This window comes from Nostoc sp. (assembly GCF_036919575.1).
Classification (GTDB): domain Bacteria; phylum Cyanobacteriota; class Cyanobacteriia; order Cyanobacteriales; family Nostocaceae; genus Nostoc.
In genome coordinates, this window is record NZ_JBALBY010000082.1 from 57,672 (window position 1) to 115,342 (window position 57,671).

The following is a 57,671-nucleotide window of genomic DNA, read 5'->3' on the forward strand; positions in this document are numbered from 1 at the left end:
AAAACCAGGGCGATAACGTTAAACTAAGCGATTCCCTCACGAGAACCGCTCGTCTTCAAAACCGGAGGTGACACTTTAGCGTCATCCGGCTCCTCAATGAATTGGCGCTTGTCTTGCGTACCTCCAACCGAACCATCTTCAGTTGTTTTTATGTTTCGTAAGGATTCAGGTCAAGAGGTATTGACAAATGTGACATCTGAGGCGGAATATCACAATTATGGGAAAAGACCTGCTTCTGAAATTAGAGCGTGAAACCCAACTCCTGTTAGCTCCCGAAGAACTGGTGGACATAATTGTTGAGCAGGCGATCGCCATAGAGAAACTGAACTCCAGAATTTTAGAACTAGAAGAAAAAGTTCCGAATTAGAAACAATTTTAGGGACTAAATATACAGGGATACTCAGCAGCGACGATTTTAGTGTCTACAATGGTTATCAGCAATCAAGTCGGAGGGACTAGCTACACCAAATAGTGCAAATCCCAAGCGATCAAAGTTTGAGTTCTGTGGTCGTAGATTATAGCACTGACGAATCCAGGCAAAAAAGTCGTTAATTGGGAAACTTAAACTCAGCAGGCTATCAATCTCATCAATAAAGATGAAAATACGTTCAGTGTCAATATTTGGTAATAAAACTCCTTCAACAAACATACCGCGCAAGAAATAAAACTGCGATGCCTACGGCGGGCTGCGCCTACGCGGTACTTGGTATTGAGTGCCTTACTGTTGCTCTATCAAACAATTGTCGATAGCTGTTTTGCAAAATAGGCACGGTAGAGTTCGCAACGCGGTAAGATGCGATCGCCCTCAAAGCGAATTAATCCCAAACTTTCAAGTTTGTAAGTCTCAATAGGATTAACAGAAATACCTTGCTTTGCTGCCAGAATTTCAACATAAGTCTTTGCAAGTCTAGGATTTTCTTGCAGTTTGATCAACTGTCGCCATAAATGATCGCGGTAGATGCCACCATTGGCCATCGCTTCATCTATTATTTCTTGCAGGGTCATTTCTTGAGACCTAAGATAGTACAAACTAATCTGAATTAGTGCTGGATGTCCTCCTACTAATGACATTAATTTGGCAAAATCTTTAGCTTTAAACGAGTCTAAACTATACCGCCTAGCTAAATCTTCTACTTGTGGTTGAGTAAAATCGTTCAGACGAATAGGTAGACCAATATTAAAAGGAGAGAGGTTAATATCCATAGAGATGTACTCTTCCGTTGAGTAAACCATTACTAACCTCAGCTTTTGCCACTTGGGATTGTGTCGTGCTTCCTCACACCATGACCGCAACAAAGCAAAAAACTCGTGACAAATGTGAGGATATTCAAAAAAACGGTCAACTTCATTCAACACTAAAACCACTGGGCTTTGACATTGATCGAGCAAATAGTTTTCTAAATAGAAGCCGCTACTCAAGTTGTAGCCAATTTCTTCATTCCATTTTTCTTTGAGGTTGGGGTCAATACCTAATTGAGTTGCAATTTTCCAGCAAAGACGACGCAACAGTTTATTTAAATCAGTTAGACACTCACTATCGAATTGGTAGCAATTCAGATTCACAGTCTGATACCCAAGTTTCTGTGCAAACGCACAAAGCCGCAACACAAGAGAACTTTTACCCATCTGTTTGGGAGACCTAAGGCGAATCACGCAGCCACTAGTAGTTACTTCTCGATAAACCTTTCTCTCTAGTGGAGGACGTTCAATATAAAAGTGAGAATCTAAAGGTACGGGGCCATCCGGGTATGACCAAAGATTTTCTATCTGTTCAGTTTGTGTGTCATGTTCTTCGACAAATGAGGTTAATTCGGAACGTTGAGATAAATCTTCTGCTATATTTGCAATAGACAATAACTCAGATGTTTCAGTCTCATTTGCTTTGTTGACTATGGTGTAGTCTTCGCTGTGTAATTCTAGATTAAAAGCGCTAAAGCAGAGTTTTATAGTTTTTTGATCAACACTTTCACTTAAAGACCATAATTTACTCAAAGTTCTAGTAGAAACATGAATGCGCGAGCTTATTTCTTCTAAACTCAAGTGTTCGCCTTTATTTTCTACTATCTCTACAGAAAGAATTGCTGATTGTAACCGTTTAATTCCTGTGGAAGTTAGTACAACTCCTCGTGTACGTTTAGTTTTATACATTAGTACTCCAGGTATTTTTTATAAATGAGTGTCACAAGCAACATTTATTTTTATTTACATACTGAAACTATGATTTGATGTAGCAATTTTTGATACACTGCTATTTGATCTTTTCCTAAAATCCATTGGAACTCTAATAAACTAAGTTACATTATACTAGCTTGATATTAAACACCATTTTTCTGATTGCTGATTGTCCGATACCTGCTCAGTACATGACACTTTTTATTGACACACTATTTTACCACTTTGTCAATGCGTAATTCCTAATAATGTAATATTTTAATTTGTATAATTTATGACTTTTTGTTCAAGTGTTACAAAAATATCATCGCTTTAGTAGAACTTTAAATACTGAGTATTAATATTTGTGGAACTACTTTTTATCAAGACTTGGTTAAAAACTTGGCAGAAATTATGCACAAGCAAAGCCCAAAGATAGACGAGTAGATGATGTACGATTTAGTTACAATTTATACTTATTTATCAGACAAGCAATGCAGAACTTATCTAACAGATGTATTTTGATTACTAGCTCCTACCAAGAAAAGGGAAGATTTTCTAACTGTCTTGATACCCATTGAGGAGTAAAAACACTCCGGTAAATCGGATTTTTAACTCTCAGATAGCCGTTATAATTTTCCACCAAACCAGATAGCAACAGTTCTGTCTGTTCTTCACTATTATCGGCTGGTATCAAGTTATCTATCGGGTTCCTATTCCTTAGTTCGTCTACTTGTAACACCTGTTGATAAATGTTTAATAACTTTCCTGCTTTGTGTTCGTCAAAAAGTAAGCGATCTCTTATGGTACGGAGATGTTCAGGTTCATCTTGGAATTCCCAATGTTGAATAATGCGCGATCGCACCAATTGTTCTACCCAATATCCTTCAGTACCGTTCGGTATAGTAATCGTTCCTTTATAACTTTCTAAGGCAATTTGCACAACTAACTGACAAAGCTTTTGCGTGAGAAACGGCTGTCCTCTTGTCCAATGAATAATATGCAGCAATATTGCCTGTGGCTGGCTGACTACTTCTTCTAAACCTTCAGCTAAGGGCATAGCTTCATGTAATTGAAAGTCACATAATTTAATTGCTCGACCAATGTTAAAGGGAGTTTGATGTCGATCAACAATTAGGTTAGATGGACTAGCTACACCAAACAAAGCAAAACCTAAGCGTTGAAAACTTGGGTTGTGTGCTTGTGGTTCATAACAGTAACGAATCCAGATAAAAAAATCGTTGACCGGAAAATTCAAACTTAGCAGGCTATTAATATTATCGATAAAGATGAAAATGCGATTATTTTGAACTTCTCTTAGCAACACCTGTTCAACAAATTGATACAGTTTTTCTACAGGGTCAAGCTCTGATTGTTGCTCCCACCAACTCCCAAAGTTGACCCGCTCTGTCAGATTTAATTTGTGAAACAAGCTGACAATAATGCCCTTATACCATTGTATAGGTGTAATTTGATTTCTACCTAATAGGACTGAATTCAGATAAACACATATATAATTTTCTTTTTCTAAGCGATGAATAGTCCGGTGTAGTAGAGATGATTTACCTGTTTGGTGGGAGTTGAAGACATAACAAAAATCTCCTGTTTTTAATCCAGTATAAAGTTGTTCGTCTGCTTGACGGACAATATATGTAGAGTCATCATACTTCAGGCTACCACCAACCTGATATCTCATAGTCAAATCAATTCCCATAAATAGGGATACTTGTACTTTGATAAGCGATACTATATTTAAACGCAACAGTATTTTGATGTGATTTAAACTATTATTTCCATCATTTTTACTGTTGTTTAAGTTTTAAGTATCTTATCTTTCCTTCCATTGTCTGATGGCGATCGCCCTGTTTCATCACTCTCAGAAAATAGCTGATTCCTAATTTTTATGCTATATCCGAGCTTTCTCAATCATTGCAATTACTTCCTCTTAATTGCGTTTAAATTAAACTCTAAAGAAAGCAAATTTTTTGTTTTTTTTAAGATAACTAAAGAGCAATCGCCCAAGAAGAAATAGTCCCAAAGCTAATCACTATATTATTTGCAGGCTTATCTTCTCTTGCCTAAAAATAAAAATCAAGGAAAGTTAAGACATTTAAGTAAATTCTTGAGAGAGTTAAGACAGTTAATAAAAAAGTAAGTAAGTTATGTTTTGCACTAAAAAATGAAAAAAATTCTGAACCTCATATTTTGCACCTGGAAACATAGATGTAAAAACCATGACTTTACAGTTTAACACCGGGAACTAGTCTAAGTCTCGCTAGCAAAGATGGGTTGATAAATTAAAATAATGACGCAACCATTCTAAATCAAGAAAATGCGATTGTTACCTCGTAATAAAAAGCCTGAATTTACTCAAATTTATAACTGACCTTGAGATTTCCTTTTTGACGTTTTGCTTTAGTAACTACTACAGTTTTTAATTCATTAAGTGATTTTAAATGAGTCCCCCCACATGGAGTTGGATGAAGATTGTCAATTGTCACTACTCTCAAAGGTTTTCCTGGAGGTAAATTATTGGAGATATTAGACCAACGTACTGCTAATTCTTCAGGCGTAATTAGTGAAGCTTCTACACTGCTAACTCCATTTAAAGCTTCACTAATTTTTGTATTAACTTCAGCAATAAATGTTTCCGTATTTTCAAACGAAGGGCTTCCTTGAAACTCTACATAGGAACCATCTGGAAAATGATACCCTTTAACTGCGATTAGATTTTTATCAAGGGATTCGACTATCGTGTACATAAGATGTCCAGCTGTATGAGCCTTAGTATTCTGCATACGACGGGCTTCATCAACATATAAAGTTACCTCTTCGCCTTTTTCTAAGGATACAGATGAAAAATCTCCATAATGACGAACATCTCCATCTACAAAGCTTACGAAAGTGATTGGAAGCTGAACTCCTTTTGCTTCAATAGTGCCTATATCTGAGGGCTGACCACCACCCTGTGGATAAAACACAGTGCTATCGAGTACACAATAATAACCCCGTTCATCATTGGTAACATACTCAACATGAGCCTTATCAGTGAATTTATAGGTGTCTTCAAGATAAGTAAGTACTGTGGACATAGATAAATCTCTCTACTTGACTTTAATAACGATTATTAAAAAAAAGACAATAAATCATGAATAAATAAACTATCTAAATACCCAGTTAATACTTAGGTTAAAAGCATTTTTACTACAACAGGTAAGTTATTTTCAGTACTACCTCATTTCTCGATTAACTAGTGCGACGAACGTAAGCATTAATTAAGCTTATCATTCAGAGATTTGGAAATCCTGACATTAAGTTGGAATGAAGGCATACAGTAGTCGAAATTTCAAGTTCTAGTATATTCTAGCAATTGTATTAAGCTATTACAAGTTATCATAATCTGTGATGTCAATTTCGTCTCCTGTTAAAGTATGTTTGATTTTGACGATATTGACTATAGAAGTAGGATAGAAGGTAAAAACATATCCTTCTTCTATCGCTCCATAGTACACTTCTATTTTTCCAGTTTCTAATTGCTTTCTAAGTTTACTCAATTGATTTTGACTAAGTTTTTCTCCGTCAAAAAATCTTTTACCTGTTTCTAATTCCTGCATAGCTATACGCTCTTCTATTTTTCGTTTCCAACGAATGTATTTTAAATACTGCTTACCAGAAACTTGAAAAATAATTTTATCTGTTTCAGGTTCAGGTAAAATTACTTCTTCGTTAGTAACTTGGAAAACCAGTTTTTCTTGATAATTTTCAGTCATAATATCCTATATTTCTTGATACAACCATAAGTTAAACTGATGTATAAGGTAGTCAATTCAAATACTTATATATTATTTTGTACTTATGCAAACAATAGCCGAAACCCTTATTTTCAGGTAGGGGCAATTCATGAATTGCCCCTACAGCGTGTGGTTTTGCGTAAGTCCTATGATTATCTAAATAACAAGGAACATTCTCTAATAAGATTCCATTTATTTTAGTATGTGAGTGTTTTGAGTGCAGCAAGTCCTACACTACATCAAAGAAGATTGAACTAATCAAAATAAATGGCATAGATTACTATTAGAAGTTATCTTTGGATCAAGGTAGTAATCGCTACTTTTATTTTTTAAGTAAGTCGGTGAGAAAAATTCAATGTATATGAAGAAATATAAATTAGCTGGAAATATTAGCACCGACTTACTTATAGGTTCTAATTTGCCTTTACGACCAAAAGACTAAATCACCTCCTGGCATTTTTCCAATAAAAGAGCTAATTGTTATACGTTCTCCAATGCCTGGTAAGACTTCATGAAAATTACGGCTGTTAAAGATGACCAAATCTCCTGTGAGTGGAATATTATGTTTTACTTCTGAGGTAGCTATTAAGGAATAATCGTAGTCATACGAACCAGGAGTTTTATATTTTTCATCTTCGGGCTGCCACTGTCGATTGTAGACTTTGCAGACACCTCCTTGACTAGGCGCTTTTACATAGAGATTCCATACTAACTGTGAGGTAATATTTCCTATTCCCCAATCTGGAGCATCTAATTGAGCAAAGTCTATATGTAGTAAGGCAACATTAATATGACGTATCAATCCGGCAAAATAATACTCACAGGCTTCCTTTTCGTAAGCAATTTGTACTTGACTTGATACATTCTGACGCAGAATTGTTGCCAAACGTTTTAGCGGGTCAAAAGAGAAGGAAGCCACCTGATTATAAGTTTTTTTGGCTTTTTTAACCGCATCAAAGTATCTCAACTTACCCCTATTTTTATGTTCAAATTGGGTAATTCCAATTCTTCCTATTGGGGGTTCCACATTTTTATAAAAATCAAAGCCAACTTTTTCAATTGCCAGAGTTAATTTGTAACATTCTTCAGATGAAGCAAATTGAGAAATACGAATTGATGGAATATCATTTCTCAGCAATGCTTGGAAATTTTTCTGGTTCATTTCACAGTCATTTAAGGTTTGCCACTTAGTTGCTCTTAGCATGGTAAATTTCTCACTCATAACTTCTTATAAATTAAATTGTTAGAATACTTTTTCATTTCATATTTAAGCCATCAAAAAGTTTGGCGATCGTGATAATCCACAAGAGGAGGGGAACTTGCTTTCTCCCCTTTACCTCGCACGATTATCATTTAATTAAAAAATTTGAGGATTTTAAATGTTTGACAAAAGTTGCTTCATCTTAGCCCCTCACGGATGCTAGCCGCTAAACTCTCACCCATTTCAACACTTTGGAATCTTTATCATAGCGATAGGTTAAGCCGTCCCTAGTAGTGATAGATTCCCCTTTGCTCGCCTTACTTCTAATAGTGGAAATGGAATAGTACGTTAATGCATTCATTTCCTTATGAGAAAGCCTTTTGCTTGTACTAATTTCTGGCTCATTTTGGGATTTATCTTGAGATGAATTATCTATTGTAATTTCAGTATTTTCGGAAGTATTAGTGACAATTTTTTTTGCTTTTTGCAACCGATAATCCTGCACAGGTACAAGTTGCCAACTATAATCTTGTGCCAGTTCTAAAACCCATTGATGATAATTAAATAGACTTTCTCTATGTCCAACACTAATAAACGTTGTTTTGGTATCTTGTAACTGTTGATATAAACTTCCTTCATTTGTTAAATCTAAGGCACTTGTTGCTTCATCTAAGATAGTAAAGTTAGGATGAGTAACTAACAGTCGTGCAAAGGCAAGGCGTTGTTGTTCTCCCAGGGATAATATATTTTCCCAAGGAACTTCAGTATCAAAGCCTTCAACTCGACTTAGCAAGTTTTGCAAATTTACTTGTTGCAAAACGTCTTTGAGTTCTGCGTCGGTCATTTGACGATTCGTATTAGGATAAAGTAACTGTTCGCGCAAAGTTCCTAAAATGATATAAGGCCGTTGGGGTAAGAATAATACTTCTTTTAGGGGAGGACGCACTAAACGACCAGTTCCCGCATTCCACAAACCAGCGATCGCTCTTAACAGAGAACTTTTACCTCGACCACTCGGCCCCACAATTAATAAACCTTCTCCAGGCTGAACGTTCAATGACAAGTCTTCGACGATTACCTGCTCATAGTTAGGCGTTTGTAAGGTGACATTCTCAAAAGCGAGATGGTTTTCTTCTATTGTTTTAATAGTACTGACATTCTCTGGTTGTTTGATAACTGCTTCTAAGGCATCTGAAAACTCAGATAAACGCTCAACATAACTAGAAAATCGCCCAGAAACGCCAAATTCCCGGATTAATTCTTCTAAAGCACCAGCAAACATATAGCAAGCTGCAATAGCTTGTCCAACTTGTCCGAAATCAATTTCACCTCTAATATATAAAGGCGCGAGTACTATGAGTGTGATAAATTCGATAGCAGCCCGATATCCTCTGTTAAAAATTTCCTTACTTCTCTCCCAATCAATCTTGTGTTTAATATCTTTTATTAAATTAATAAATCGGCGTTGAATTATATTCAGTTCCTGTTTTTCTCCTTGAAAAAAAGCTATGGACTCAGCGTGATTACGAATATGAGTTAGAGCATAAGCATAATCGGCTTTAGATTCAAGTTCCGCCTGATTAATCTTAATCAATCCTTGATTTAAATAAGCAGCAATTAAGTTGCCTATAATCGTATAGACAAGCAGAGCAACAGCTATCTGTTGGGAAATTGTCCAGACAACTATTAAAAAAGTTATCATTTCCAGTATTTTTTCTAGAAAAGTAGCTGAAAAGCTGAGGGCACTACTAGTTATCGGTTCAATTTCTTGAGACAAACGTTGATCCGGGTTATCAATATCAGCTTTAAAATTAATTTTATAATAAGCACGTTTGTTCAAATATTTATTTAAAATGTGATTATTCAGCCATTGATACCAATCAAGAGCGATTTGTTTTCTAACAAATTTAGTAAATCCTACTAAAAGCGTTATCAAAACAAGTCCAATAGCATAAATTGATATATTATAAGTAAATTTAGAATAATCTTTTTCTTGAATGATCACATCGATCAAATAGCGATAAATAAAACTATTAAAAGTAGTTACAGCTACAAGTGCGATGATTAGCAATATTAGGAGAATAAGCATTCCCCAGGCGCGAATAACGTCTGAAAATGCTCTTTCTCCTGCTTTTGTTGGATACCAGTAAGGCCCAGCGATCGCTTTTACATCTTCCCAGAATTGGATAAAACTTGAAAAAGCATTTGTTGAGGGTTTAGCTTGAACAACTTGGGTCGTCATATTTGAAAAATCAACTGAGATTTTTGAGAATTATATTTCATAGTTTTTAGTCTTGAATAATCAGTAATAATTACCGAATAAAGAATACCATTCACCACTAATTTTTCAAATCATATTGCCTAACTGTTGAGTGCGGCTCAAAGCAGTAAGCACTGCATTAGAAATGACAGTTCGCATACCACCTTTTTCTAACTCGTAAAGACCAGCAGCAGTCACTCCCCCAGGGCTAGTTACCTTGTTTCGTAAGACTGCTGGATGTTCATCAGTCTGAAACATAAGTTCTACACTGCCAGCAATAGTATGCAATGTTAGTTCTTGGGCTTGTGCGCGAGTTAAACCCATCTGAACCCCAGCATCAATCATTGCTTCGATGTACAGAAATATAAACCCAGTCCCCGCGCTACTCAACGCCGTTGCCATATCAAGGTAATGTTCATTTTGAGTAGCAAATTCCTTACCTAATGCTTGTAAAATGACTTGGGTATGCGATCGCTGTATCTCTGTCACACTTGATGATGCGCTCCACACTGTAGTCCCATGACCAACTTGTACTGCAATATTCGGCATTGTACGGACAACAGCAGGATGATTCAACCCTTGGCACAGAGATGAAATATTTACTCCACCCACAATACTAATTACTAAAACATCAGGTGAAATTTTATTCTTCAACATAGCCATAACAGAGGCTAAAACCTGCGGCTTCACTGCCAATATCACAATAGATGCGCCTTGCACAGCTTCTAGATTGGAGGTTGTAGTACGTACTCCATATTCTCTTTCTAAATGAAGGCATCGCGCAGAAACTGGATCGCTGACTATAACTAGATCGGATTTTTGAACAATTTTCGTCGATAACAATCTACTAATTATCATTTCGCCCATCGTGCCACCACCGAGAAAGGCAATTTTTAAATCTCCGAGCATATATTCTCCTTATTTAATATGTTGTTGGCATCAAGATATATTGGGCTGAATCACTGCTTTTAATACTAAGCCTTGCTCTACATCCGCAAGTGCTTGATTAATTTCTTGTAGTGTGTATGAACGACTAATTATGCTTGACCAAGCAATATTTTTTCTGGAATCGCTATGACGTTTTAGTAATTCAATCATTCTGTAAAAATGGCTGAAATCGATTCCCCAAGTTCCGCGAATATCAATATGTTTTAGATTAATCTCTAAGTGTGGATTGATGAGAATCTCACCCGTGTTTGTGTAATGCCCGACAATAACATAGCGACCTGCATTTCTTGTCATATTCAAGCCCTCTTTGACAGCGATGGGAATACCGGTTGCTTCAATAGTGACATCAGCACCGTGTCCGTGCGTCAATTCCAAAACCCGTTCAATATGTTGTCGTGGATCATCAGCTTTAATTACCAAAGTTTCATCTACACCGAAGGATCTGGCAACTACTAAGCGGCTTTCATATTTATCAATGACAATCACTTTGCCCGCACCTGATAGCAAAGCTAGAATTGCTACACTCAAACCCACAGGCCCGCAACCCTGCACCACAACAACATCACCAATTTGAATCTGCGCTCGATCAATAGCGTGTAGTGCAGTTGGTAAAGCACATCCCCCAGCAATGAATTGCTTTGGCGAGACTTCTTCGGGTAGGATTAAAACTTTAACCCCTGGTTTGAGGTAAATCAGTTCAGACCAACCACCCAACAACCCATCTTTCGCTGAGTAGGTGACACCATAAACTTTACGTTTTGGACAGCGAGTGGATGCTTTGGCTACTAGACAATACCAGCAGTTGTAACAGGTTTCGTGGACATCGAGAAAGGTGGCGATCGCTCCAGGCTGAATTAATTTACCATTGACATCAGTAACCTGCCCACCTGTTTCTACTACACCACCGACTGAGAAGTGTCCAGGAATGATTGGATATGGTACTCCCTCTAAATGCCCACGTAGTAAATGTACATCAGTTCCACAAACTTCACTATATAAGGTTTCAATAATGATTCCACCCTTTTCCAGAATCGGGTCTGGTAATTGTTGCACTTCAACTAATTGATTAGGTGCAGTCATTACAGCTGCTAAGGACATGAATCATTACCTCACTGTATTTTCCAAATTGCCATTGATGTAGAGACGTTGCATGCAACGTCTCTACAGGGTTTTGGTTCAAGACCAGAAAATAATTTCCCCGTTAGGAAGTAAGCCAATCATGGAAGTGAAAGCTACACGTTGTCCATTCATTGGCTCAACATAGTGAAAGTTGCTGGTATTGAAAAGCAATACATCTCCGACATAAGGTTGGAAAGCGAGCATATCTGCATCGGCAATTACTGTATCATTATATCCGTAAGAATCGAGTTTATATTGCTCATCGCTTGGTTGCCAACGGCGATCGTAAATGCACGTTTTACCATGATTGTTGGGAGACAATTTCAAGTACAAAGTCCAGGAAAGTTGAGTGGTAATTGTACAAATTTCCCATTCAGATTGCTCCAATGGGGCAAAATCAATATGAAGTTGGGTACCATGCTCTATTTTTCTGATCAGTCCTGCATAATAACTACCGTAAAATGGTTCCGAAGCAATTCGCACTTTCGCGCCACACTCTCGGAACTTCTCCATTATGCGCTCCAATGGATTGAAGGAGGCTGCTGTAATAGAGTCTCTTAATTTAGTAGCTCTTTCTACTTCTTTAAAATAATCTGCTTTACTAATGCTGTTGTATTCAAACACTGTGATGCCAACTTTTTCAATTTTAGGACTCACATCTTCATAAGCGTTAAAGTTGATCAATTGAGTTTGAGCATATAACATTTCACACTCTTCGGGTGTGGCAAAATCTTTCAGCCGAATCAGAGGAATTCGTTGTTGAAGCAGCATTTTTAAAGATTCTGCGGTTAAGGGATACTCTTGTTTTTTATCCCACGCTGTCGATTTAATCTGGTTAGAAGCAGCAGTCATAATACAGTTCCTTACATTTAAATTTCAAGTTTCAAATTTCTTCAAAAATTTCAATTCGTACTCATATTCAGCAACGCCATGTTTGCTTGTGCTTGCTGAATGCAAGCTTTTAAGCGTTCGGCTAAGACCTGGACGTGGGGTTCAGCCATCATCGTGATATGGTTGCCTGGAACAAAATGGATATCTACTGGTTCGCAAGAATACTCACTCCACCCCCAGGTTGAATCTTGGGAAATCTCAGAAAACTTGCTAGCCAAGCGTTCTGGAGGAGTTTCGCTGGCACGTAGAAGCGTAATTCGACCAGGATAAATCTGTTCTGGTACATAATTAATTAGAGATAGAGAGTTTGCTTTTAAAGCTTGCACCATGTTTTTGATCTGCGTAATTTCAGCGTTAGGAGGCAGCATATTCACCATTTTTAAATGCTGTAAAACGTATTTTAGTTGCTCCTTTTCAGGCAACGATTGAAGGGTATCGTAAGAAATATCCATGTTCGTTGACAGAGAAACTTCTACTGCTTTGATCAACTCAATCAACCACCTAGCATGATCCCAATCAAGACGCTCAATACGTGTTTGTTTGTCTTTAGAGGTTGGTGCTGACATATCAATCATGACGACTAGAGCAACGATATGTCCTTGATGAAGCAACTGAGTCGCAATTTCAAAAGCTACTATACTTCCTAAAGAATGCCCTCCCAAAAAATATGGACCTCGCGGCTGAACAGCTTGCATTGCTTGAATATAATGACTAGCCATATCCTTAATTCGACTGGCTGGCTCTAATCCATCTAAATTGTTTGCTTGAAAACTGTATAAAGGTTGGTCTGCTCCTAAATAACGCCCTAAGTGATATAAGTAGAAAGGCTCACCACCAGCGCCGGGAATGCAGAAGAAAGGTAACTTTGAACCGTTGGGCTGAATGGGAACCAGACAAGACGAATTTGAGTAATCCGAGTCTATTTGGACAATTGTCGCTAACTGTTCAATAGTTGGGTTTTGGAACAGGCTTGTTAAACTCACATCTTTACCAAGCTGCTGCTTGATTTGAGCCATTAAGTAGGGAGCTAAAAGCGAATGACCACCAAGGTCAAAAAAGTTATCTTGTACTCCCACTTTGTCAACTTTCAGAATCTTTGACCAAATTTGCACCAATTGCAATTCTAATTGGTTACGGGGTTGGACAAATGTATCTAAGTCATTAATGTTAATGTTAGAAGGTGTAGGTAAAGCGCGGCGGTCTATCTTGCCGTTGGGTGTTAGTGGCAAGCTCTCTAAAAATACAAAACTAGAAGGCACTATGTACTGTGGTAACTTGGTGGAGAGGAAGCGACGGATTTCACTAATGGTAGTTACTGACTCCTGATTTTGGATGATGTAAGCTACTAAGCTTTGCTCGCCAAGAACATCTTCACGGGCAGTTACTACAGTCTGATGCACAGATGGGTGTTGTGTTAATACTGTCTCAATTTCCCCAAGCTCAATGCGTATGCCGCGAATCTTGACTTGATGATCTTGGCGACCGAGAATTTCTAGAGAGGCATCTGGAAGATAGCGGCCGCGATCGCCTGTATAGTACAGTAAATCCTGGTCGTCATTGCGAAAATGGTTTTTGACAAACCGAGAACGCTTCTCTTCTGGAGCGTTAATGTAGCCCAAACTACGGAATGGTGTCCGCAAAACAATTTCGCCCGGTTCCCCAATGCCGCACAGTTGCCGATTTGTACCTAAAATTAGTGCTTGAGTTTCAGGAATTGTCCGTCCTAGTGGCTGTACTCCTGGTGTGGGTTCACTGGGTACTTGGTAATAACATTTCGCCAAAGTTGTCTCTGTCGGCCCATAGAGATTAACGATTTCACCTGCTTGGGGGAAAGCATCTCGCCACTGTAGTATAAGTGTCTCCTTAAGAGGTTCTCCGGCTAAGAATAACCAGCGTAAGTTACGCAGAGATTCCGAGGGGACGTTAGCTAACCATGATTGCGCTAAGGAAGGAACTGTGTGGAGAACGGAAATCTGTTCGCGTTCCAAGTAACGCAAAATTTTGGTCGGTTCTAATTTATCCCCTTGTGCTGGTAGACACAAGGTTGCACCACTGGTCAAAGGTAAGAAGATATCTCTAAGAACGACATCAAAGGAAAGTCCTGTTAATTGGGCAATGCGGTCTTGTTGCCCAATTCCAAAGGTTTGTCTTTGCCAGTTGAGAAAATGCGCCATTCCTTTGTGACACCCCAACACTCCTTTCGGAACGCCAGTCGTACCAGAAGTAAAGAAAATATAGGCCGCATCATCACCAGATATTTCCGGTAGGGGTATTGTATGACTGCTTTCTAAAGAATTTATAGCTTCTGCTGTGTCTGGATTTACACAGATGATAGTTAAAGACTGCCATATCTCTTGGTCTTTTGGGGGTTGACTATCGATGTACAATATACATTTAGCTTTAGCTTCCTGAAGCATCAGCTGTTGGCGTTGGCGTAGCCCACCGGAGGTATCGCTAGGAAGTTGCGGATCGAGAGTAAGTAGCACTCCTCCACTCAAGAGTACAGCGATCGCACTGGCAATCAATCCAAAACTTGATGTCCCATACACGGCTACGACATCTCCCCGTTTGATTCCGTGACTTAGCATCATCCTTGCTAAAGCTTGAGAGCTTTTGCCTAATTCCCCATAGTTCCAAGTGCGAGATCCTTGACGCACTGCTGAGAGTTCTGGAGTGCTATTTACCCAAGAGGTAAACGTTGTTGTGACTAATTCGTATTCTGGTTCTGGTATAGCTGTTGTGGGATCTGGCAGCAAAAGTCGCGCTTGTGGTGTTACAAGAGAATAAGAGGCGATAGCACTATCAGCATCGACAACAATTTGATTCAGCAAATGATGGAATTGTTGCACCATTTCCACCATTCTTTCTGAAGTAAATAGGTCAGCATTATGTAGTTGCAGAGTTATTCCTTGTTCGTGTTCTGCAACATACAAGCTTAAGTCAAACTTGGAAGCTGCTTCTGACATCAATATAGGTTCTACAGACAACCCAAAAAGTTCTAGTTGGGTGTCTGCCAAATTCTGTAAATTAAACCATACCTGAAAAATTGGATTATGGCTGAGATTTCGTTCTGGCTGCAATGCTTCCACCAACATTTCAAAAGGCAAATCTTGATGAGCATACGCGGACAACGCTACTTCTCGCACCCGTGATAGTAGCTGCCTAAAACTGGGATTACCATCTAAGCGGGTACGCAACACAAGGGTATTGATAAAAAAGCCAATTAGCCCTTCAATTTCTGCACGGTTGCGGTTAGCGATCGGCGTACCTATGCAAATATCATCCTGCCCACTATAGCGCCATAGTAATATTTGGAATGCTGTTAACAGCGTCATAAACAAGGTAACACTTTCTTTTTGACTCAATTGTTTGAGCGCCATACTTAGCTCTTTTGAAAGTGCGATCGCTTGATATGCGCCGTGGTAAGTTTGCACAGCCCCTCTAGGTCGGTCAGTGGGTAGCGACAATAAAGTTGGTGCATCGGCTAGTTGTTGTTGCCAATAACTCAGTTGGCTTTGCAGTACATCTCCTTGCAACCATTGCCTTTGCCAAATTGCGAAATCTGCGTACTGAATCGGAAGTGGTGCTAACGATGACGGCTGACCTTGACAATAAGAATTGTACAGAGCTGCTAACTCTTGGATAAACACACCCATTGACCAGCCATCAGAGACAATGTGATGTATATACACTAACAAGGCGTGTTCTGTCTCGGACAGCAAAACTAACGTTGCTCTGACCAATGGTTCATTTGCCAAGTTAAAAGCTTGAATAGCTTGTTTTTGCACTAATTGCTGTGTAGCAATTTCTTTTTCGCTTGTGGATAAATGCTTAAAGTCAACAATTGAGACTGTCCAAGGTGTAGATGTTAAAGGATCGGAAGTTCTTACTATTTCCTGTTCCCTGCTCCCTGCCCCCTGCTCCCTGCCCCCTGCCCCCTGCTCCCTGCCCCCTGCTCCCTGCCCCCTGCCCCCTGCCCCCTGCCCCCTGCCCCCTGCCCCCTGCTCTCTAATGATTTGAGTCGGTTGTCCATCAACGTTAATGAAGTTGGTGCGTAACACCTCGTGGCGATGAATAATTTCTTGTAAGCTTTGTTCTAAGGCTGCTTGATTGAGAGTTCCTACTAGACGCAAAGTTAGGGGTATATTATATAAGCCACCCAGAGGCTGTAACTGGTCTAAAAACCACAAGCGCTGTTGAGCATAAGACAGTGGTAATTGTACATTCTCTGCCCTTGGTAAGATGGGTGGTGTAGAAAGTTCTAAGTCCTGTTGTTGCAATTGCCCAATCGATTGCGCCAATTCTGCAATTGTTGCTCTTGCAAACAACTCACGCAATGGTAGTTCTACTTTGAAAATGTTGCGGATACGTGAAAGCAGTTGCGTTGCTAGTAACGAGTGTCCCCCAACTTCAAAGAAGTTATCATGTATGCCTACTCGCTCTAGTTTCAGCACTTGTGTCCAAATTTGTGCCAGCATTTCCTCAATGGGTGTGCGTGGGGCGACATATTTTTCTTTTTGTTCGCTTTGTAAATCCGGTGCTGGTAGGGCGCGGCGGTCTACTTTACCGTTAGGAGTTAGTGGCAAAGCCTCCAGTACCACAAAAGCATTTGGCACCATGTACTCTGGGAGTTTTGCTTTCAAGAAGTGGCGTAGTTGGTTGATTGTGGGTGTACTTCGACTCCGTTCGACTGCGCTCAGGGCAAGCCGCTCAGTACAAGTCACCTGTGGATACGGTACCACGTAGGCGACGAGGCGCTTCTCTCCTGGGGTATCTTCACGGGCGATGACACAACAGGACTGCACATCACCATGTTCGCTCAGTGCTGTTTCAATTTCTGCCAATTCAATGCGGAAGCCACGAATTTTTACTTGATTGTCGATGCGTCCTAAGTATTCAATGTCACCATCCGGTAAATAACGTGCCAAATCCCCAGTTTTATATAATTTTGGATTTTGGATTTTGGATTTTGGATTATTGGATTTGTTTTCTGATTCAATAGTTTGAGAAGATTCTAAATTTTTATTCCTATTCCCTAATCCAAAATCTAAAATCGGCAATCCAAAATCGCTAAAGGGGTTGGGGATAAATTTCTCATTGGTCAACTCTGGACGGTTGAGGTAGCCTCTTGCCAATCCCGCACCACCGATGTGCAATTCTCCTGGTACACCGATGGGGACTGGTTGTAAATATTGGTCGAGGATGTATATCTGAGTATTATAAATGGGTCGGCCAATTGTGAGCTTTTGGCGATCGATACCCAGCAATTTGTACGTTACTTCTACAGTCGCTTCAGTAGGGCCATAGGCGTTTATTAGCTGTGGATACTCGCCTATATGCTGTTGCCACATTCTGAATCGTTGCTCTAATGGATGCTCGCCACCAAAAACTACTAGTCGGATGCAATCGGGTAACAGCAAATTGGCATTGACTAATTCAAAAGTTAGCTGATGCCAGTATGCTGTTGACAAACTTAACACTGTTATACCCCAATCGCGGCATTTTTCGATCAACGTCTGCACCGAACTCAGCATTTCTTGAGTTCGCAGCACTACCGTTGCACCACAACTCAGGTAAGGATAAATTTCTACTGCCGCTACATCGAAACAAATAGAACAAAACTGTAGTATGCGTTGGCTTTGCCCAACCCAGGCATCGCTTAACCCATACTCAACAATTGCCGCTTGCGTAAGATTGACTAGGGACTGATGTTGAATCATCACTCCCTTGGGTTTGCCTGTAGAACCAGAAGTGTAAATTACATAAGCTAAATTTTCGCTGCTGGTGCTATTAAGCAAATCAAAATCACTCAATTGAGAAATAGATTGACACTCGGTATCCAAACATACAAACTGCACTTGATGCTTAGGTAGCCTTGCAATTAAATGCTGTTGAGTCAAGAGTACCGAAAGTTGAGTATCTTCGAGCATGAAGCTCAAGCGGTCTTGGGGATACTCAGGATCGAGTGGTACATAAGCACCACCCGCCTTAAGAATGCCAAGTAATCCCACCACCATCTCCAGCGATCGCTCAACACACAACCCTACTAGCACATCTGCTCTCACACCCACAGACCTTAAGTAGTGCGCTAACTGATTAGCACGGCAATTTAACTGGTGATAAGTCAGTTGTTGATTTCCAAACACCACTGCCACAGCATCTGGAGTACGTTTAACCTGTTCCTCAAACAACTGATGAATACATTTATCCTGGGAATAGTCGGACTGGGTATCGTTCCAGTCAACCAATAACTGCTGCTGCTCAAGTTCTGTCAGCAGAGGAAATTGTGAAATCCGCTCTTGAGGGTTAGCAACAATTCCTTCAAGCAATGTTTGGAAATGTCCACTCATCCGCTCAATAGTGGCTGCATCAAACAAGTCAGCGTTGTATTCCCACACACCCACCAGTCCAGTTGCCGTGTTCTGCAATGATAAAGTTAAATCAAACTTGGCAACTGCGCTTTGGGTTGGCAAAGAACTGATAGTTAAGCCAGCCATCTCTACTTCAGATATGGGTGCATTCTGGAGAACAAACATCACCTGAAACAGTGGCGTATAGCTGAGGTTTCGTTGTGGCTGCAATGCTTTGACCAACTCCTCAAAGGGCAAGTCTGGATGAGCGTAAGATAAGAGTGTCACCTGCCGCACTCGACTGAGCAATTGCTGAAAACTGGGATTACCTGACAAATCAGTACGTAATACTAAAGTATTGACAAAAAAGCCAATTAACCCTTCAAGTTCCAAGCGATCGCGGTTAGCAATGGGCGTACCCACTACAATGTCATCGGAGCCTGTATAGCGATAAAGCAAGGTAACATAAGCACAGAGCAGCGTCATGAATAGGGTGGCTCCCTCTTGCCTACTGAAATTAGCGATCGCTTGACTCAGTTCATTTGATAATTCTACATATTGGACTGCGCCCCGGTAAGTTTGAATGGCTGGTCTTGGTCTGTCTGTGGGTAATTCTAGTAAATTAGGAGCGTTTTTGAGTAATTGCTTCCAATAATCAAGCTGCGTTTGGAGTACTTCTTTTTGCAACCATTGCCGTTGCCAAATAGCAAAATCGGCATACTGAATTGGTAGCTCTGGTAGCTCTGGGGATAAGTTATTGCAGAGGGCTGAGTAAATGGTTGCTAACTCACGCATCAATATGCCTGTTGACCAACCATCCACTAAAATGTGGTGTACTGTTAGTACAAAAGCGTATTCTACCTCTGTGAGTTTCACCACACAAGCTCGGATTAAAGGAGAACTAGCAAGGTCAAACAGTTGAGCAGCTTCTGTCGTAGCTAATTGTTGACAAGCGATTTCTCTTTCACTTTCCGGTAAATCTGTTAAATCTACTACTGGCACATTTAAGGTTAAGCTGTCAGCAATTACCTGGACTGGCTGTTCGTTGATGGTGCGGAAGTTGGTACGTAAAGCTTCGTGGCGATCGATAATTTTGTTGAGGCTTTGCTCTAGCGCCACGACGTTCAACTGACCGTGAAGTTTTAGAGCTGTTTGTTCGTTGTAGAAGGGGCTATCTGGTTCCAACTGGTTTAATAACCAGAGTCGTTCTTGGGCAAAAGACAGAGGTAAGTTCTGAGGACGCTCGGTTTTGATCAGGGGTAAATCTGTATCGGGAGCCGCATTTTTCTCGTGCAGCAACAAGATAAGTTCTGCTTTATTTTTAGCTAATAAGTCACGAGTTTCTAGCGTCAATACTCCCTTTGGAGCATTAGCACGCAACTGCTCACCTTCAACCCACAACTTCACACCCTGTTTAGTAAGATCAACCACCAATTGTTCGATATTCACAGAAACATTACTCCACTTCAGCTAATTCGTAATTCGTAATTCGTAATTTAAAATTATTTGTTATTCAAATTGCGATTTCTTCTCTCTCAATTCCACCTAAATTAGTGTCTGATTCTGGTTTTGTCTCTATTCTTGCTGCTATTTCAACTATTGTAGGAGATTCAAATACACTTGCTACAGATAATTTAATAGAAAAAGTATTTCTTAATCTTGACAGAACTTGAACAGCTATTAAAGAATCTCCTCCTAATTCAAAAAAGTTATCATAGATTCCTACCTGTTTAATTCCTAATAATTCTTGCCAAATCTCGGCAATTTTTTGCTCAATATCATTACGCGGAGCTATATATGAATTTGGCAAATTAGGTCTGGAGTGGAGTGCAGATAAGTTTTCTTGCTGAAAAACATCCGGCTTTCTTTGTAATGCAATCTCTGATTTAGTGTCAGTATCTTTTTGCCCAGATTTGGTGCTAAATGCGGCTGATGCAGAAGCTTGAGCCATAATAATCTGATGTTCAAGCGCTTCAGTTTCAGGAAAAGCCGCAACTTGAACAAAGTCTTGAGCGCGTAGTGCTTCAAACCACTGATCTAAAATGATAAAAGGTTGACCTGGATTGCGTCTTTTATCGTCAAAAGGTTTCAACAGCAGACCCCAACTAATATCAAAATCTATTTTCGGCTGAGTTATTTCCCACACTAGGAGGAAGCCACCAGGAGCTAATAAAGAGCGTACATGGTGGAGTGTTTGATCTATGTTGCGAGTCGCGTGCAACACATTAGAGGCTATTATTACATCAAAGCTATACTTCTCAAACCCTTGCTCAGTTGGCGACTTGTCTATGTCTAGTAATCGATATTCAATAAATGGATAGTCTTTAAACTTCTCTTGCGCTTGAGTCAGGAAGCCGCTACCAATATCAGTAAAAGTATAGTTGGTTTGTTTGGGCTGCAACACAGGTAATAATGCTTGCGTAGATACACCAGTACCTCCACCGATTTCTAGAACTCTCAGGTGAATCGATGATGGCAATGATTTGACTACCTGTTCCAAGCCTGAGCGCAAGATAGAGTTGTAGTAAGAAATTAAGGGAGATTCTGAATATGAACCGTTGTTTTCTTTTTGGTAAACCAGTTCATTGAAAATCTCCAATGGTTCTTGTTCACCAACAATAACAGCAGCTAAATTTTCACCACAGCGTTGCACTAAATCTAAATCTACTAAAGATGAAGCAGCAAACCTAGCTTTGACTTGCTCTAAATGTTCATTAATATAATCTTGTGAACATGGCACTAGCCCAGTAAATAATCCCTCATGTTGCTCTAGTTGTCCTTGCTCGACTAATATTTGCAACCATCTAGACAACAATTGCTGATAGCGGGGAGAAATATGGTATTGCACCAAAAAATTCTCTAAAGAATAGTTTTCTTGGGGATTACTAAAAGCCCCTAATTGCTTGAATGCAGAGTTGATGTAGGCTGTACATAAACGATCCAACCATTGTCTATTCTCTTGATAGGTTAACTCGTTAAGTTCTGCATTTCTAGTATTTGCTTGTTTTTGACCTGCTTGTGTAAGCAATGTCCACAGTTGTGATGTTGGGGGTAAAGTTTGTAACTGTCCCCAAGCTGCTTTTTGTGGGGGGTCAATCCAATAACGTTGGCGTTCAAAGGGATAAGTTGGTAAGGGAAGACGGTAATATTCGTCCTGACTATAGAATCCAAACCAATCTACTTTAACTCCAGCCAACCAGAGTTGACCTAATGTGTTGAATAAAACACGAATATCAGATTGCTTTTCTTGAGGATGACGTACCGAAGTCAACACCGTTTGTGCAGCTGCTTTGTCTGGATGCCTTTTGGCTAATGTAGTCAACGTGTGTCCTGGTCCGACCTCTAGTAAAACTTGCTCAGGTGTTGCCAATAATTTTTCTAAACCTTGGGCAAACTGTACTGTGGAACGCAGATGTTGAGTGTAGTAATCAGCATTTGTGGCTTGTGTGACTGTAATCCAAGTGCCAGTCAGATTGGAGATATAAGGAAGTTTTGGGGGATTTAAAGTAACTTTTTTGACTCGCTCTGTAAATGCTTCTAAGATTGGTTCCATCATTTGCGAGTGGAAGGCATGGGAAGTATGCAAAGGTTGGCATTCAATACCTTGAGCAGCAAGCTGATTTTGTAGTGTATCTACTGCTGCTATAGAACCGGAAACTACACACTGCGAAGGTTGATTAATTGCTGCAACAGAGAGTTCATGCCCTAATAGCGATTTTACCTTGTCTGCGGGCAAGGGAACCGAAAGCATTGCTCCAGTGGGCAGTTGCTGCATCATTTGTCCGCGTGCTGCTACCAGAGATAAGGCATCTTCTAGGGAAAAAACTTCTGCTAGAGTTGCTGCTACATACTCGCCAATACTGTGACCGATCGCAGCTTGTGGCTCCACTCCATAAGACTGCCATAATTTAGCTAGGGCGTATTCAATTACAAAAATAGCAGGTTGAGCAATTCCTGTCTGTTGAAGTAGCTTTGATACCTCATCAATTTTTTCGTCACTGGGGTAAAGAATATGACGTAAATCTAGCTCTATTAGAGGTTCAAGAATTTCTGAGCAATAATCAACTTGTTCTTTAAATACTGTTTCGGTTTCGTAAATTTCCCGCGCCATGTTGACATACTGAGAACCTTGACCGGGAAACATAAAGACAACAGACCGTTCTGTAATCTCTGTATAGTTAGTAAAAACTTGTTTTGGCTCTAAACTACTAGAAACTCTGACAGCATCTTCTAAGTCTTGACAAATTAACATCCGTCGATAATTAAAACCCCGACGACCACTATTGAGGGTATAAGCTACATCGCCTAAGTTCAGTTCTGGATGCTCTTTTAAATGCGTGATTAAATTAGCTGTTGCCTGCTCAAGCGCACTCGCAGTTTTAGCCGACAGACACAACAGAAAATATTCACTTTTGACTTTTGACTTTTGAATTTTTAATTGAGTTGGTGCTTCTTCTAAAATAACATGAGCATTAGTACCCCCCATACCAAAGGAACTAACCCCAGCACGGCGAGGAATGTTATCTGTTTTCCATTCAGTCAGGGTTGTATTGACATAAAAAGGACTGTTGGCAAAATCAATTTTGGGATTAGGTGTCTCGAAGTGCAAACTAGGAGGCAGCATTTTATTTTGCAGTGCTAATACAGTCTTAATCAAACCTGCCACACCTGCTGCTGTATCCAAATGTCCTAAGTTGGTTTTTAACGAACCAATAGCGCAGAAACCTTTTTTATCGGTAGTTTGATTAAAAGCTTGAGTTAAAGCTGCAATTTCAATCGGATCTCCTAAAGGTGTAGCGGTGCCATGAGCTTCGATGTAGGAAATTGTTTCGGCATCTACACCCGCTATAGCTTGAGCCTCGCCAATCACTGCTGCTTGACCGCTCACACTAGGAGCAGTGAAGCCCACTTTCATTGCACCATCGTTATTGATGGCCGAGCCTTTAATAATTGCATGAATGTAGTCGCGATCGCCGATCGCATCCTTTAATCTTTTCAATACCACAATACCAGCACCGCTACCCGCGATCGTTCCTTGTGCTTGAGCATCAAAAGCACGGCAGTGTCCATCAGGAGAAAGAATCATTCCCTCTTGATGCAAATAACCTATTTTTTGGGGAATGGTGAGACTAACTCCACCAGCTAAAGCTATGTCACATTCACCATTTAAGAGACTTTGACAAGCTAAATGAACAGCAACCAAAGAAGTAGAACACGCTGTCTGCACATTTACTGCAGGGCCAGTCAAGTTTAATTTATATGCAACTCGTGTAGGTAAAAAATCTTTATCGTTGGAAATTCCTAATTGGATAGGGTCAATTGTTTCTAATAATTGATGATGAGGATAGAGATTATTGAGCAAATATTTACTCATCCCTACACCACCATAAACCCCTATTAAACCATTGTAGGTTTGCGGGTCATAACCAGCTTTTTCTATTGCTTCCCAAGCCAATTCTAAGAATAGGCGTTGTTGTGGATCTATTAACTCAGCTTCTTTGGCACTATAAGCAAAGAAATTTGCATCAAACAATTCAATGTCTGATAGAACAGCACTAGCTTTTACATAATTAGGGTTACTCAGCAAATCTAGAGAAACGCCAGAATTTATTAATTCTTCATCTGTTACCCAGGAGATAGATTCTACACCATCTCGTAAATTCTGCCAAAATGATTCAATATCTTTTGCACCTGTAAATCTACCAGCAACAGCAATTATTGCTATTTCAGAATTGCTAAATTCATTATTTTTATGCACTGACTCTATTATCATTTTTACCTTTTTCTCTGAGAGCGGTATTGTTGTCTGGATTCCAATTGTTGGTTTCTTAAAGTTTTACTCTCACTATGAGATTGAGTACGATAAGTGTGTTGTTTGATTGGATCTTCTTTTTGTAATTTGGTATTCAAATATTGGCTTAAACTATGTATATTTGGATAATTAAACATATCAACTATAGACAGTTCTAAACCAAATATTTCTTGTAATTGCTGATTAATTCGTACCAGTAGTAACGAATGACCTCCTAGCTCGAAGAAATTATTGTAAATTCCTACCTTTTCTACTGCTAATGCTTTTTGCCAAATGCCAGCAATGATTCTTTCTACTTCTGTATTTGGTATTACATAATTTGATAGTTCCTGTTGTAAATCTGGAGCAGGCAAAGCGCGACGGTCTACTTTGCCGTTGGGTGTCAGGGGTAAGAACTCCAATATCACAAAAGTAGATGGCAACATATACCCAGGGAGTTTATTGGAAAGGAACTGACGCAGTTCCTCCGTTGTGGGTGTCAAATCTTTTTGTGGCACTACGTAAGCGACTAATCGCTTATTACCTGGAGTTTCTTCACGAGCAATCACACAACATATCTGCACATCATCATGTTGGCTCAGTGCTGTTTCAATTTCTCCCAACTCTATGCGGAATCCCCGAATTTTTACCTGATTGTCGATGCGTCCTATGTATTCAATGTTGCCATCCGGTAAATAGCGTGCTAAATCCCCAGTTTTGTAGAGGCGACCAGAACCAAAGGGGTTGGTAATGAATTTTTCCTGAGTTAGTTTGGGGCGGTTGAGGTAGCCTCTTGCTAACCCAATACCACCGATATGTAACTCTCCTGACACACCCACAGGCACTGGTTGCAAATTTTCGTCTAAGATGTAAACTTGCGTGTTAGCGATCGCCTTACCAATAGATATTTTCTCATTGTCATGGCATTTTGCGATCGCCTTCGGCGTGGCTTTGCCAATCGTGGCACAGACAGTAGCTTCCGTTGGCCCGTAAGCGTTGAAGAAGTTTCTGCCAATAGACCATTGCTTGATTAATTCAGCAGGACAAGCTTCTCCCGCTACAATTATTGTTTGCAGTGCCGGAAGCTCCTCCACGGGTATAACTGCTAACGCCGATGGTGGTAGTGTGATATGGGTAATAGAATAATCACGTAATCGGTCAATTAACGGCTTCCCTGGCAATAGAGAGTCTTTTGTTCCCAGATACAGCGTTCCGCCTGACCTCAGCGCCATTACGACTTCCCAAATAGAAGCATCAAAACTAAAGGAGGCAAACTGGAGAATGCGACTATCCGAAGTCAAGCCAAAAGTTTGAATCTGAGCTTGGGCTAAGTTGCATAGTCCTTTATGCTCAACCATGACACCTTTAGGTCTACCTGTTGAGCCGGAAGTATAAATTACATTAGCTAGATGAAAGGCTTTGGCTTCACTAGTTGGGTTATCTTGATTATTTTGGGCAATTTCTGACCAGGCTTCATCTAAAAAGACTTGTTTTGCTTGATGCTCAGGAAGTCTGTCAATAAGTCGCTGAGTTAACAGTAGCGAAACTTGAGCATCTTCTAGCATGAAGCTCAAGCGGTCTTGGGGATACTCAGGGTCAAGTGGTAGGTATGCTCCGCCTGCTTTGAGAATCCCTAACAGTCCTACCACCATATCTAAAGAACGTTCTACACAAATACCGACCAGCACATCTGGTTTTACACCCAATGAGCGCAAGTAATGCGCCAACTGGTTAGCGCGACAATTCAACTGGTGGTAGGTGAGTTGTTGATTGTCAAACACCACTTCAAACACCACTGCCAATGCATCCGGGGTACGCTGAACCTGCTGCTCAAACAACTGATGGATACATTTATCTTCAGGGTAGTCTACCCATGTGTTATTCCAATCAACCAATAACTGCTGTTGTTCAATTTCTGTCAGCAGGGGTAATTGGGAAATTCGCTCTTGAGGATTGGCGACAATTGCTTCCAGTAACGTTACAAAATGACCAGTCATTCGTTCAATTGTGCTGGTATCAAACAAGTCAGTATTATACTCCCACACACCCACCAATCCTTGGGTAGTGTTTTCCATCGATAAAGCCAAATCAACCTTTGTAGCTGTACTTTCTACTGGCAATGAACTAATAGTTAACCCAGCAAGCTCTAGTTCCTGTACGGGTGCATTCTGAAGGTTAAACACCACCTGAAACAGTGGCGTATGTCCCAGATCCCTTTCTGGCTGCAATGCTTCCACCAACATTTCAAAAGGCAAATTCTGATGAGCATACGCAAACAAAGCTACTTCTCGAACACGACCAAGTAATTCGCTAAAACTGGGATTGCCTACCAAGTTAGTACGCATGACTAAAGTGTTGACAAAAAAGCCAATTAACCCTTCTATTTCATTGCGATCGCGGTTAGCAATAGGAGACCCCACCAAAATATCTGCCACACCTGTATAGCGATAAAGCAATGTATCAAACGCTGCCAACAGCGTCATAAAGAGAGTACAACCTTGCTCCTGGCTCAATTTTACCAATCTATCAGTTAACTCAACTGAAAGTGCAAACTTCTGATATGACCCGGCGAAAGTCTGCACAGCAGGTCTGGGTCGGTCTGTAGGTAGAGACAACAAAGCTGGTGCATCTTTTAGTTGCTGTTGCCAGTAACTCAGTTGGCTTTGCAGTACATCTCCTTGCAACCACTGTCTTTGCCAAATAGCGAAATCTGCGTACTGAATCGGTAGTGGCGTTAAAGGTGACGGCTGACCTTGAGAATAAGCATTGTACAGTGCTATTAATTCTTGAACAAACACACCCACTGACCAGCCATCAAAGACAATGTGATGTATAAACACTAATAAGGCGTGTTCTGTTTCCGACAGCACTACTAATGTTGTCCTAATTAATGCTTCGGTTGCTAGGTCAAAGGGTCGTTGCACTTGTTGTTGGGCTAATTGCTGCAAAGCAATTTCTTTTTCGCTTGGCAGCAAATGTTGCCAGTTAACAACTGAGACTGTCCAATTTGTTTTGGTTTGAATAAGTTGAGAAGGTTTTCCATTAACTATGACAAAGTTGGTGCCTAACACTTCGTGACGATGAATAATTTCTTGTAAGCTTTGTTGTAGCGCAGCTTGATTGAGTGTTCCGACTAGACGCAAAGCTATGGGTATATTGTAGAAGGCGCTGTTTGGGTTTAACTTGTCTAAAAACCACAAACGCTGTTGAGCATAAGACAGTGGTAATTCTGCATCCCTTGCCCTTGGTACAATGGGTGAGCAAGTAAGTTCTAAATCCTGTTGCTGCAACTGTTGAATCTTTTGGGACAATTCAGCAATTGTTGGTGCAGCAAATAAGCTACGCAATGCTAGTTCTATTTTCAAACTAGTCCGCACACGGGAAACCAGTTGCGTTGCTAGTAGAGAATGTCCGCCAAGTTCAAAGAAATTATCGTGAATACCAACTCGCTCAACTTTCAGAACTTGCGCCCAAATCAGTGACAAGATTTCCTCAATGGGGTTACGTGGGGCGACATACCGATCTGATAATTGATTGTGTAAATCAGGTGCAGGTAAAGCACGACGGTCTAGTTTCCTGTTAGGAGAAAGCGGTAGAGCGTCCAAGATGACTATTGCACTTGGCACCATATACTCTGGTAACTTTTCCTTAAGGAAGTTACGTACTCCGCTAGTAGAGATTGTCTGTTCTGGTTGCCGCACAATGTAAGCAACTAAGCGTTTATCACCCGGTGTATCCTCACGGACAACCACACAAGATGCTTGTATATTACTCAGTTGTCCTAGTACTGCTTCAACTTCGCCTAACTCAATGCGGAAACCTCTAATTTTAACTTGATTGTCAATGCGTCCTAAAGATTCGAGCTTACCGTCAGGTAGATAACGTGCTAAGTCCCCTGTTTTATATAAAAGTGCTGAGTTCTGAATTGTCCCCCTGCCTCTTTGAAAGGGATTAGGAATGAATTTCTCTTGTGTTAACTGAGGTCTGTTAAAGTAGCCTTGAGCTAAAAGCGCACCTGCAATGTACACTTCTCCTGGCACACTCACAGGTACAGGCTGTAGATATTTATCGAGGATGTAAATTTGCGTGTTAGAAATGGGTCGCCCAATGGAAGGAAGTAGCGGCCAAGAGTCTATCGCATCAGGCAGGGTATAACTGGTGGCTAAATGGCTCTCTGACGGCCCATACTGATTATGGAAAGTAATATCAGTTAGTTTGCTCAACCACTCAGAAATCGCAGGCGTAATTTGCAACTGTTCTCCAGAAGTAATAATTTCCCGCAAACCAGTATTAACTATGCCATTCCCCAAGGCGACTTCTGCTAGTTGCTGTAAGCCGACAACAGGGAGAAACATTCTCTGAATTTGCTTCTCTTGCAGAAAACCTAACAATGCTAGAGCATCACGACGTAATTCCTCTGTGATTAAGAACAATGTGCCGCCAGAATACCAGGTAGTGAAGATTTCCTGGAAGGAGACATCAAAGTTAACCGAAGCAAATTGCAGGGTTTTTGCTCCACGAGAAATTTTGAGATTGTCCCGATGCCACAAGATATGATTGCAAAGGGCAAGCTGACTCATGGCTATACCCTTTGGTTGACCTGTGGAACCAGAAGTGTAAATTATATAGACTAAGTTATTGGGTTGTACGCCAAGAATTATGTTGTCTGGGCTGCACTTAGAAATATCTTCAGCATCAGTATCTAAGCAAACAAGTTTTGCATGATTTGGGGGGAGCCTGTCAATCAGTTGCTGTTGAGTCAGTAAAACTTTAACTTGAGTATCTTCTAAAATAAAGCTCAAGCGATCGCTAGGATATTCTGGGTCAAGTGGTACATAAGCCCCACCAGCTTTGAGAATCCCCAGCAGTCCGATGACCATTTCTAAAGAACGCTCGACACACAACCCGACTAGAACATCGGCTCCTATGCCCCAAGAGCGCAAGTAGTGTGCCAATTGGTTAGCGCGGTAGTTTAATTGCTTGTAAGTAAGTTGTTGATTTTGAAACTCTACCGCCACTGCATCTGGTGTCAAGTCCACCTGTTCTTCAAACAATTGATGGATGCACTTATGTAGTGGATAATCTATTTCTGTATCGTTCCATTCCACTAATAACTGCTGTTTCTCAACTTCACTTAACAAGGGCAATTGAGAAATCCGCTGTTCTGGGTTAGCAATAATACCTTCAAGCAATGTCACAAAATGACTTGTCATGCGATCGATGGTACTAGCATCAAACAAGTCAGTGTTATATTCCCACCACCCTGCTAATCCAGTAGGGGTGTATTCCATCGATAAAGTTAAATCAAACCTGGAAGTTGTGCCTTTGATTGGCAATCGATTTACAGTCAACCCAGTCAGTTCTAATTCAGATGTGGGCGCATTCTGGAGAACAAACATTACTTGAAACAGTGGTGTATGGCTGAGATCCCGTTCTGGCTGCAATGCTTCCACTAACATTTCAAATGGTAAGTCTTGATGAGAGTATGCCTCCATTGCCATTTCGCGGACACGACCCAGTAATTCGCTAAAACTAGGATTGCCTGCCAAGTTAGAACGCATGACTAAGGTGTTGACAAAAAAGCCAATTAACCCTTCTATCTCACTGCGATCGCGGTTAGCAATTGGCGAACCCACCAAAATATCTTCTGTACCTGTATAGCGGTAAAGCAGGGTATCAAAGGCTGCCAACAGCGTCATGAAAAGGGTACAACCTTGCTCTTGGCTGAGTTTTGTCAGTTTACTAGTTAGTTCAAAAGAAAGTGCAAACTCAAGATGTGTCCCGTGGTAAGTTTGCTCAGCTGGTCTAGGTCGGTCTGTGGGGAGCGACAATAGAGCTGGTGCGTTTGCCAGTTGTTGTTGCCAGTAACTCAATTGGCTTTGTAGTACTTCCCCTTGCAACCATTGTCTCTGCCAAATTGCGAAATCTGCATATTGAATCGGCAGTGGCGCTAAGGGTAAAGGTTGACCTTGAGAATAAGCGTTGTATAGAGCTGCTAGTTCTTGGACAAACACACCCATTGACCAGCCATCACTAACAACATGGTGCATACACACTAACAAGACGTGTTCCGTTTCCGACAGCACTACTAATGTCGCCCTGATTAATGTTCCTTTTGCCAGATCGAAAGGTTGAGTAACTTGTTGTTGGGCTAATTGTTGGCTAGTAATTTCTTGTTCGGTTGTGGATAAATACTTCAAATCAACAACTGAAACTGTCCAATTGGTTTCTGTTTGAATAATTTGAGAAGGTTTTCCATCAACTGTAATAAAATTGGTGCGTAACGCTTCGTGGCGATGAATAATCTCTTGTAAGCTTTGTTCTAGGGCTGCTTGATTCAAATTTCCCACTAGACGCAAAGCCATAGGAATGTTGTAAAAGGGGCTGTTCGGCTCGAACTGATCTAAAAACCACAGACGCTGTTGTGCATAAGACAGTGGTAATTCTGCATCCCTTGTCCGCCTTAAAATGGGCGGGGAAGTTAGTTCTAAGTCATGTTGCTGTAACTGCTCAATTGATTGTGCTAATTCGGCTACTGTCGGCCTTGCAAATAACTCACGTAATGCTAGTTCTACTTTAAAGCTGGTGCGAATGCGTGAAAGCAATTGCGTTGCTAGTAACGAGTGTCCCCCCAGTTCAAAGAAGTTATCATGTATCCCTACCTGCTCTAGTTTCAGCACTTGCGCCCAAAGAAGTGTCAGCATTTCTTCAGTTGGAGTGCGCGGGGCAACATATTTTTCTAGCAGTGTGCTGTCTAACTCATGTGTTGGCAGGGCGCGACGGTCTACTTTACCGTTAGAGGTCAGGGGTAAGGATTCCAGCAGCACAAAAGCACTTGGCACCATGTACTCTGGTAGCTTTGCCTTGAGAAACTGACGCAGTTCTGGGACTTTGGGAGAATGTTCTACCTGCGGCACTACATAAGCCACTAAACGTTTGTCGCCCAGTTCATCCTCTCGAACCACCACGATACTTTCCCAAATGGCTGTGTGTTGCACCATTAATGCTTCAATTTCGCCCAACTCAATGCGGAAACCGCGAATTTTGACTTGGTTATCGATGCGTCCTAAATACTCTAACTCGCCATTGGGTAAATAACGTGCTAAATCACCTGTTTTGTATAATTTTGACTTGTCGAATGGGTTAGAAATAAAGCGTTCGGCTGTCAGTTCAGGACGATTGAGATAGCCGCGTGTCACCCCTTCGCCGCCAACGTACATTTCACCAGGAACGCCAATCGGCACTGGTTGAAAATATTCATCCAGTACGTACACCTGTAAGTCAGGTATCGGACGACCAATTACACTGGCTGTATGATTCAAATCAGCTTTGCTCAATGGGCGATAAGTGACGTGTACAGTGGTTTCCGTAATCCCATACATATTCACTAATTGGGGCATTTGGTCGCCATGTTGCTCAAACCAAGGTTGTAAACTCTTGATTTCTAAAGCTTCTCCACCGAAAATTACCAAGCGTAAGTTCAAGTCGCCAACAGTTGCTGTTGACTGTTCTACTTGAATCAACTGGCGGAAGGCGGAAGGGGTCTGATTGAGAATTGTGACTTTTTCTTGACACAGTAATTGATAGAAAGATTCGGGCGATCGCGTTACTAAATATGGCACTACTACTAGTCGTCCACCATACAGCAAAGCACCCCAAATTTCCCACACGGAAAAGTCGAAAGCATAAGAGTGGAACATTGTCCACACATCTTGAGCGTTGAAGTGATACCAAGCGTCTGTGGCTGCAAACAGACGCACTACATTTGAGTGATTGACTAAAACGCCTTTGGGCTTACCCGTGGAACCGGAAGTATAGATGACATAAGCTAAATTATCGGTTGCTGCGGTATTTTCCGGGTTTAACTCGCACTCTTGAGCAATTTTTTCCCAGTCGCTATCTAAGCAGACAAGATGCGCCTGATGTTGAGGAATAGACTCTACTAATTGCTGTTGTGTTAAAAGTACTTTAACTTGAGCATCTTCGAGCATAAACCGCAAACGCTCAGTCGGATACTCAGGGTCAAGTGGCAGGTATGCACCACCTGTCTTGAGAATACCTAGTATTCCCACGATCGCTTCTAGTGACCTTTGCACACACAACCCAACCAGCGTATCTGGTTTTACACCCAAGGAGCGCAAGTAATGTGCTAACTGGTTAGCACGGCAGTTCAACTGGTGATAAGTGAGTTGTTGATTGTCAAAGACAACTGCTACAGCATCGGGGGTACTCAAACACTGTTCTTCAAACAACTGATGGATACACTTATCAGAAGGATAATTCGCCTGAGTATTATTCCACTCTCCAAATAACTGCTGTTGCTCAGGTTGTGTTAGCAGTGGAAATTGTGAAATCCTCTCCTCTGGGTTAGCGACAATCCCTTCCAGTAATGTCACAAAATGCCCTACCATTCGGGTAATTGTAGCTTGCTCAAATAGGTCAGAGTTGTACTCTAAACTTCCACTCAGCCCTTGCTCACTCTCTGTCATCAACAAGGTTAAATCAAACTTAGCTGTTGGGTTTTCTATTTGTAGCGGAGTTAAAGATAAACCAGGCAATTCTAATTTTCCAGGCGGCGTATTCAACAAAACGAACATTACCTGAAACAATGGCGAGTAGCTAAGGTTTCTTTCTGGCTGCAAGGCTTCTACTACTTGCTCAAACGGCGCATCTTGGTGAGAGTATGCTTGCATTGCTACTTGGCGCACTCTTTGCAGTAACTCCCAAAAGCTGGGATTTCCAGAAACGTCAGTACGCAACACCAAAGTATTGACAAAAAAGCCAATGAGAGATTCTAGTTCACTGCGGTTGCGGTTGGCGATCGGAGAACCGACGAGAATATCTTGTTGATTGCTGTAGCGCGATAGTAAGATGACAAAGCCAGTCAGCAAAGTCATAAATAAGGTTGCGCCTGACTTTTCGCTAAGGCTTTTGAGTTTTTGAGTCAGATGATCATCTAGCTGAAAATGTTTGATGCTGCCACGGCTTGTCTGTATTAATGGGCGCACTCGGTCGGTAGGAAGTTCCAGTAAGGGAGGCGATCCTGCTAATTGTTGCTTCCAGTAGTCCAGTTGAGTATCCATGACTTGACCTTGCAACCACTGTCTCTGCCAAACTGCAAAATCTGCATACTGAATCGGCAGTTTAGGCAATGGAGAAGGCTTACCAGCACAAAAGGCTGTGTATAAGGCTGTCAGTTCGCGCCACAAAACCCCATCAGACCAACCATCAAAGACGATGTGGTGGACACTTAGGAGTAGCACATATTCATTTTCATGTAGCTGCACTAGGGAAGACCGCAACAGCGATCCTTGCTGTAGATCAAAGGGTTGTTGAACTTCGTTTTTGACCAGTTGCGAAACTTGAGTTTCTCTTTCTATTTCAGGAAGTTCCCGAAGATCCACTACAGGTAACGTCAAGTTGAGGCTGGAAGCAATCACCTGAACAGGCTTGTTTTCCGAAGCTAGAAACGTAGTTCGCAATGCTTCGTGGCGTTGGATAATTTCATTGAGACTATGCTCTAATGCACAAATGTTGAGTAAACCCTGAAGACGAAAAGCTAAGGAGACATTATAAGTGGAGCTATCTGGCTGCAACTGATGGATGAACCATAATCTTTCTTGAGAAAAAGACAAAGGCGGGTGTTCATTCCGAGATACAGGCACCAAATCTGGAGCTTGATTCTGTAAGTCGAGAATACTTGCGATCGCTTGCCAAATATCTTCTCCAGTTTTTATTGGCTTGTTTGGTTCTAATGGATTGATTTCAGCAGAATAGCTCATTGTAATCTTTTTGCTTCAGGTTTTTAGGGATACACTGGTGTATTTAGTTTTGCGAAAAAAGCCCATTTCCAAAAATTATCAGCCTTGCTTTTTATCGATCAGTTTCACAATAGTTGCTAGGCTTTGAAAATTTTCTGCATTAATCTCATTAACTGCAAATTTAATCCCAAAATTATTCTGTAATTTAAGTATAAGTGACATAGCATTGACAGAATCTAGACCCATACTAAAAAGATTGCTAGACTCGGATAAGTCTTCACTATTAATATTTGGTAAAACGTTTAAAACTACATTTGTAGTTTCTTGTTTAATTAAATCAATGTTTTTCATAATTTTATAGTTTCTGATAAATTATCAATTAAGTTTTTTCTTAATACTTTACCTAATGGACTTTTGGGAATCGCGTCACGAAATTCGATAATTTTTGGGATTTTAAAATCAGCTAACTTGCTCCTACAGTAAGATAGAATATCTTTTTCGTCATAAATCTCTCGGTTTTGAGGTACAATAACTGCTTTAATAATTTCTCCTGCATACAAGCCTTTGATGCCAACAACAACCGCTTCTTTAACTTGACTATGCGTTATCAGGATGTTTTCTATTTCTAATGGATCGACTTTATGACCTCCTGTATCAATGAAGATTTGCTTTCTACCAGTAATATAAATATGTCCGTCTTCATCCTTCTTGCCTAAATCACCAGTGAAAAACCAACCATCTTTAAATGTCTGTTGATTTATTTCTGGTTTATTACAATATCCTTTAGTCACTGCTTTACTTTTGACGATTATCTCTCCAATACTTCCAGTTGGTAGTTCTTTTTCTGCATCATCAATAATTTTAATCTCGATATTTTTTAAAGGTAAACCTACAGAATCATAGGTGTTATTTATATCTCGATCTAAATTAATCGCTATAGAACCAGCTTCTGTGCTACCATAAAGTTGTCTTACAGGAATGCCAAATCTCTGAATAAATTTATCAAAAATTTCTTTTGATAAAAAATTACCTGCCGAAAAGCATAGTTTCAACATGGAAACATCAACTTGAGTATCATCTGGTGTTTCTGCTAGAGTGTTCAAAATATAAGGAACAGCAGGTAAGATAGTAATTTTTTCTTTTTCTATAAGTTCTAATACCCTTGAACGTCTAAAAACAAATGGCACTTCAATAGTTTTTCCTTCATGCGAAACTTGTTCTAAAATCACCAGAGTTGCACCATTATATATAGCAGCTAACAAGCAATTTTCTAATCCATGTGCGTGATACAGTGGCACTATACATAAGATATTATCTGTCGCAGATATATTAGCTGTCTCACTCAAGTTTGTAATTTCGTGAGATAGATTATCTTGGCTTCTACAAACTCTTTTAGGTTTACCTGTAGAACCAGAGGAATATAGATAAAGCACATCACCTTTAAAAATAGAAGTGCTTTCTGTAATTATTGAGTTATCTACTTCTTTGGTAAGCGAATGAGTATGATTAATAACTATTAATTCTATTTTTTTGTCTATTTTTGAAATAATTTTGCGAATATTTTCTGATTCATGACTATTGGTAATAATTGCTTTAGTATTACTGTCTAGAATGTAGTAGCTGAGTTCTTCTTCTTTGAGAAGAGGATTGATTGGCAAAACTATAGCATTTAGTTTGGCAGTAGCGTAAAAGGCGATCGCAAATTCTGGACTGTTAGGCAAAATTAATGCTATGCAGTCACCTTGGACAATACCGATTGTACTTAAATGGTTACTTAAATGTGTAATATTAGCATAAAGTTCTTGATAGCTAATTCTCAAATTATCAGATGCGATCGCAGTTTTATCGGGATATTCCTTGACAATCTCTACCAGTCTTTTTTCTAACATTATTCCCTCAATAATTAAAACTATATGGACTCAAGCAAATCGCTAATTGTTTAAATATTAAACTTGGTTAATAAAATAGCTTTCAGGAAATTTTTCTGTAATCATTATTACTGGTTTTTTATTAGAAAAAACTCGATACGTCCGAGAAAGCATTTTGTCTTTTCTCGCTATATTAAAATAATCAGATAAGTCCTCAGATGTTTCTATTGCTGAATCGATTATTTCTTTAAATACCTCAAGTTTATGCTCTAACCATAGCCTACCCATTGGTTCCTGAGATTCCATTAGCTTGGAATTCAACCTGTTATCTAGTCTTTCAGGTACAATTATCGATTCAGCATAAATAAAATTATTTAGACTAATTTTACCTTGTAATAATATTTTTCTCTCAATTACTTGGGTGCCAATATCTAAATCTAGGGCTGGAATAGATTTTGTAATTATGACTACTTTTTCTGATAATTTGACCAACTGGATTTTTTCTAAAAAATAAGCTTCTAATATTTGTGTCAATGTGCCGTCAGTTGTTAGTAAAATTCTTTGAAATGGACTTAAGTTAAGTAGTTCAAGATGTTTAGATGTCAATGTTTCCTGCATTTCTACCTGAAGTTATATATACTTTTTGCGATTTTTGTTTGACCGATAATCTATGTAATAGTTATAAATGACTTACAGGCGAATAGCCTCAATTACGCTGACTGGAGGCGCTACTGGATGAATTTTTGTGATTGAAAAGCCTGCTGTTTCTAATAAAGCTTGATACTCAGCTTCAGTCCGTTCACGGCCTCCATAATTCAAAAGCATCTGCAAGTCGAGAAGTTTACCATAGAATGGTTCGTTGCCTGGAGGTATAACCATTTCGACTAGCAGCAGCTTACCGTCAGGCTGCATCGCTTGATAGCAATTTTTCAGAATGGCGATCGCTCTTTCATCATCCCAATCGTGAATAATATACCGCAGTAAGTAAGCGTCTCCACCTGGGGGTACTGACTCAAAGAAGTTCCCGCCAATTAGTTGACAACGATCTTGCAATCCAAAGTCTGCAATCAGAGGCTTGGCATCTGCAACTACATGGGATAAATCAAATAAAATCCCCTGCATTGTCGAATTCGCCTTGAGAATTGAGGCAATCAAAGTACCGCGTCCACCTGCAACCTCAACTAAATTGTGGATGGATGAAAAGTCATAACCTGCTGCGATCAGCGCATCTTGTTTATCAGAAAAACTACTAATGGCTTGGTTGTATATTTTAACGGCAGAGGCATCAGTAGCTAAGTAATCAAATATCTCCATCCCGAAGATATTTTTGAATACAGGTTTTCCGGTTTTGACACTTTCAAGTAGATGTCCCCAAGGTTGCCATTCCCAAGCTTGACCAGACTTGATAGCATAAGCACGCAGGGAGTCAGGGCGATCGCTTTGCAGGCATTGGGCAAGCGGTGTCAATTCAAAATAGCCTAAACTACCTTCAGTAAATATACCAACACTGGCAAGGGCGCGTAATAGTCGGTAGAGCGATCGCACATCTACACCAGCTATTGTTGCTAATTCAGCATAACTTTTAGAACCATCCTTGAGTAAATCAGCAATACCCAGTTGAGCCGCTACATAAATAGCTTGCGTAATCCAAGAACCTACGATTATTCGTTGTAATTCTTGTGTAGGCTGCATCTGATTTTTATCTATGGGATGTTGTACTTGAGTTTGAAACATAGACACTTAATGAAAAAAGTAATTTCTGAGAACGTTGATTTAGTTCTTGTCGCAACGCTGTAAGAATAGCTGCGATCGCAGCATAACTAACTCCTGATATGACTGATGACTTCACTCTTTTTTGATAAAGACTAATTTATCGTTGAAACAAACTTGCTTCCTTTAAATTAATATGCTGAGAATTTCAATTAAATAATCTCAGTTTTCTCAAGAAAATGCAATAGCATTTAGAACAATTAATTGGACAGTTAAGAAAGTTAAGAAAGTTAAGAAAGTTAAGAAAGTTAAGAAATCAATCACCAAAAAGCAATGTTATTTGCAAAGATTTAAGACATAATAATTATATAAATTTAAGTAAATACTTAGATAAAAATGTTGCACAGAAAACCTTAGAGGGTCAGGGTAAGAGCATCTCAATTAAGCTTGACACAAGGAACCGAGAAGTATTGGCATCAAAGGTGTGACCTAAACTCTAAAATTGTCAAACCGCTAAACTCTCAGCCATTTCAACACTCTTGGGTTCTTGTCATAGCGGTACGTCAAGCCGTCCTTAGTAGTAATAGAATCTCCTTTGCTTGCCTTACTTCTGATAGTGCTAATGGAATAATTAGTTAATTCACTTATTTCCTTATGAGAAAGCTTTTCACTTGTGATTGTTTCTGTCAATATTTGTGATTGATTTTGCGACTCATTATTAGGCGTGCTTTGAATATTTATTGTTTTTTGATTTCGATAATCCTGAACAGTCACAAGTTGCCAACTGGAATCTTGTGCAAGTTCTAAAACCCATTGATGATAATTAAAGAGACTCTCCCGATGTCCAACACTGATAAAAGTTGTTTTTGTTTCTTGTAATTGTTGATATAAATTACCTTCGTTTTTCAAATCCAAAGCGCTCGTTGCTTCATCTAAGATAGTGAAGCTCGGATGAGTAACTAACAATCGTGCAAAAGCAAGGCGTTGTTGTTCTCCCAAGGATAGGATATTCTCCCAAGGGACTTCTGCATCAAAGCCGCCAACTTTTTTCACCAAATTTTGCAGGTTAACTTCTTGCAAAACATCTTCGAGTTCTTGATCGCTGACTTGGCGACTTGTCTGCGGATAGAGTAGTTGTTCGCGTAAAGTTCCCAAAATGATATAAGGACGTTGAGGTAAAAACAAGACTTGTTCCAGAGGAGGTCGCAGCAGACGACCCGTTCCCGCATTCCACAAACCAGCGATCGCTCTCAACAGAGAACTTTTACCTCGCCCACTCGGCCCAACAATCAATAAGCCTTCTCCTGGTTGAACAGAAAGTGACAAATCTTCAACGATCACCTGTTCATAGTTTGGCGTTTGTAAGGTGACATTCTCGAAAGCTAAACGGTTTTCTTCTATTGTTTTTATACTACTGACATTATCTGGTTGTTTGGTAACTGCTTCTAACGCATCTGAAAACTCAGATAAACGCTCAACATAACTGGAAAATCGTCCAGAATTGCCAAATTCTCTAATTAATGTTGCCATAGCCGAGGCAAACTGATTACAAGCTATACTGGCTTGGACAACTTCTCCGAAATCAGCTTGACCGCTCATATATAAAGGTGCGAGTACCAGATATGGGAATATTTGAATAGCAGACTTATATGCTCCATCAAAAAGTTCCTGATTGTTCTCCCAATTAATCTTGCGTTCGACATTTTTTAGGAGATTAATAAATCTTCGTTGAATTATATTAGATTCTTGGTTTTCGCCCTGAAAAAAAGCTATTGATTCAGCGTGATTACGAACATGAGTCAGACAATAATTGTATTCTGCTTTCAGTTCTAGTTCTTCTTGATTAATTTTATTCAATTGTTGACCTAAGTAAATAGCAATCAAGTTACCTACGATTGTATAAACAACCAAAACAATTGCAATAAATTGGGAAATTGACCAAAGAATTACTAAAAAAGTCGTCATTTCCAGCACTTTTTCTAGGAAAATAGCTGAAAAACTCAGAGCATTACTGGTAATGGGTTCGATTTCTTGGGATATTCGTTGATCTGGGTTATCAACATCGGATCTAAAGTTGATTTTATAATAGGCACGATTGCTCAAATATTTTGATAATATGTGATTATTTAACCATTTGTACCAATCAAGAGCGATTTTTTTTCTGACAAGTTTAGAAAATCCGTTTAAGAGTGTTATGCAGACAAGAGCAGCGCCGAAAACTACTATTGTATTAATAAAGTTAGGATAATCTTTCTCTTCAATGACATCGGTTATATAGCGAGTCACGAAGCTATTAAAGGCAGTTACGCCCACTAGCGCGATTATTAATAAAATCAGGAGAATCAGCATCCCCCAGATCCGAATCACCTCTGGAAATACTCTTTCCCCAGACTCTGTGGGATACCAGTAAGGCTGAACGATCGCTCTTACATTCTCCCAAAACTTATTAGAAGCCGGAGGAGAAGGATCATTCTTTAAGGATTGACCGCGAGAAACTTTGGTTTGCATATTCTAAAATAAGCTGAACATCTTTTTTGATTGAAATACAAAAATACTAACCGATGAAAAAACACAGGATTTAATGTAGAGCAGAAATTTTGAATTTAGATACAAAAATTTTACGATTTATAGACTAAGTTAACAATTACCTATTTTGAAAAATCGAAAATTCATAAAATAAAATACAGCACTTTGCAAGTAAATGAAGTACACCCTTCTCTTACTTGGGGTACGGTGAATTACCCCCCTTAATCCCCCCTTAGAAAGGGGGGAAAAAGAAATCTAGTTCCCTCCCCTTTACAAGGGGAGGGTTAGGGTGGGGTATTTTTGTACAGAAGCTGTATCAGCAGCGATGCCTGCGGCGGGCGTAGCCAACGCAACTGCATTACTAACATTAGGCAGTTCATCTTCCACAAACCGTAGGCGAGGGTACAAGTAGGCAATACAGGTTTCTAAAATGGTCAAGACTCCCATAATCATAAGTAGAAGACCCATCCCACGACCTGACCCCACACCGATGATTTGTCCGATGCTTCCTGCTAAAGAACCGTCAGTAACCATTAATGGTTCAAAAACCTTCTCGGCTAAAGGACCAATGGTGATGTAGCCTAAAGGGAAAGCGGCTGCTTCAATCGCTCCTTTGATCGCAAAAACTCTACCTTGCACGCTAGGTTCTACTTTATTTTGCATCACAGCTTGTGTGGAACTGGAAATGATCGGTTGTGTTAGGAAAAATAAGAAGATACCAACACTGAAGATGACAAGAGAGGCTTGCAAACCGGCGACGAAAATAAATACGCCACTCAAAAGCATACACCCGTATATGGCATACATGTTGCGTTCTAGCCCTCCCCAGATGCTGACAAGCAAGCCACCTGTCAAAATCGCAATGCCAAATAGGGAAAGAATAGTTCCCAAAAAGCTTACTGAAACGAAATTTAACACTAGCGGAATAGTGATGACATTAATACCTCCCACAAGATAAAAACTGGAGGCTGAGAATAACACTAATCCCAGCAGTCCTGGTCGAGTGGTCAAATATGTCAATCCGTAAGTTGCTTCACTCAGGAATGAACTTTTTGCAGTTGCAACTGCACTTGTGTTAACTTCCGGGAACCGAACTAGCATCAGGGAGACAACAGCAATAAATACAGCCGTTACGTGAAACAAAATAATCCCTTGGAAATGGACAATGCTTAGTAAAACACCTCCGAGAGTTGGTGCAATGATTAGGGAAATACCAAACATCAGACTCATTAGCCCGTTGGCACGATTAAGGTGCTGTTTCGGCACTATTAAGACTGTCGATGCTGTATAAGCAGGTGTGTGAAAAGCCATGAAAACAGCAGTGAAGGTATTGGCTAGGTAAATGTGCCAGACTTCTAACCGACCGATGACAAATAAAACGCCGATCGCAATCGTTCCCAAACACGCCAAGACATCAGCGATAATCATTGTCTTTCGACGATCCCACTTATCTACCAGAGGCCCAGCGATCGGGGAAATTAAGATTAGCGGTAGAGTATTGAACAGAGAGACTAAAGCAAACTGGGTAACTGATCCGGTGTGATCGTAAACCCAGATATCTAAGGCAAAGGCAGTGGTACTCGAACCAATTAAGGCGATCAACTGTCCTACCCAAACAATGATAAATAGCCGCATTTCCTGTAAAACAGTCAGCCTTGTTTTTTCCATAATCTGTACATCTGACATATAAGTTAAGTACCTAAACAGAATTAATTACACGTATTCTTATTCTGTTCCCCCTGCCCCCTGCTGTTATATGTACCTACATTGCACGGCATTGAGAATTATGCCGCTGAAATAATAAGGAAAGATCAGTTAGGCGGCATTCGGGATTAGTAATTAGAAGCTCAAGCAACACTAGAAACTGAGTTACCGCACGGCTAATAGTAGTAGCATCAAACAAATTTATTTTGTAGCACCATTTCCCTTCAATACTTCCTAATGTTGTTTGTTGAAGATAAATATCCCAATCAAACTCCGCTGTTTTACTTTCAACAGACCAGGGATGAACAGTTAAATTTGTCAGTTTTAAATCTGATGGAGGCAAAAAGTTAAACATCACTTGATAGAGCAAAGAATGGCTTGGTTCTCGTTTTGGCTGTAGTGCTTCTACTAACTTCACGAAGGGAATTTGTTGTCGATGGTCAGCTGCTAAAAAACATCCACGCACCTGATACAGCAACTCTCTCAGACTTGGATCGCCCCCGAAGTATGTACGTATTGGTAATGTGTTAATAAAGCATCCAATAAGTCCTTTCGTTTCCAATTGCTGGCGATTGGCAAAGGGAGTACCCACAATAATATCTGACTGTCCGGTGTAATAAAATAGAACTATTTTAAAGGCTGTTAGCAGAGTGACAAATAAAGTTACATTGTGCTGTTGGCTCAGATGTTTAAGAGCATTTGTTAGGCTCTTAGGGATGATGAAAGTTTGACTTGCACCTTGAAAAGTTCGTACTGGTAAGCGCGGACGGTCAGTAGGTAACTGTAGTAAAAGTGTGCTATTGCCTAGTTGCTGCTTCCAGTAGTTAAGGTCAGACACGAAAGCAGGACGAGCAACCCACTGCTGTTGCCAATGGGCAAAGTCAGCATATTGGATGGGTAAATCGGGAAGCGGTGAAGGCTGACCATGACAAAATGCTGCGTATAATTTTGTTAGCTCCTGTAAAAACACACTCACAGACCAACCATCACAAACTAGATGATGGATAGTTATTATTAGTAAATGCTCGGCATCAGAGAGCCGTAGCAGCTTGATGCGTAACAAAGGCTCTTGTTCTAGATCGAAAGGCTGGTTTTTTTCCTCGCTCACAAATCTTTGAGCCAAAGCCTTTCGCTCAGTTTTAGATTCAGAAAGTTTTCGCAAATCTACCGCCGAAAATGGCAATATGGGCTGTTGAGCAATTTTCTGAACCACTTGTTTATCTGCGATGGGCTTTGCCCCGCTGGAAGCGATCGCAAAAGTAGTTCGCAAAGCTTCGTGACGACGCACAATTTCCACGAGGCTTTGCACTAGAGCATTGACGTTGAGTAAACCCGTCAAGCGATAAGCCAGTAGAATATTATAGACAGGAATGCCAGGATGCAATTGAGCTAATATCCAAAACTCAAGCTGAGTCAAAGAGATTGGCAACTCTTTTGTGTTTCGAGGTACTGGTTTGAGAGATGGAGTTATGAGTAGCAAATCGTTTTGGCGGTATTCTGAAATTTGCCGATCTAGCTCGACTACTGTCGGGTAATCAAACAGACAGCTTATCGGTAACTCCACTTTGAAGGTTTCTCGCAACCGAGCAATGACTTGCATTGCTGATAGGGAATGCCCTCCTAATGCAAAGAAGTTGTCGTGGATACCAACTTTTTCTAGTCCTAAAACATCACTCCAGATTGCTGTCAAAACTTCTTCAGTTGCAGTACGGGGTGGGATCAAGTCTGTAGAGACGTTACGTGTTTCCCGACTCAAAGGTGCTGGTAAAGCACGGCGTTCTATTTTACCACTGGGGGTTAGAGGTAGGGCATCCAGCAACTTTACAAAAGCAGAAGGTAGCATATATTCAGGTAGCTTTTGTTTGAGATAACAAAGCAGTTCGCTGGTGTCTAAGTGCTGTTTGGGGACAATGTAAGCGACTAGGCGCTTGTTTCCTGGTTGGTCAACTCTGGCGATAACTACTGCTTCTTTTACCTGCGGGTGTGCGGCGAGTACGGTTTCAATTTCTCCCAGTTCGATGCGAAAACCCCGCACCTTCACTTGATTGTCAATTCGACCGAGAAATTCGATGTTGCCATCAGGTAAATATCGAGCGCGATCGCCTGTCTTATACAAACGACTCCCGTCTTTCGCAAATGGGTTAGGAATGAATTTCTCAGCCGTCAATTCCGGGGAATTAATATAACTTCTGGCGATCGCAACACCACCGATATACAATTCTCCAGGAACTCCAATTGGTAATGGTTGCAGATGGCGGTCAAGGATGTAGATTTGCGTATTTGCGATCGGGCGACCAATGGGCGGAAGTGGCGAAGCATCTTTTAAAGTAAAACTTGTTACTACATGGCTCTCCGTTGGGCCGTACTGATTTTGCAGCGTACAACCAGGAAGTTGACTAAAAAAGTTGACTAAAACAGGAGTAACTTGTAACTGTTCTCCAGCAGTCATAATCTGACGCAAAGATGCAGGATAAGATTTAGAAATAGAGGCGGCGTTGGCTAATTGCTGGAGGGCGACGAAGGGCAAAAATAGTCTTTCTATCTTTTCTTTGGCAATTAACTGTAATAATGCAAACCCATCTTTCTGTATTTCTGCGGTGATTAAAACTAAGGTTCCGCCGTTACACCAGGTAGAGAAGATTTCTTGAAAAGAGACATCGAAGTTGATGGAAGCAAATTGCAAAGTTTTGGCACAACTTAAAGCACTTTCGCCCATTTGCCAATATAAAAGGTTCACCAAAGAACGCTGACTCATGGCTACACCTTTGGGCTTACCAGTTGAGCCAGAAGTATACATGACATAAGCCAAGTTCTCTGGTGTGACTTGACTCACAGGATTTTCCTCACTGTTTTGGCAGAAATCCGATGTATCTATGCAAACTACTGTTAATGATGGCTCAGATAAGGCAATTGATGAATCTGTCAGCAACACCGACACTTGAGAATCACTCAACATATAGGTTAAGCGTTCTTGGGGCGATCGCGGATCTAAAGGTACGTAAGCGCCACCAGCTTTGAGGGTTGCCAAAAGTCCTACTATCATCGATAAAGAACGCTCAACGCAAATCCCTACCCGCACTTCTGGTTTTACCCCAAGTTTTTGTAGATGGTGCGCTAACTTGTTAGCCTGACAATTTAACTGCTGGTAAGTCAGTTGTTGGGATTGGAATGAGACTGCTACTGCATCCGGTGTCCGTTCCACCTGTTCTTCAAACAACTGAGCGATACATTTGTGAGGATAATCTGTTTTGGTATCATTCCATACTAAGATTTGGCGTTGCTCAGTAGCAGTTAGCATGGATATCTCTTTTACCGTCTGCTCGACGTTAGCGATCATACCCTCTAACAAAGTCACAAGATGCCCGATCATGCGGTTAATCGTTTCAGCATCAAAGCGGCTACCATCATAAAGAATGCGTAGAAATAACTCTTGTCCTGGTACGGCAATGACTGTGAGTGGATAATTGGTTTGTTCAATGACTCGCCGTTTAGTAATCTGGATGCTGCCACCTGGATTTGATAAAGACGTATCGTGTGGGTAGTTCTCAAACACCACAATGCTTTCAAACAGGGGTAATTCTTGGGGAATTTCACTAATAGCCTGAATTTCTACTAACGGACACCAAGAATACTGCGATCGCTCTACCTGTTGAGCCTGCAATTTCCTCAGCCATTGCCATAAAGAAGTTGCTGTTGGTACTTTCACCCTGACTGGTAGAGTATTAATGAATAGTCCCACCATAGATTCCACCCCCGATAAAGTGGGAGGACGACCGGAAACAGTTGCTCCAAATACTACCTCAGACTCATCGGTGTAGCGACTGAGTAAAAGCGCCCAAGCAGCTTGGACGAAAGTTGAAAGTGTCAAATGATACTGCTGTGCCTGAGACTGTAAAGCAGCAGTTATAGTTGCCGATAAATAGCAGTGCTGCTCGTGATAGGTTTTTGGTTGTTGTAAATTGTGCGCCTCACCCCGATCTAGTAGCAGACGGGTAGGGCTAGTAAAGCCATGAAGTTGTTGTCCCCAAAATGTTTCTGCTGCTTTTAAATCTTGTTGCTGTAGCCAATTTATGTAATATCGGTAAGGACGGGGAGTATTTAAATATAAATAATTGCCTTTAAGTAAGGCATTGTAAAATACAAAGACTTCTTTGCAGAGAATTGGCCAACTCCAGCCATCAATCAGCAGGTGATGAAAGCTCCAGACAAATTCGTAAGTATCATCAGCGATTTGAATTAAGGTGAAGCGCATGAGTGGAGCTTTGTCAAGAACGAAGCCTTGGACTCGATCTGCTTGTAAGAAAGCTTCTAACCGCTCTTGTTGTTCTGTTGCAGATAAGGAACGCCAATCATAGTTCTGCCAAGGTAACTCTACTTGCTTACATACTACCTGAAGAGGCTCTTCCTGCTTTTCCCAAACAACAAGGGTACGCAAAACTGGGTGACGCTTCACTACTCGCAAACAGGCTTGCTGAAGCACTATAATATCTAGATTTCCAGAGAGCGTTAAACAGAACTGCTCAAGATATACTCCAGATTCAGGCTCATACAGAGTATGAAAAAGCATACCCTGCTGCATAGGAGAAAGAGGGTAAATAGATTCAATATTTTTATTTTTAATTATTTCCAGCTTGGTCATAATTCGTAATTAATAAACTACTCATCTTCTCTCTTCCTCTGTGTTCTCTGTGCCTCTGTGGTAGCCTGCGGCAAGCCGCTCTGCGTCTACGTTAAAAGAATAATCAAACACTACTAAAACTGAAAATAAACAAAAGGTTGAGGATTAATGGCTGTCAGCCTAAATATTGCTGAAACCAAAACCCCAAATAAAACAGCAAAACTCCAACTAGGAATTTTACGCCACCAATCGGCAAACCAACCCTTATAAGCTGCCCAGTGGAGCATAATTAAAGGTACAAAAATCCATGCAATTTGGAGATTGAGATTTTGAGAACCAAGAGAAGTCAAGAACAAAAAAGATTTCTCTATTTGTATCGCACTGCTAAGATCGTTACTTCCAAAGAAGACGGCAAAGGCACAAAAGCAGTAAAATGTTATGGGAAGACCTAGCATCTTTCTTAAAGGTAACAATGCCTTATAGGGAGCGACCCAATCTGACCATTGTTTTTGAATAACTAAGGCGATGCCATTTAATCCACCCCAGATTACAAAATGCCAAGCAGCGCCGTGCCAGAGTCCTGATAAAAGCATCAAAATGAGAATATTTCTGTATTTAAACAGTTCTGTACGTTCAGCTTTTGGTCGCCTTCTCATTAAAGGAACATAAATATAATCTCGTAACCAACTGTAGAGAGTAATGTGCCAACGTTGCCACAAATCAGTTATATTACTGGCAAAGTAGGGAAAATTAAAGTTTAGAGGTAGTTTGTATCCAAGTAAACCGGCAGACGCGATCGCCATATCTGAATAACCAGAAAAATCACAGTATACTTGTATGACAAAAGCAATAACAGCAATCCAACAACTCAAGAAAGTATAATTTTCTGGATTCCTAAAATACTGTTCTACTAAAGGAGAAAGATTATCCGAAATGCAGGCTTTCTTAAAATACCCTACAAAAAAAAGCATTAAACATCCCCGAAAATCAACCTCGCCTAAATTTTTTGGGATTAGCAGTTGCGGTAAAAAAGTAGATGCACGAACAATAGGCCCTGCAACCAGTTGAGGGAAAAAAGTTACAAATAGAGAAAAATCCCAAAAATTTCTCACAGCTTTGAGTTTACCTAGATAGATATCAAGGGAATAACTCAGAATTTGAAACGTGTAAAAACTAATGCCTACTGGAAGAATAATGTTAAGGGTTTTAAGGTTTATAGGTAAACCCAAAAAAGTTAAGAAGCTGGCAGCAGAATCAGTGAAGAAGTTATAGTACTTAAAAAATCCTAATATTCCTAGATTTGCTACTAAACTAAGTATCAACCATCTTTGGCGCTGTTGCTGATTCTGTGGCTTATTCAGTAAAGCATCCCAATTGCAAAAACTTGTAGTTTTTCTCTCCTCGACTATATCGGTTGTTGAGATTGCTGGTTCTGATACGGCGCTTTGCAAATCACTAACCTGTGGTCTAGACAGCATTAAACCGACAAAGTAATCAATGACTGTCGATAGCAAGAGCAAAAAAAGGAAGCGCCAATCCCAAGCACTATAGAATATATAACTACAGACTAGCAGCCACAATTTTTGATGATTGTGTTTTTGCAAAGCCCAATAAATGCAGAAAACAATCAGGAAGAAAAATATAAACCGAAATTCTGTGAATACCATATTTATATTGAATTAGTGATTAGGTAATAGAAACTAGGCATTCAAAGCCTACCACTCATAAGTTTTTCTCCAGAATTATTCAAATATTGAGTAAATTCTGATGCCAGTAAAAGTGTAAACTCTTCAGCGCCTTGATGATTGAGATGTGCGCTATCAATTCTGCGATCTAGTTCATATAAATTAGTAAAATTATTGGGATTATTAAAAGCAAATAGAGTCTCGATATATCCTGATTTATATGCTCTGTAAATAGCAGATGGGTTTGAATCAGTTTCGAGAATTGGAGGAATAAAAAATATAGCTTCCATTTTATTTTTGTTAATTTGCTGTTGTTCAATCCGGGAAGCAATATTTTTCATCATTTTCGCTCCATATATTGTAGATGGATCGTTAAATGTATTTTCTGAATTTAAATTTGCTAATTTTGTTTGTTCATTTTTGAGATTTTTTTGATAAGTGTCCAAACCATTTGTTCGGAATATAGTCTTCCATTTATCAGCTTTTTTTTGCCAATCTATTGCGTAATATCCAGATTCTTGTATGAGTCTATCCTCAGATACTTTTGCTAATGGATCTGAATTTGATAAATCTAAATTTAATATTCCTTCCTGCCACAAAGTAGAAAGCTGACCAATCCCTAGCCATCGGTAGATAAAGCTTTGAAAGTTAGCGTATATATATGGAACTTTTACTTTCCAGCTATCGATTGATGATTCCAAAATTAATTGGAAATTTTCTAGTGTTTTCCGAGGAGTATGCCAATATATCTCTTGAGCGGAAGTAGAACCAATGTTTGTAAATAGGTCAACTGAGCAATCTAGAAATATCCACTTTAAGTTTGCTGGTTCTAAAGCCAGAATTTTTTGTAAGTAAAAATCTAGTTCTGATACATTTGCACCTGCGATACCAAAGTTGAAAGATTTTACACTTTTACCTTCTGTCGTCATGTATTCATCAAACAATTTCGGTATCACTCCAAAGTAAGTAGTACTTGGGCCTAGAAAAATAGCGTCATAATCATCTTTGTGTTCAGTCAAATATTGCCATTTAACACTGATTTCACCAAGATTTTGGATAGTCTTGTAATAGGGTAAAATTACATTCAATAATCCAGAAGAAAAAATTATAGTAATTATAAAAATTAAGCTATAACCAAACATAATTAGTGGTCTTAACATGATTTTTTCCTTAAATATCTACAACTACATCTACTTCTGTCTTTGTTAATTGCCAATTCATCTTCAGGTTGAGCCAGAAATTCCAAAGTGTCACACAAGCGATCGCTACCAATTTAGCTATGTATTCATTCACTTGAAATTCATAAAATAGGAAATTTACAATTAGGCTATTGAAAATAAGTCCAACGAAACAAATGAGATTAAACTTGACGAAACGTTGGAATTTCTGACTGGTTTTTTGCTGAAAAGACACATCACTAAATGTCCATATATCATTCCAGATAAAATTATTAATAATTGCCATTTCTGTTGAAAGCATTGCACTCGAAGTTAACACCAAAGATAATAAATTATGAAATAAATAAAATGTCCCCAAGTCTACAATTACCCCACTAAAACCGACTACAACAAAACGAAAAAACCGACTTATAAGCGCCGAAGAAATATACAAGTAGACTTTATCTCTCAGTAAATTAATATTAAAGTAGTTAATATATTTTTTCATTCACTTTCTACACTATAGGAATCATATTTGATTTCTGAAAAAAATTGTAGGTTGGGTGGAGGCTTTGCGTAACCCAACATCCTGATAATCAGTTGGGTTGCGCTCCGCTCCACCCAACCTACGTCTAATGCACTCAGGAAATTAATATTAAAGTATTTAATATGTTTCTTCATTCAGTTTCTACTCTCTTAATGTTTTTTATTGAGGTTGCTATAATCAGTAATATTCACGTTTTCTGATTTTTATTGATTTGCCAAAACCCTTCAAGTGGGTAGACTAATTTCAGTGAGTTAGTTTTATCCTTCTCAAGTTGATGAGCCAAACTATTTTCTAAATCATCAACAAAGAAAATAGGATTGTAATATTGAGGAATTATTGGTAACTGGTCATTTTGGATTGTAACTAAGCCAACTTTGGGCTTTAAGTTATGGCTTAAGGTGAGGATAACTCCCAAGTTATAATCATTTTTGCTACTTACCAATAAAATACTATTAGATTGATTAATAAGTTGACTCATTGCTAGCAAATTCTTGCCACCGATTTGTGACCACCAAGTTTCAGCCTGAAAAAATCTAATATCAGAAACTAGCCCAGAAATGAGTAATCCCACCGCCATAATTTGCCAAAGGTTTTTCTGCCAGTTATTTGCCAAGAAAAGATGGAAAGCTAAAATATAGACTACAGCAATTTGGATGCTGAGGTATAACGGTAACTGATAGCGAAAATAAATGGAACGAATTCCTCCAAAAATTAGGTCGTATAAAAGCAATGTTAAACCGGGAAATCCCCCTAATAAAGCAATAAATAAACTAGTGTTAGTTGATAGGCGATCGCTCAAGAATATGATAATGTAAATAATCAACAATAAACTGGCTATTATCGTAGGAATACTATAAAACAAAGGGCTTTCCGTAGAGAAATTATTGACCCAAGCATCATCGGAAGCCAAATTAAAATCAAAAAATATTCGGCTAATCCGACTGAGCCAAATTCCAATCAGGTCAAAAGGACTATCTGTTTTAAATGTTATCCATGACAAAAGATTTGTTGCTGTGTCAGCTTTGGTAATCAGCACCCTTAGCCAGGGTAAAAACATTAAGCAAGCTGCTATTGAACTCAGTAAATAATTACGCAGGGTTTTGTGAAAGCGAAACTCTTGCCTAATAACTACATAAATACCATGAGCGATCGCAACCATTACTGTTAATAAATGGGTGTAGAATCCCAAGGCTAGGGTGAGAGCATACACAGCCCAGGTAAAGAAACTTTCTCGGCGAATGGCTCGCAACAAAGCAGCACTTGATACTAGGATCATCACCATCCACAGACCATATTCTCGTGCATCTTGGGCAAAGAAAACCTGCAAGGGAGAAATCCCCATCACAGCCATTCCTACCCACCCTACTAGTGGTGATTCAAATAACTCTAAAGACAACCAATACACACTAGGAAATATCAACAGACTGATTACTGCTGATAAACTCCTGACTCCCGCCGGAAAATCCCCAAAGACTTGCGCCCACAATCTCACCATTACATAATACAAAGGTGGATGTTGCGGGTCTGAAGTTATTAAGTAGCGAACTGTATCAGCCACAGATCGATCTGGGTTAATATGTTGATATTTCTCTAAAGTGATGGCAGGAATTATGCCTTGATTATTGCCCCAATTGCTAAAAACCTCTTGTTTAACCTCAGCTAGCGTATGACCAGATATTGCCAGCGATGTAGCAATTTCATCGTACCAATACACTTTTTGCCCTAAATGGGTAAAACGAAAGAAAATACCTAACCCAATCAGGCTAATTACCAGAATTTTTAACCAAGTTGGAGGATTTGATTTTGCTAGCAATTGTAGTTTGTCCATTTATTGAATCTAAATTAGTAGCTATCCTTTTGGCTGCTTGAAATATTCCTGTGCAAGAATTGGTGGATACTTAGGCACTTCATTTATATCTAAGCAAGTCTTAATAGAGTTAATTTGAGCATCGTAATTAGGGCCTGTGAAAAAGGCGGATGAGTACCTTTGTTTAGCACTGTGAGATTGAGTTGGAACTATAACTCGATGTCGGGTGGCGCAAAATTTATCGTTCGTCCATCGCTGCATTAAATCTGCCACCAATACTATAATTGCATCAGTAATGAAGGGCGCTACAACCCATTTTCCAGCATTTGTATATACTTCTAAACCTTCTGAATCTTGAAATAAAAATGTCAGCGTTCCGATGTCGGTATGTTCTGCCAGATAAACTTTTCCTAGTTCTGGAGGCTGATATATAGATGGGTAGTGATGCAAAACTATACCGTGATTCTGCTCTGAATATAAATTTGTAAAGTAATCTTCTGGAATTCTCAGGGAAATAGCTAAAGCTTGGAATACTTTCAGGGCGCTTTCGTGGCAACCCGTGAAAAATTCCATCATCACTTCATGAAACTGAGTCGGATTTTCAGGCCATTTATTCGGTTCAAAAAAAGGATCTTCAATCGCACCAACTTGAGCAGGAGTAATTTCTTTTCCAAAATGAAATCCTTCAGTCATTAGCTCATTTGCGTTGTGTTGATCTTCGCTCTTTTTAAAATTATGATAGCCGCGAAGATTCCGGTCTGGAAAGAAAGATACTTGCTCTTTTTCATGCTCCGGTAGTGCAAAAAAGCACTCAGTTTGTGAAAAGACTTGAGCAATTAGAGTCTGAGAAATACCATAATTTTTGAGGTAGAAACATCCGACCTCATGAATAGCAAGAGAAATTTGTGTAGCAACAGCTTCTTTTGCAGTTGAGTCACCTATAAGAAAAGGATTGAAATCAATGATAGGAATTTGCATACAAACGATATCCTCTTTAGTTAATCTCAGTCAGTTTCAGGTCATAAGAGTTCCAAAATGTTCCTATTAGGGCAGAGTGTTCAATACCTTGGATACGATTTCGTACTGCCACCATTGATAAAGGGTTAACTAAATAAATAAATGGCAGATACTCCTGAGTAATTTGTTGAGTTTCTACATAGATAGCTTTACGCTTTGCTTCATCCACTTCGGAGGCTGCCTGAATGTATAAATCACCAATTTTCCGTTCCCAATCTGCAACCTGTCGCCCTATTATCGGCGTTTGTCCTGCTTGAGATTCTTGATTAAAAAAGTGCCAACCAGCTTCAGGCAACCAAACATTAGCCCAATCATTTGGTTCTTGACCGACAGCAACCTCAAGTAATTGACACTCCCAATCGAAAGTTTGAGTCAATTTGTTGATGAAAATGCTAGCAGCTACGGGATTAAAATCAACAGCTATGCCAAGGTTACTCAAATTTTGTTTTATGTGTACTCCCATCGCCTGCAATGCATTATTGGTACTATTCGTCATGAGGCTAAAGCGGACAATATTTCCTTGCTCGTCTAATAGCTGACCTTGATTGTTGTATTTAAAGCCTGCTTTTAGAAGTAATTTTTTCGCTTTTTGAAGATTGTATTCATAGACAGTTTGGACAGGATAATAATACTTGCTCTGTACAGCAATCGGCGAATTTTGCAGTTTACCCAATCCCTTATAGATATTGTTGAGTATTTGTTGGCGATCAATTCCATAGGCAACTGCTTGTCTAAATTCCACTGTATTGAACCAACGAGACTTTATCGGATCGACCAGTGCTTGACCATTCCTACTGCCTTTATTGAGATTAAAAGTAATAGCAGTTGACCCGACAAAAAGTCCGCCATTATATATAGTAAACTTTCCTTTGCTTTCTTCATGTTTTAATAATGAAAAATAATCAGTATTAACATTAATGTAATCTAATCCTCCAGAACGAAATTGGATTAAAGAAGTATCTTGATTAGGAATAATTTGCCCAATCACACGCTCGATATAAGGTTGTGAATTGCCTTGAATATCTTTACGCCAGTAATAAGGATTTTTGCGGAAAATTATTCGCTGGCTCGGAGTATAAGATTCTATTGTATAAGGGCCGTTGACAATAATATTTTCTGGTGGAGTATCAGTCCCCCAAGTAGACATAAATTTAGGTCTGCCTTCTTGGTCTTTTATTTTGACGCTTTCCCGAAAAATATGGGCTGGTAAAATTTCTAGTTTTGTAGCCCGAATAAATGGAGCAAATGGTTCAGGTAATGTAAATTCAACTCGCAAGTTATCAAGCTTTCGCACAGTAGGTAAGGTACGATTTTTACCAATTATAAAGAAGTCTTTAGCGTAAGTAGGAATGTCTGGATTACGGTAAATCTCATTGTAGGTAAAAACGACATCTTCAGCCGTTAGTGGTTTCCCATCTGACCATTTTAGCCCTTTTCTGAGGGTGTAAATTACTTGTTTATTATCTTGGGAAGTTTGCCACGATTTAGCTAGATTAGGTTCAATTTCTCCACGAGCATTTTCTTTAACTAGTCCTTCGTAAGTATAATCTAAAATATAAGCCGATTCTACGATTAAAGCCGGATTGAAAGTTGTGGGTTCAGTTGGGAAAGGGACAATAATTTCAGATATTGGTGTTACGTTGATTTTTAAGTTAATTTGATGATAGATAATTATGGCGATCGCAGTTATCAAAGCCAGTAAAATTACTAGCCAACGATGAATAATTAAAGTATAATTTTTATCATTTTTTAATAACTTATAATCCGACATCGTGAAAACACTCCGCAATTTATTCTTGACTAGGTTGAGATAACAACCTATGGGCATCTTCTAATAAAGCTGGTATTTTATCAGCATGGGGGCTATGACGCAGACAATCACTTAGATCAAATTGTCTAACTTGTTCTGCTGTGAAACCAGGAAACCAAGGATCGGCAGTATTTAAGTGGTTGTAACGCCTTTTGGCATATTCAAACATATCAAAAGCGATCGCTAAATTTCGCAACCATAAAATAACTGGAATATTCATCTCACCAGGGGTTTCTTTATAGGTGGGTAAACCAATATGCCAGGTACGATACCAGTCTTTTCCAAGTGTGGCGATCGCTGCTTTTTCTAAACGGTTTAAAATTGGCGGTAAAATTTCATCCGCTTGCTCTAAAAGCTCTATAACCTTCAAGTGTTCATCAAAATCTGATGGTTTAGATGCGCCCAAGCTGAGAGTATGTACTTGAAGATGGCTCAAACAAAACAGATCGTTAAATACCATCGGGCTGAGAGGATGGCACAAGTCTAATAACTTTTGTGGAGGCTTATAAAGCATACCACCTTTATCTGATGGGCTAATGATAAATACACCAATGTCATGATGTTTGGCGGCTTCAATGGCGGGCCAATTGAATTGATTAATGTAGTACCAGTGGAGATTGACATAATCAAATTCATTGGTTTCAATAGTTTTGATAATTAAGTCTGTCGGAGCATGGGTAGAAAAGCCAATAAACTTTACCTTACCTTCAGCTTGCAACTGTCGCGCTACATCTAGACAGCCATTGGGACGAATGCTATCTTCGAGATGTTGATAATTATTAATGCCATGCAGTGTTAACAAGTCAATGTAATCTAGCTTTAATAAAGCCAAAGATTTCTCACACAAACGGCGGAAGTCTTCAGAGTCAGATGTAGGAGTAACCTTAGTCTGGACAATAATTTTTTCTCTAGGCAATTTAGGTAAAATAGCTCCTAATTGCATCTCAGAAGTCCCATACATTCGGGCAGTTTCGATGTGATTGATGCCAACTTCTAAAGAACGGCGAATAGTGGCTTCTAGATTCTGTTGATTTTCATCGGGAATTTGTTCTTGAGTAAGCTCCTTATACTCAGTATAGACGTAGCGCATTCCGCCGCAGGAAAAGACTGGCATTGGCAATTCTGTACGCCCAAATCTACGATATTGCATCATAAATATGTTTTTATTGGAGCGATTCATGAAGAAAACAACCATCTTTACTGACTTTTTGCCGAAATCAAGCCCCGCATTACTTTTAGATGGAACATCAAGTATGATTTTTCCAGATACTCTAGGTGATGTTTAATTAACTCATGTATCTTCGAGTAGTTACATGGTGGCATACTTGGGTAGAGATGATGCTCTACATGGTAATTATTATTCCAGTAATAAAACCTAATTATCGGGTTAGAAATCATTGTTCGTGTATCATTCCATAGGTTGTGATTTAAGTCAGACTCACAGCCATAGTGATCTGTAATACTGAAAATAAAACCGAATGGAGAAGCAAAAGATATTAATGGTATCCAGTAACCAAAAAACAAAATCCCAGGAAAAATTACGGTCAATCCTGCCATTAATAGAACCCAACCCAATAGCAGCCAATTATTTTGTAAGACAAATTGGCGTTGTTCCGGTGTTTTGAAATAGCTCAAATAAAAGCTAGTTGGTAAGGATGATTCCTCTTGTGTATGTGTTTTCAAAGAGTCTAAATATAAATCTTTGGTCACTAACCACCAATTCTTGCATACGGCGAGAGGATAAAAATATGTCAAGGCCAGAAGATAGGTCTTAATATTAGGAAAGGTTTGCCAAGCTGATGTATCTCCTACGATTTTACCTTTGATTTGTGCTTCTCGATGATGCCCCAGATGAATATATTTATGAAACGAAAAATTCATCAACAATACTAATGATAAGAAAGTTCCCACGAATCGATTAGTATGTTTTGACTTATACAAACTACTGTGAGAGCAATAATGTATTGCCGCAAAAAAACAGACAAATAAAAATCCTTGAACAAACCAGACTAATAACCACACTGCCCAGTTATTCAACCAAAAACCAATAGCTGCGAGGATGAAATATGTACTAATGACAACGAATGTTTGAACAAGCGGTCTAAATGTAGGAATCTCATGCAATAAACGCAGTTCTTCGTTAGATATTTGAGTAACTTCACTAATACTAGGTCTGGGATTTTCAATTATTTGATTAGTTTTTGTAAATTCCATGTTGTTCACCTCTACTTTGACAATAACAATTGAAAAACTAGATATCAACCTATTAACTGTTTAGGGACTTCCAAGTAAAAAAATATTCCAAAACTGACACAAAAATCTTCTCTATTTCTCTTCCCTCTGTGTTCTCTGCGCCTCTGCGGTTCGTTCATTTGGATAATTTATTTCCTGGAAATCCCTTAATTGATATTGGATGGCTTCTGCTAGCTGAACTACAGTAGGTTTCTCAAACAGGTAGATCAACGGTAGTTCCACTGGAAAAGCTGACTGTAGTTTGCATATAACTTCAAGAGTTTGAGAAGAATGTCCTCCAAGTTCAAAAAAGTTGTCTTGCGTGCTAATCTGCTCTAGCCCTAAAATTTCTTTCCAGATAGCTAATACAACTTCTTCGATAGAATTTCGAGGTGTAACAAAATCCTTCGATATTGGGAGTGCAACAGTTTGAGTTGTCAAAATTGGAGGTTCAGATATTAAAATAAGTTCAGCCAGACGTTGGTTAGAATTAGTCGTTATTTTTTCCAGCAAAGTCTGAAAATTATCGATCATCTTGGTAATAGTGGCAGGTTCAAATAAATCGGTTCTGTATACGAGCAGTCCTTCAATACCTGTTGATGTTTCTTCGAGCGTTAATTCTAAATCAAACTCTGCGGTATCTTTTGTATCTCTAGCAATAAACTGCTCCTTCAAAGTGAGATTTGCAAATTCTAAATTATCCTCTGGAGTATTTTGAAAGACAAAC

General features: G+C 39.6%; 30 protein-coding genes and 1 pseudogene (2 of these 31 cut by a window edge). 1 reads left to right on the forward strand and 30 read right to left on the reverse strand.

The window, feature by feature from the left end; translation table 11 throughout:
• Positions 1–2: a 2-nt sliver of an MFS transporter gene (locus V7K27_RS21300; protein WP_334950070.1), read on the reverse strand. Its footprint begins 592 nt before the window's first position; only 2 of the gene's 594 nt are visible here; only part of the start codon is in view: it crosses the left edge, with 2 bases visible at positions 1–2; its stop codon lies beyond the left edge, outside the window.
• Positions 3–217: 215 nt separating this feature from the next.
• On the opposite strand from V7K27_RS21300, the gene V7K27_RS21305 reads away from it, so the two are divergent.
• Positions 218–367: a hypothetical protein gene (locus V7K27_RS21305; protein WP_334950071.1), complete on the forward strand. Its 150-nt coding sequence runs from the start codon at positions 218–220 to the stop codon at positions 365–367.
• A gap of 66 nt (positions 368–433) precedes the next feature.
• Here the strand turns inward: V7K27_RS21305 and V7K27_RS21310 are convergent.
• The 29 genes and pseudogenes from V7K27_RS21310 to V7K27_RS21450 all read right to left on the reverse strand — a co-directional run.
• Positions 434–646 (reverse strand): annotated as a pseudogene (locus tag V7K27_RS21310) (AAA-like domain-containing protein); the annotation flags it as partial.
• 86 nt (positions 647–732) lie between these two features.
• Positions 733–2,148, reverse strand: coding sequence for an AAA-like domain-containing protein (locus tag V7K27_RS21315; protein WP_334950072.1), 1,416 nt, complete (start codon positions 2,146–2,148; stop codon positions 733–735).
• Positions 2,149–2,686: 538 nt separating this feature from the next.
• A complete protein-coding gene (locus V7K27_RS21320; RefSeq protein ID WP_334950073.1) occupies positions 2,687–3,847 on the reverse strand; it encodes an AAA-like domain-containing protein in 1,161 nt (386 codons plus the stop codon).
• A 670-nt stretch (positions 3,848–4,517) separates the two neighbouring features.
• Positions 4,518–5,243 (reverse strand): alanine--tRNA ligase-related protein, encoded by a 726-nt coding sequence (locus V7K27_RS21325; RefSeq protein WP_334950074.1) that lies wholly within the window; start codon positions 5,241–5,243, stop codon positions 4,518–4,520.
• Positions 5,244–5,534: 291 nt separating this feature from the next.
• Entirely contained in the window at positions 5,535–5,921 is a 387-nt protein-coding gene (locus tag V7K27_RS21330; protein WP_334950075.1) for a hypothetical protein, read from the reverse strand.
• Positions 5,922–6,366: 445 nt separating this feature from the next.
• A complete protein-coding gene (locus V7K27_RS21335) occupies positions 6,367–7,164 on the reverse strand; it encodes a 2OG-Fe(II)-dependent halogenase WelO5 family protein (RefSeq protein ID WP_334950076.1) in 798 nt (265 codons plus the stop codon).
• 205 nt (positions 7,165–7,369) lie between these two features.
• Complete coding sequence (locus tag V7K27_RS21340; protein WP_334950077.1) at positions 7,370–9,385, reverse strand: ABC transporter ATP-binding protein/permease; 2,016 nt, start codon at positions 9,383–9,385, stop codon at positions 7,370–7,372.
• Between the two features lie 105 nt (positions 9,386–9,490).
• Positions 9,491–10,312 carry a pyrroline-5-carboxylate reductase gene (gene proC / locus V7K27_RS21345; RefSeq protein WP_334950078.1) on the reverse strand — a complete coding sequence of 274 codons (822 nt, stop codon included), beginning with the start codon at positions 10,310–10,312 and terminating at the stop codon, positions 9,491–9,493.
• Positions 10,313–10,342: 30 nt separating this feature from the next.
• On the reverse strand, positions 10,343–11,449 hold the full coding sequence (locus V7K27_RS21350) for a zinc-binding dehydrogenase (RefSeq protein WP_334950079.1): 1,107 nt from the start codon (positions 11,447–11,449) through the stop codon (positions 10,343–10,345).
• A gap of 78 nt (positions 11,450–11,527) precedes the next feature.
• A complete protein-coding gene (locus V7K27_RS21355; RefSeq protein WP_334950080.1) occupies positions 11,528–12,322 on the reverse strand; it encodes a 2OG-Fe(II)-dependent halogenase WelO5 family protein in 795 nt (264 codons plus the stop codon).
• A gap of 50 nt (positions 12,323–12,372) precedes the next feature.
• A complete protein-coding gene (locus V7K27_RS21360; RefSeq protein WP_334950081.1) occupies positions 12,373–20,160 on the reverse strand; it encodes an amino acid adenylation domain-containing protein in 7,788 nt (2,595 codons plus the stop codon).
• Positions 20,161–20,224: 64 nt separating this feature from the next.
• A complete protein-coding gene (locus V7K27_RS21365; RefSeq protein ID WP_334950082.1) occupies positions 20,225–24,484 on the reverse strand; it encodes a beta-ketoacyl synthase N-terminal-like domain-containing protein in 4,260 nt (1,419 codons plus the stop codon).
• A 2-nt stretch (positions 24,485–24,486) separates the two neighbouring features.
• On the reverse strand, positions 24,487–34,167 hold the full coding sequence (locus V7K27_RS21370; protein WP_442947635.1) for an amino acid adenylation domain-containing protein: 9,681 nt from the start codon (positions 34,165–34,167) through the stop codon (positions 24,487–24,489).
• Between the two features lie 195 nt (positions 34,168–34,362).
• Positions 34,363–34,614: an acyl carrier protein gene (locus tag V7K27_RS21375; RefSeq protein ID WP_334950084.1), complete on the reverse strand. Its 252-nt coding sequence runs from the start codon at positions 34,612–34,614 to the stop codon at positions 34,363–34,365.
• A complete protein-coding gene (locus V7K27_RS21380) occupies positions 34,611–36,152 on the reverse strand; it encodes a class I adenylate-forming enzyme family protein (protein WP_334950085.1) in 1,542 nt (513 codons plus the stop codon). The genes V7K27_RS21375 and V7K27_RS21380 overlap by 4 nt, the downstream gene beginning before the upstream one ends.
• Positions 36,153–36,209: 57 nt before the next feature.
• Positions 36,210–36,749: a chorismate--pyruvate lyase family protein gene (locus tag V7K27_RS21385; protein WP_334950086.1), complete on the reverse strand. Its 540-nt coding sequence runs from the start codon at positions 36,747–36,749 to the stop codon at positions 36,210–36,212.
• A 72-nt stretch (positions 36,750–36,821) separates the two neighbouring features.
• Positions 36,822–37,865, reverse strand: coding sequence for a methyltransferase (locus tag V7K27_RS21390; RefSeq protein ID WP_334950087.1), 1,044 nt, complete (start codon positions 37,863–37,865; stop codon positions 36,822–36,824).
• A 489-nt stretch (positions 37,866–38,354) separates the two neighbouring features.
• Positions 38,355–40,349 carry an ABC transporter ATP-binding protein/permease gene (locus V7K27_RS21395; protein WP_334950088.1) on the reverse strand — a complete coding sequence of 665 codons (1,995 nt, stop codon included), beginning with the start codon at positions 40,347–40,349 and terminating at the stop codon, positions 38,355–38,357.
• Positions 40,350–40,637: 288 nt separating this feature from the next.
• Entirely contained in the window at positions 40,638–42,053 is a 1,416-nt protein-coding gene (locus tag V7K27_RS21400) for an MFS transporter (protein ID WP_334950089.1), read from the reverse strand.
• 76 nt (positions 42,054–42,129) lie between these two features.
• Complete coding sequence (locus V7K27_RS21405) at positions 42,130–46,710, reverse strand: amino acid adenylation domain-containing protein (protein ID WP_334950090.1); 4,581 nt, start codon at positions 46,708–46,710, stop codon at positions 42,130–42,132.
• A 113-nt stretch (positions 46,711–46,823) separates the two neighbouring features.
• Complete coding sequence (locus V7K27_RS21410) at positions 46,824–48,356, reverse strand: MBOAT family O-acyltransferase (protein WP_334950091.1); 1,533 nt, start codon at positions 48,354–48,356, stop codon at positions 46,824–46,826.
• A gap of 41 nt (positions 48,357–48,397) precedes the next feature.
• Positions 48,398–49,534 (reverse strand): hypothetical protein, encoded by a 1,137-nt coding sequence (locus V7K27_RS21415; protein ID WP_334950092.1) that lies wholly within the window; start codon positions 49,532–49,534, stop codon positions 48,398–48,400.
• A gap of 10 nt (positions 49,535–49,544) precedes the next feature.
• A complete protein-coding gene (locus tag V7K27_RS21420; RefSeq protein WP_334950093.1) occupies positions 49,545–50,039 on the reverse strand; it encodes a GtrA family protein in 495 nt (164 codons plus the stop codon).
• Positions 50,040–50,265: 226 nt separating this feature from the next.
• On the reverse strand, positions 50,266–51,906 hold the full coding sequence (locus V7K27_RS21425) for a glycosyltransferase family 39 protein (protein WP_334950094.1): 1,641 nt from the start codon (positions 51,904–51,906) through the stop codon (positions 50,266–50,268).
• A gap of 21 nt (positions 51,907–51,927) precedes the next feature.
• Complete coding sequence (locus tag V7K27_RS21430; RefSeq protein ID WP_334950095.1) at positions 51,928–52,863, reverse strand: isopenicillin N synthase family dioxygenase; 936 nt, start codon at positions 52,861–52,863, stop codon at positions 51,928–51,930.
• Between the two features lie 16 nt (positions 52,864–52,879).
• A complete protein-coding gene (locus V7K27_RS21435) occupies positions 52,880–54,673 on the reverse strand; it encodes an ABC transporter substrate-binding protein (RefSeq protein WP_334950096.1) in 1,794 nt (597 codons plus the stop codon).
• 19 nt (positions 54,674–54,692) lie between these two features.
• Positions 54,693–55,862, reverse strand: a complete 1,170-nt coding sequence (locus V7K27_RS21440; protein ID WP_334950125.1) for an aldo/keto reductase — start codon at positions 55,860–55,862, stop codon at positions 54,693–54,695.
• A gap of 47 nt (positions 55,863–55,909) precedes the next feature.
• Positions 55,910–56,926, reverse strand: coding sequence for a fatty acid desaturase family protein (locus V7K27_RS21445; RefSeq protein ID WP_334950097.1), 1,017 nt, complete (start codon positions 56,924–56,926; stop codon positions 55,910–55,912).
• Between the two features lie 111 nt (positions 56,927–57,037).
• Positions 57,038–57,671, reverse strand: partial view of an amino acid adenylation domain-containing protein gene (locus V7K27_RS21450; RefSeq protein ID WP_334950098.1) — the end only. It continues 4,286 nt past the right edge of the window; the window shows 634 of its 4,920 coding nt (coding positions 4,287–4,920); its start codon lies beyond the right edge, outside the window; its stop codon occupies positions 57,038–57,040.

What these genes read in the sequence shown, in the direction of transcription:
- V7K27_RS21330 (WP_334950075.1), bottom strand. Translation starts at nt 5,921, where the DNA reads ATGACTGAAAATTATCAAGAAAAACTGGTTTTCCAAGTTACTAACGAA.
- V7K27_RS21340 (WP_334950077.1), bottom strand. Translation starts at nt 9,385, where the DNA reads ATGACGACCCAAGTTGTTCAAGCTAAACCCTCAACAAATGCTTTTTCA.
- V7K27_RS21435 (WP_334950096.1), bottom strand. Translation starts at nt 54,673, where the DNA reads ATGTCGGATTATAAGTTATTAAAAAATGATAAAAATTATACTTTAATT.
- V7K27_RS21325 (WP_334950074.1), bottom strand. Translation starts at nt 5,243, where the DNA reads ATGTCCACAGTACTTACTTATCTTGAAGACACCTATAAATTCACTGAT.
- V7K27_RS21365 (WP_334950082.1), bottom strand. Translation starts at nt 24,484, where the DNA reads ATGATAATAGAGTCAGTGCATAAAAATAATGAATTTAGCAATTCTGAA.
- proC (WP_334950078.1), bottom strand. Translation starts at nt 10,312, where the DNA reads ATGCTCGGAGATTTAAAAATTGCCTTTCTCGGTGGTGGCACGATGGGC.
- V7K27_RS21335 (WP_334950076.1), bottom strand. Translation starts at nt 7,164, where the DNA reads ATGAGTGAGAAATTTACCATGCTAAGAGCAACTAAGTGGCAAACCTTA.
- V7K27_RS21400 (WP_334950089.1), bottom strand. Translation starts at nt 42,053, where the DNA reads ATGTCAGATGTACAGATTATGGAAAAAACAAGGCTGACTGTTTTACAG.
- V7K27_RS21385 (WP_334950086.1), bottom strand. Translation starts at nt 36,749, where the DNA reads ATGCAGGAAACATTGACATCTAAACATCTTGAACTACTTAACTTAAGT.
- V7K27_RS21320 (WP_334950073.1), bottom strand. Translation starts at nt 3,847, where the DNA reads ATGAGATATCAGGTTGGTGGTAGCCTGAAGTATGATGACTCTACATAT.
- V7K27_RS21355 (WP_334950080.1), bottom strand. Translation starts at nt 12,322, where the DNA reads ATGACTGCTGCTTCTAACCAGATTAAATCGACAGCGTGGGATAAAAAA.
- V7K27_RS21430 (WP_334950095.1), bottom strand. Translation starts at nt 52,863, where the DNA reads ATGCAAATTCCTATCATTGATTTCAATCCTTTTCTTATAGGTGACTCA.
- V7K27_RS21445 (WP_334950097.1), bottom strand. Translation starts at nt 56,926, where the DNA reads ATGGAATTTACAAAAACTAATCAAATAATTGAAAATCCCAGACCTAGT.
- V7K27_RS21410 (WP_334950091.1), bottom strand. Translation starts at nt 48,356, where the DNA reads ATGGTATTCACAGAATTTCGGTTTATATTTTTCTTCCTGATTGTTTTC.
- V7K27_RS21440 (WP_334950125.1), bottom strand. Translation starts at nt 55,862, where the DNA reads ATGCAATATCGTAGATTTGGGCGTACAGAATTGCCAATGCCAGTCTTT.
- V7K27_RS21305 (WP_334950071.1), top strand. Translation starts at nt 218, where the DNA reads ATGGGAAAAGACCTGCTTCTGAAATTAGAGCGTGAAACCCAACTCCTG.
- V7K27_RS21395 (WP_334950088.1), bottom strand. Translation starts at nt 40,349, where the DNA reads ATGCAAACCAAAGTTTCTCGCGGTCAATCCTTAAAGAATGATCCTTCT.
- V7K27_RS21315 (WP_334950072.1), bottom strand. Translation starts at nt 2,148, where the DNA reads ATGTATAAAACTAAACGTACACGAGGAGTTGTACTAACTTCCACAGGA.
- V7K27_RS21390 (WP_334950087.1), bottom strand. Translation starts at nt 37,865, where the DNA reads ATGTTTCAAACTCAAGTACAACATCCCATAGATAAAAATCAGATGCAG.
- V7K27_RS21420 (WP_334950093.1), bottom strand. Translation starts at nt 50,039, where the DNA reads ATGAAAAAATATATTAACTACTTTAATATTAATTTACTGAGAGATAAA.
- V7K27_RS21405 (WP_334950090.1), bottom strand. Translation starts at nt 46,710, where the DNA reads ATGACCAAGCTGGAAATAATTAAAAATAAAAATATTGAATCTATTTAC.
- V7K27_RS21380 (WP_334950085.1), bottom strand. Translation starts at nt 36,152, where the DNA reads ATGTTAGAAAAAAGACTGGTAGAGATTGTCAAGGAATATCCCGATAAA.
- V7K27_RS21415 (WP_334950092.1), bottom strand. Translation starts at nt 49,534, where the DNA reads ATGTTAAGACCACTAATTATGTTTGGTTATAGCTTAATTTTTATAATT.
- V7K27_RS21425 (WP_334950094.1), bottom strand. Translation starts at nt 51,906, where the DNA reads ATGGACAAACTACAATTGCTAGCAAAATCAAATCCTCCAACTTGGTTA.
- V7K27_RS21375 (WP_334950084.1), bottom strand. Translation starts at nt 34,614, where the DNA reads ATGAAAAACATTGATTTAATTAAACAAGAAACTACAAATGTAGTTTTA.
- V7K27_RS21350 (WP_334950079.1), bottom strand. Translation starts at nt 11,449, where the DNA reads ATGTCCTTAGCAGCTGTAATGACTGCACCTAATCAATTAGTTGAAGTG.